The organism is Sinobaca sp. H24, from assembly GCF_023845525.1.
This window is the reverse complement of record NZ_JALBWT010000001.1, coordinates 1-57,671: the sequence shown is the minus strand read 5'-3', so window position 1 is coordinate 57,671 and position 57,671 is coordinate 1. Positions and strand designations below refer to the sequence as shown.

50 protein-coding genes, 13 tRNA genes, 4 rRNA genes and 6 pseudogenes (1 of these 73 running past the window's edge) are annotated in these 57,671 nt (G+C 46.7%); 56 read left to right on the top strand and 17 right to left on the bottom strand.

Annotated features, from left to right (window positions below; translation table 11 throughout):
- Together trhA and MMY81_RS00360 are read right to left on the bottom strand one after the other, a co-directional pair.
- Nucleotides 1-583, bottom strand: partial view of a PAQR family membrane homeostasis protein TrhA gene (gene trhA / locus MMY81_RS00365; protein ID WP_252311169.1) — the 5' portion only. It extends 59 nt beyond the left edge of the window; 583 of the gene's 642 nt are visible here — the first part of the coding sequence; the start codon lies at nt 581-583; the stop codon falls past the left edge of the window.
- A 110-nt stretch (nt 584-693) separates the two neighbouring features.
- Nucleotides 694-1,542: a GerMN domain-containing protein gene (locus MMY81_RS00360; protein ID WP_252311168.1), complete on the bottom strand. Its 849-nt coding sequence runs from the start codon at nt 1,540-1,542 to the stop codon at nt 694-696.
- 179 nt (nt 1,543-1,721) lie between these two features.
- Here MMY81_RS00360 and MMY81_RS00355 point away from each other — a divergent pair, with 179 nt between their 5' ends.
- The 3 genes from MMY81_RS00355 to MMY81_RS00345 all read left to right on the top strand — a co-directional run bounded on the left by MMY81_RS00355 (nt 1,722) and on the right by MMY81_RS00345 (nt 4,294).
- On the top strand, nt 1,722-1,865 hold the full coding sequence (locus tag MMY81_RS00355) for a BH0509 family protein (RefSeq protein WP_252311167.1): 144 nt from the start codon (nt 1,722-1,724) through the stop codon (nt 1,863-1,865).
- A 489-nt stretch (nt 1,866-2,354) separates the two neighbouring features.
- Nucleotides 2,355-2,894, top strand: a complete 540-nt coding sequence (locus MMY81_RS00350; RefSeq protein ID WP_252311166.1) for an RNA polymerase sigma factor SigX — start codon at nt 2,355-2,357, stop codon at nt 2,892-2,894.
- Nucleotides 2,891-4,294, top strand: a complete 1,404-nt coding sequence (locus MMY81_RS00345) for a hypothetical protein (protein WP_252311165.1) — start codon at nt 2,891-2,893, stop codon at nt 4,292-4,294. Before MMY81_RS00350 ends, MMY81_RS00345 begins: the two co-directional genes overlap by 4 nt.
- A 44-nt stretch (nt 4,295-4,338) precedes the next feature.
- Here the strand turns inward: MMY81_RS00345 and MMY81_RS00340 are convergent, their stop codons facing one another.
- Nucleotides 4,339-5,130, bottom strand: coding sequence for a rhomboid family intramembrane serine protease (locus tag MMY81_RS00340; protein WP_252311164.1), 792 nt, complete (start codon nt 5,128-5,130; stop codon nt 4,339-4,341).
- 124 nt (nt 5,131-5,254) lie between these two features.
- Between MMY81_RS00340 and acpS the strand changes: the two genes are divergently transcribed.
- The 33 genes and pseudogenes from acpS to MMY81_RS00175 all read left to right on the top strand — a co-directional run bounded on the left by acpS (nt 5,255) and on the right by MMY81_RS00175 (nt 26,565).
- Entirely contained in the window at nt 5,255-5,617 is a 363-nt protein-coding gene (acpS, locus tag MMY81_RS00335) for a holo-ACP synthase (protein WP_252311163.1), read from the top strand.
- A gap of 12 nt (nt 5,618-5,629) precedes the next feature.
- Nucleotides 5,630-6,790 (top strand): NAD(P)H-hydrate epimerase, encoded by a 1,161-nt coding sequence (locus MMY81_RS00330; protein ID WP_252311162.1) that lies wholly within the window; start codon nt 5,630-5,632, stop codon nt 6,788-6,790.
- A gap of 11 nt (nt 6,791-6,801) precedes the next feature.
- Nucleotides 6,802-7,170: an ADP-dependent NAD(P)H-hydrate dehydratase gene (locus MMY81_RS00325; RefSeq protein WP_252311161.1), complete on the top strand. Its 369-nt coding sequence runs from the start codon at nt 6,802-6,804 to the stop codon at nt 7,168-7,170.
- Between the two features lie 2 nt (nt 7,171-7,172).
- Nucleotides 7,173-8,317, top strand: a pseudogene (gene alr / locus MMY81_RS00320) (alanine racemase).
- 186 nt (nt 8,318-8,503) lie between these two features.
- A complete protein-coding gene (locus MMY81_RS00315) occupies nt 8,504-8,785 on the top strand; it encodes an antitoxin (protein WP_252311160.1) in 282 nt (93 codons plus the stop codon).
- Nucleotides 8,786-9,247: 462 nt separating this feature from the next.
- On the top strand, nt 9,248-10,069 hold the full coding sequence (locus tag MMY81_RS00310) for an STAS domain-containing protein (RefSeq protein WP_252311159.1): 822 nt from the start codon (nt 9,248-9,250) through the stop codon (nt 10,067-10,069).
- Between the two features lie 55 nt (nt 10,070-10,124).
- On the top strand, nt 10,125-10,481 hold the full coding sequence (locus MMY81_RS00305; protein ID WP_120192689.1) for an STAS domain-containing protein: 357 nt from the start codon (nt 10,125-10,127) through the stop codon (nt 10,479-10,481).
- A 2-nt stretch (nt 10,482-10,483) separates the two neighbouring features.
- Nucleotides 10,484-10,897, top strand: a complete 414-nt coding sequence (locus MMY81_RS00300; protein ID WP_252311158.1) for an anti-sigma regulatory factor — start codon at nt 10,484-10,486, stop codon at nt 10,895-10,897.
- 36 nt (nt 10,898-10,933) lie between these two features.
- Nucleotides 10,934-11,927: pseudogene (locus tag MMY81_RS00295) on the top strand (PP2C family protein-serine/threonine phosphatase).
- 109 nt (nt 11,928-12,036) lie between these two features.
- Nucleotides 12,037-12,369, top strand: coding sequence for an STAS domain-containing protein (locus MMY81_RS00290; RefSeq protein WP_252311157.1), 333 nt, complete (start codon nt 12,037-12,039; stop codon nt 12,367-12,369).
- On the top strand, nt 12,369-12,869 hold the full coding sequence (gene rsbW / locus MMY81_RS00285; protein ID WP_252311156.1) for an anti-sigma B factor RsbW: 501 nt from the start codon (nt 12,369-12,371) through the stop codon (nt 12,867-12,869). The genes MMY81_RS00290 and rsbW overlap by 1 nt, the downstream gene beginning before the upstream one ends.
- Nucleotides 12,814-13,625, top strand: a pseudogene (sigB, locus tag MMY81_RS00280) (RNA polymerase sigma factor SigB). Before rsbW ends, sigB begins: the two are co-directional and overlap by 56 nt.
- Nucleotides 13,625-14,209 (top strand): PP2C family serine/threonine-protein phosphatase, encoded by a 585-nt coding sequence (locus tag MMY81_RS00275; protein ID WP_252311155.1) that lies wholly within the window; start codon nt 13,625-13,627, stop codon nt 14,207-14,209. Before sigB ends, MMY81_RS00275 begins: the two are co-directional and overlap by 1 nt.
- 155 nt (nt 14,210-14,364) lie before the next feature.
- Nucleotides 14,365-16,529: pseudogene (locus tag MMY81_RS00270) on the top strand (Tex family protein).
- A gap of 54 nt (nt 16,530-16,583) precedes the next feature.
- The gene (locus tag MMY81_RS00265) at nt 16,584-17,015 is read left to right on the top strand and encodes a SprT family protein (RefSeq protein ID WP_252311154.1); all 432 of its coding nucleotides are present in this window, start codon (nt 16,584-16,586) and stop codon (nt 17,013-17,015) included.
- A 182-nt stretch (nt 17,016-17,197) separates the two neighbouring features.
- Nucleotides 17,198-17,272: transfer RNA gene (locus MMY81_RS00260), tRNA-Asn, on the top strand.
- Between the two features lie 2 nt (nt 17,273-17,274).
- A tRNA-Ser gene (locus MMY81_RS00255) sits at nt 17,275-17,366 on the top strand.
- A 6-nt stretch (nt 17,367-17,372) separates the two neighbouring features.
- Nucleotides 17,373-17,447, top strand: a tRNA-Glu gene (locus MMY81_RS00250).
- A 5-nt stretch (nt 17,448-17,452) separates the two neighbouring features.
- Nucleotides 17,453-17,528: transfer RNA gene (locus tag MMY81_RS00245), tRNA-Val, on the top strand.
- Between the two features lie 20 nt (nt 17,529-17,548).
- A tRNA-Asp gene (locus MMY81_RS00240) sits at nt 17,549-17,625 on the top strand.
- A 75-nt stretch (nt 17,626-17,700) separates the two neighbouring features.
- Nucleotides 17,701-17,775: transfer RNA gene (locus MMY81_RS00235), tRNA-Gln, on the top strand.
- A gap of 7 nt (nt 17,776-17,782) precedes the next feature.
- A tRNA-Leu gene (locus MMY81_RS00230) sits at nt 17,783-17,868 on the top strand.
- Nucleotides 17,869-17,899: 31 nt separating this feature from the next.
- Nucleotides 17,900-17,987, top strand: a tRNA-Leu gene (locus tag MMY81_RS00225).
- Nucleotides 17,988-18,002: 15 nt separating this feature from the next.
- A tRNA-Arg gene (locus MMY81_RS00220) sits at nt 18,003-18,079 on the top strand.
- A gap of 106 nt (nt 18,080-18,185) precedes the next feature.
- Nucleotides 18,186-18,262 (top strand) — tRNA-Pro (locus MMY81_RS00215).
- 5 nt (nt 18,263-18,267) lie between these two features.
- Nucleotides 18,268-18,341: transfer RNA gene (locus MMY81_RS00210), tRNA-Gly, on the top strand.
- A gap of 85 nt (nt 18,342-18,426) precedes the next feature.
- A tRNA-Ile gene (locus MMY81_RS00205) sits at nt 18,427-18,503 on the top strand.
- A gap of 168 nt (nt 18,504-18,671) precedes the next feature.
- Nucleotides 18,672-20,240: ribosomal RNA gene (locus MMY81_RS00200) — 16S ribosomal RNA — on the top strand.
- 200 nt (nt 20,241-20,440) lie between these two features.
- Nucleotides 20,441-23,379, top strand: a 23S ribosomal RNA gene (locus MMY81_RS00195).
- Nucleotides 23,380-23,430: 51 nt separating this feature from the next.
- A 5S ribosomal RNA gene (gene rrf / locus MMY81_RS00190) occupies nt 23,431-23,547 on the top strand.
- The 16S, 23S and 5S rRNA genes sit together here with 12 tRNA genes alongside, the layout of an rRNA operon.
- Nucleotides 23,548-23,678: 131 nt before the next feature.
- Nucleotides 23,679-24,410: a 5-oxoprolinase subunit PxpB gene (gene pxpB / locus MMY81_RS00185; protein WP_252311153.1), complete on the top strand. Its 732-nt coding sequence runs from the start codon at nt 23,679-23,681 to the stop codon at nt 24,408-24,410.
- A 28-nt stretch (nt 24,411-24,438) separates the two neighbouring features.
- Nucleotides 24,439-25,395: a 5-oxoprolinase subunit C family protein gene (locus MMY81_RS00180; RefSeq protein WP_252311152.1), complete on the top strand. Its 957-nt coding sequence runs from the start codon at nt 24,439-24,441 to the stop codon at nt 25,393-25,395.
- 24 nt (nt 25,396-25,419) lie between these two features.
- On the top strand, nt 25,420-26,565 hold the full coding sequence (locus MMY81_RS00175; protein ID WP_252311151.1) for a trans-sulfuration enzyme family protein: 1,146 nt from the start codon (nt 25,420-25,422) through the stop codon (nt 26,563-26,565).
- A gap of 56 nt (nt 26,566-26,621) precedes the next feature.
- Here the strand turns inward: MMY81_RS00175 and MMY81_RS00170 are convergent, their stop codons facing one another.
- Both MMY81_RS00170 and MMY81_RS00165 read right to left on the bottom strand, forming a co-directional pair.
- Nucleotides 26,622-27,725, bottom strand: coding sequence for a pyridoxal-phosphate dependent enzyme (locus tag MMY81_RS00170; RefSeq protein WP_252311150.1), 1,104 nt, complete (start codon nt 27,723-27,725; stop codon nt 26,622-26,624).
- Nucleotides 27,726-27,804: 79 nt separating this feature from the next.
- Complete coding sequence (locus MMY81_RS00165; RefSeq protein WP_252311149.1) at nt 27,805-27,942, bottom strand: hypothetical protein; 138 nt, start codon at nt 27,940-27,942, stop codon at nt 27,805-27,807.
- A gap of 184 nt (nt 27,943-28,126) precedes the next feature.
- On the opposite strand from MMY81_RS00165, the gene rrf (MMY81_RS00160) reads away from it, so the two are divergent.
- The 7 genes from rrf (MMY81_RS00160) to tsaD all read left to right on the top strand — a co-directional run bounded on the left by rrf (MMY81_RS00160) (nt 28,127) and on the right by tsaD (nt 32,125).
- A 5S ribosomal RNA gene (rrf, locus tag MMY81_RS00160) occupies nt 28,127-28,243 on the top strand.
- A gap of 21 nt (nt 28,244-28,264) precedes the next feature.
- A tRNA-Met gene (locus tag MMY81_RS00155) sits at nt 28,265-28,341 on the top strand.
- A 137-nt stretch (nt 28,342-28,478) separates the two neighbouring features.
- Nucleotides 28,479-29,483: a thiamine-phosphate kinase gene (gene thiL / locus MMY81_RS00150; protein ID WP_252311148.1), complete on the top strand. Its 1,005-nt coding sequence runs from the start codon at nt 28,479-28,481 to the stop codon at nt 29,481-29,483.
- Between the two features lie 2 nt (nt 29,484-29,485).
- Nucleotides 29,486-29,947: a tRNA (adenosine(37)-N6)-threonylcarbamoyltransferase complex ATPase subunit type 1 TsaE gene (tsaE, locus tag MMY81_RS00145; protein ID WP_252311147.1), complete on the top strand. Its 462-nt coding sequence runs from the start codon at nt 29,486-29,488 to the stop codon at nt 29,945-29,947.
- Entirely contained in the window at nt 29,944-30,648 is a 705-nt protein-coding gene (tsaB, locus tag MMY81_RS00140) for a tRNA (adenosine(37)-N6)-threonylcarbamoyltransferase complex dimerization subunit type 1 TsaB (protein ID WP_252311146.1), read from the top strand. Before tsaE ends, tsaB begins: the two co-directional genes overlap by 4 nt.
- A complete protein-coding gene (gene rimI, locus MMY81_RS00135) occupies nt 30,645-31,115 on the top strand; it encodes a ribosomal protein S18-alanine N-acetyltransferase (protein WP_252311145.1) in 471 nt (156 codons plus the stop codon). The genes tsaB and rimI overlap by 4 nt, the downstream gene beginning before the upstream one ends.
- Nucleotides 31,115-32,125: a tRNA (adenosine(37)-N6)-threonylcarbamoyltransferase complex transferase subunit TsaD gene (gene tsaD / locus MMY81_RS00130; RefSeq protein WP_252311596.1), complete on the top strand. Its 1,011-nt coding sequence runs from the start codon at nt 31,115-31,117 to the stop codon at nt 32,123-32,125. The genes rimI and tsaD overlap by 1 nt, the downstream gene beginning before the upstream one ends.
- 16 nt (nt 32,126-32,141) lie before the next feature.
- Here the strand turns inward: tsaD and MMY81_RS00125 are convergent, their stop codons facing one another.
- From MMY81_RS00125 to MMY81_RS00100, 6 genes are all read right to left on the bottom strand, one after another.
- Nucleotides 32,142-33,638, bottom strand: a complete 1,497-nt coding sequence (locus MMY81_RS00125; RefSeq protein ID WP_252311144.1) for a tripartite tricarboxylate transporter permease — start codon at nt 33,636-33,638, stop codon at nt 32,142-32,144.
- Between the two features lie 15 nt (nt 33,639-33,653).
- On the bottom strand, nt 33,654-34,112 hold the full coding sequence (locus MMY81_RS00120) for a tripartite tricarboxylate transporter TctB family protein (protein ID WP_252311143.1): 459 nt from the start codon (nt 34,110-34,112) through the stop codon (nt 33,654-33,656).
- A gap of 73 nt (nt 34,113-34,185) precedes the next feature.
- Nucleotides 34,186-35,199: a tripartite tricarboxylate transporter substrate binding protein gene (locus tag MMY81_RS00115; RefSeq protein WP_374560889.1), complete on the bottom strand. Its 1,014-nt coding sequence runs from the start codon at nt 35,197-35,199 to the stop codon at nt 34,186-34,188.
- Between the two features lie 127 nt (nt 35,200-35,326).
- Nucleotides 35,327-36,022 (bottom strand): response regulator transcription factor, encoded by a 696-nt coding sequence (locus tag MMY81_RS00110; protein ID WP_252311142.1) that lies wholly within the window; start codon nt 36,020-36,022, stop codon nt 35,327-35,329.
- Nucleotides 36,019-37,623 carry an ATP-binding protein gene (locus MMY81_RS00105; protein WP_252311141.1) on the bottom strand — a complete coding sequence of 535 codons (1,605 nt, stop codon included), beginning with the start codon at nt 37,621-37,623 and terminating at the stop codon, nt 36,019-36,021. The genes MMY81_RS00110 and MMY81_RS00105 overlap by 4 nt, the downstream gene beginning before the upstream one ends.
- Nucleotides 37,624-37,968: 345 nt before the next feature.
- Complete coding sequence (locus MMY81_RS00100) at nt 37,969-39,909, bottom strand: ABC-F family ATP-binding cassette domain-containing protein (protein ID WP_252311140.1); 1,941 nt, start codon at nt 39,907-39,909, stop codon at nt 37,969-37,971.
- A gap of 273 nt (nt 39,910-40,182) precedes the next feature.
- Between MMY81_RS00100 and MMY81_RS00095 the strand changes: the two genes are divergently transcribed.
- The 9 genes and pseudogenes from MMY81_RS00095 to MMY81_RS00055 all read left to right on the top strand — a co-directional run bounded on the left by MMY81_RS00095 (nt 40,183) and on the right by MMY81_RS00055 (nt 47,284).
- Complete coding sequence (locus tag MMY81_RS00095; RefSeq protein WP_252311139.1) at nt 40,183-40,830, top strand: redox-sensing transcriptional repressor Rex; 648 nt, start codon at nt 40,183-40,185, stop codon at nt 40,828-40,830.
- Between the two features lie 38 nt (nt 40,831-40,868).
- Complete coding sequence (locus tag MMY81_RS00090; protein ID WP_252311138.1) at nt 40,869-41,066, top strand: twin-arginine translocase TatA/TatE family subunit; 198 nt, start codon at nt 40,869-40,871, stop codon at nt 41,064-41,066.
- A gap of 31 nt (nt 41,067-41,097) precedes the next feature.
- Entirely contained in the window at nt 41,098-41,883 is a 786-nt protein-coding gene (tatC, locus tag MMY81_RS00085; protein WP_252311594.1) for a twin-arginine translocase subunit TatC, read from the top strand.
- A 181-nt stretch (nt 41,884-42,064) separates the two neighbouring features.
- Nucleotides 42,065-42,271, top strand: coding sequence for a PspC domain-containing protein (locus MMY81_RS00080; protein ID WP_252311137.1), 207 nt, complete (start codon nt 42,065-42,067; stop codon nt 42,269-42,271).
- Nucleotides 42,272-42,329: 58 nt separating this feature from the next.
- Nucleotides 42,330-42,875 carry a hypothetical protein gene (locus MMY81_RS00075; protein WP_308215155.1) on the top strand — a complete coding sequence of 182 codons (546 nt, stop codon included), beginning with the start codon at nt 42,330-42,332 and terminating at the stop codon, nt 42,873-42,875.
- A gap of 261 nt (nt 42,876-43,136) precedes the next feature.
- Nucleotides 43,137-44,254, top strand: a pseudogene (gene wecB / locus MMY81_RS00070) (non-hydrolyzing UDP-N-acetylglucosamine 2-epimerase).
- A gap of 1 nt (nt 44,255) precedes the next feature.
- On the top strand, nt 44,256-45,032 hold the full coding sequence (locus tag MMY81_RS00065) for a hypothetical protein (RefSeq protein WP_252311136.1): 777 nt from the start codon (nt 44,256-44,258) through the stop codon (nt 45,030-45,032).
- Nucleotides 45,033-45,035: 3 nt separating this feature from the next.
- Nucleotides 45,036-46,265 carry a glycosyltransferase family 2 protein gene (locus MMY81_RS00060; RefSeq protein WP_252311135.1) on the top strand — a complete coding sequence of 410 codons (1,230 nt, stop codon included), beginning with the start codon at nt 45,036-45,038 and terminating at the stop codon, nt 46,263-46,265.
- Nucleotides 46,262-47,284 carry a hypothetical protein gene (locus tag MMY81_RS00055; protein WP_252311134.1) on the top strand — a complete coding sequence of 341 codons (1,023 nt, stop codon included), beginning with the start codon at nt 46,262-46,264 and terminating at the stop codon, nt 47,282-47,284. Before MMY81_RS00060 ends, MMY81_RS00055 begins: the two co-directional genes overlap by 4 nt.
- Before the next feature lie 26 nt (nt 47,285-47,310).
- Here the strand turns inward: MMY81_RS00055 and MMY81_RS00050 are convergent, their stop codons facing one another.
- Complete coding sequence (locus tag MMY81_RS00050; protein ID WP_252311133.1) at nt 47,311-47,544, bottom strand: DUF4305 domain-containing protein; 234 nt, start codon at nt 47,542-47,544, stop codon at nt 47,311-47,313.
- On the bottom strand, nt 47,541-48,260 hold the full coding sequence (locus MMY81_RS00045) for a CPBP family intramembrane glutamic endopeptidase (RefSeq protein WP_252311132.1): 720 nt from the start codon (nt 48,258-48,260) through the stop codon (nt 47,541-47,543). Before MMY81_RS00045 ends, MMY81_RS00050 begins: the two co-directional genes overlap by 4 nt.
- 350 nt (nt 48,261-48,610) lie before the next feature.
- Between MMY81_RS00045 and groES the strand changes: the two genes are divergently transcribed.
- Both groES and groL read left to right on the top strand, forming a co-directional pair.
- On the top strand, nt 48,611-48,895 hold the full coding sequence (gene groES, locus MMY81_RS00040) for a co-chaperone GroES (RefSeq protein WP_252311131.1): 285 nt from the start codon (nt 48,611-48,613) through the stop codon (nt 48,893-48,895).
- Between the two features lie 69 nt (nt 48,896-48,964).
- Nucleotides 48,965-50,601, top strand: a pseudogene (groL, locus tag MMY81_RS00035) (chaperonin GroEL).
- A 493-nt stretch (nt 50,602-51,094) separates the two neighbouring features.
- Here groL and MMY81_RS00030 read toward each other — a convergent pair.
- The 4 genes from MMY81_RS00030 to MMY81_RS00015 all read right to left on the bottom strand — a co-directional run bounded on the left by MMY81_RS00030 (nt 51,095) and on the right by MMY81_RS00015 (nt 55,121).
- Entirely contained in the window at nt 51,095-51,538 is a 444-nt protein-coding gene (locus MMY81_RS00030; RefSeq protein WP_252311130.1) for a tripartite tricarboxylate transporter TctB family protein, read from the bottom strand.
- 1 nt (nt 51,539) lies between these two features.
- Nucleotides 51,540-53,021, bottom strand: coding sequence for a tripartite tricarboxylate transporter permease (locus tag MMY81_RS00025; protein WP_252311129.1), 1,482 nt, complete (start codon nt 53,019-53,021; stop codon nt 51,540-51,542).
- A gap of 11 nt (nt 53,022-53,032) precedes the next feature.
- A complete protein-coding gene (locus tag MMY81_RS00020) occupies nt 53,033-54,154 on the bottom strand; it encodes a type 2 periplasmic-binding domain-containing protein (RefSeq protein WP_252311128.1) in 1,122 nt (373 codons plus the stop codon).
- Between the two features lie 97 nt (nt 54,155-54,251).
- Nucleotides 54,252-55,121 carry a LysR family transcriptional regulator gene (locus MMY81_RS00015; RefSeq protein WP_252311127.1) on the bottom strand — a complete coding sequence of 290 codons (870 nt, stop codon included), beginning with the start codon at nt 55,119-55,121 and terminating at the stop codon, nt 54,252-54,254.
- A gap of 137 nt (nt 55,122-55,258) precedes the next feature.
- Here MMY81_RS00015 and MMY81_RS00010 point away from each other — a divergent pair, with 137 nt between their 5' ends.
- Nucleotides 55,259-56,374, top strand: coding sequence for a 2-methylaconitate cis-trans isomerase PrpF family protein (locus MMY81_RS00010; protein ID WP_252311126.1), 1,116 nt, complete (start codon nt 55,259-55,261; stop codon nt 56,372-56,374).
- A 1,007-nt stretch (nt 56,375-57,381) separates the two neighbouring features.
- Nucleotides 57,382-57,671: MerR family transcriptional regulator (locus MMY81_RS00005; RefSeq protein WP_252311125.1), on the top strand; the 290-nt coding region annotated here is incomplete at its 3' end.

Below are 57,671 nucleotides of genomic sequence, written 5' to 3'. Positions count from 1 at the left end.
CGAGGACAAAAACATGCCAGATGCCGTGGTGATAAGGAATACGGCGCCATACATAAAAAACAGATCCGGCCGTGTAAAGAATACCACCTGCAATCAACAGGTTAAGGCCCCCGCCTGGAAGATTTTCAGAGAGCGGGACCCAGGCAAAAACTATAATCCAGCCCATGCCGATATAGAAGATGGTAGACAAAAATAAGAAACGCTTCACAAAAAATATTTTAAAGATGACCCCCAGCACGGCAATACCCCAGACGATGCCAAATAAAGTCCAGCTTAAGGCGCCGTCCAAGGCATGAAAAAGAAGCGGCGTATATGTACCTGCGATAAACAAATAAATGGCCGCGTGATCAAATATTTCGAATATGTCTTTAGCCTTTCCTTCTTTTACAAAATGAACGAGGGTGGAAGACATATACAAAAACAGCATCGTGGAGCCGTAGATGCTGACGCTTATTACAGGAGCCGGGGTTCCGGCATGAATAAGCAGAATAACAAGCGCAGCGATGCTGAACAATACACCGATGGCATGAATAGAAGCATTAACCATTTCCTCTTTTCGGGTAAACGTATGAACATTGGCCATAGCGGGTAAAAACCCTTTCCTGCATGAATTTTCTTAAGTTTATCACATCAATGACTACGCTTAAAAAAAGAACCTCCCCGGATTTTTTTGACCCGGGGAGGTTTTGCGTATTAATTAGCTTCAATAGGGCTGCCTGTTTCAACATGACCGAAAATACTTTCATTTACTTCTCCGTCAATAAGAATCTGTGTACTGCTGTAGCCGAACTGGCTCATGATAGAAGCAATCTGATTCATAATGGCCGCATCACCGCTTGAACCGACGTTGGATTCAACAAAAGCAGAAGAAAAAGATACAGTAGCCTGGGAGCCTGAGCCTTCTACTGATTGAACCGTTGTGTCAGGGTTTACTGGAGAAAACATGCCATCAGAATCCGGGCCTGCAATCCATGCCTGCAGCGCAGCTGCTGGTAAATTCTCTTCGGAATCTGCGGTCACGCTGCGTTCTTCTGTCAATGTCTCCATAAGCTGGTCATCAGAGAAATATAATGTAACTGTTTCCGTTACTTCATCTGTTTCTTCCATTGTATTTTCCTCCTCGGCAGAAGTGCTGGTTTCCTCTTCTGACCTATTATCAGATGCCTCACGGGACTCTTCGTTATTGGAAGTGGAGGTTTCTGTTTCTGTAGTCTCCTCTTCTTCTTGAGCTTCCGCTTCTTCCAATGCTTCGTTAGCAGAAGACTCGTCTCCGCCGCTTTCAGCTGATTCTTCTTCTGCCGGTTCAGCAGAATCACCGGCATCCGGTTCATTTCCTTCTGACGCAGCAGATTCTTCTTCTGTTGTTTCCGTCTCTTCAGCAGACTCGGTTTCCTCAGCTGCAGTTTCTTCCTGCGTTTCTTCCGTAGAGTTCGCTTCATCTGCCGGCGCCTGTTCAGACTCGGAGCCGCTGCTCGTTCCGCAAGCCGAAAGTATCAGCAGGGACAGGGCAGATGGAACTAGTAAGTATGTCATTTTCTTCATTTTTTCATTCCTTCTTTCAATATAAGTATTTGGTATCAATACATAAGACGGTGTTATAGCAAAAGAGTTACGCTAAATAAAAAATAAAAAAATTTAAAAAAAGTATTGACGATTAAATTTATACTGTTATATAATACATTTAACAAAATAAACTGTATTAAAACAGAGGAGGAAATGAAATGAAAAGAAGAGAGCGTCAAAACATGATCCAATTTATTTCTAAAATCCGGGGCACAGAGGAAACACAGTTTTTTCAAATGACAGACGAAGACGTTGAACACATCTACGATCAGACTTATTTCCAGCATGAAACAACAGAATAATAAAGAAGCTTATCTCTTCTTATAAGAGGTAAGCTTTTTTGTTGGTGCGAAAGAGCAGGAAAAAGGGGATTCACTTTCAGGGAAATAAAAGTGGTATAATACAGTCACATAAGGAAGGTGTACAGGATGAAAAAATGGTCTAACCGAAAAATTTTATTTATTATACTGACGCTTATTTTTCTATATGCTGCTATTTATTGGAGCTATGTCTTCATCACTACCAGCTAATATAAAAGCTGTAAATAATAAATACAATTATAATAATAGAAGCTGATACAGCTTTATCATACTCGGGAAACAGGCATACGGCTCCAGAAGCAGCAGTTACATAAAAATACATAGAATTAAGCAGTGTCACTGTAGCCATATATACATTCCCGTGTCAGAATATAATAATGTAATCAAACTGTAATATGGATATGGCTCTTTTTATGAAAAATGATGTAACACAATGAAACAACTAACGACTTAAGTATGGGAGTGTAAATCATGCAAGATGAATTTGAGCGGTTGTATGAAAGCTATCACCACTCTCTTTATCAATATCTTTTTTATCTGGTTCGAGACCGGGATGCAGCCGAAGAACTGGTCCAGGAAGTGTACATTAAAGTATTTCATTCCTTTGACTCCTTTGAAGGCAAAAGCAGCGAAAAAACATGGCTTTATTCTATTGCACGTCATGTCGGAATCGACTGGATTCGAAAGCAGAACCGCAAAAAGAGAAAATGGCTAGGCATGCTCGGCCCGCTTTCAAAAGAAGATATAAGAGACCCCGCTCCGCTGCCGGATGAAATTCTTACGGCAAAAGACGAGGTCCGGGAAATATATCAGTACATGGAGAACTGCACGTCCGATCAACGGCAGGTGCTTATGCTCCGGTATGTAGATTCTCTATCTATAAAAGAAACGGCAGATGTTCTGGGATGGTCGGAAAGTAAAGTGAAAACCACCCAGCACCGGGCAATCAAAAAGCTGCAGGATCTCATGGGCGGAAACGAAGAAGAGAATCAAAGGAGGGTAGAACCTTGAAGCAGCGGCAACACGATCAAAAATCAATTGAAGACAAGCTTCGACAGCTGCCGGAAGTCCGGGACAGCCGAAGCAGGCAGGAAATTTATTACAATGTTATGGCAAAAACAAAAGCAAAGAGCCCTCGGAATAATCGAAGAAAATGGTTAGTGCCAGGGATCACCACAGTATTTGCCATTATGCTTTTAGCCCTTATTATTCCTAATATGATCCCGCAGTCCCAGCAGATGTCTTCAGATACCGAGCAGAGTGAAGAACGCACCGCTTCTGAGACAGAAGAAGCACAGGAGGAAGCTCCTGCAGAAAATGGAGAAGGGGAATCCTCGTCTCCGGACGAAGAGGCGGCTTCAGATTCCGCTGTTAATGAAGAAAGCGGACAGGACGCTGCGGATGAAGCAGCAGAAGAAGAGGCACCGCAGGAAGAAATGACGGAAGAAGAAACGCTGGAAGCTCTGGAATCTCCGGAAGCAGATGAGCCGGCTCGTCTGGAAACATCAGAGGCGGCGGAAAGCCGAGATGAAACTCCAGCGGTGGAAGAAGAATGGATCGCAAACGACTACCTGCGTGCGCTATCTTCCAGTGAGATAGAAGAAGGAAACGTCCCCGTTACGATTCCGCTCCAGGATGCCGAATATGGAATCACGGTTCCAATCACCTTTTTAATTGAAGGTTCCTTTGAATCAGCTCCTGCTTTTTTTGAAGCATTAAACCGCAATTATGCAGGTGAAGAGATCGGCCTTTCCGGTTCTGTCGTGCAGAATATTCGCTGGAGCAGCACAGATGATGCTTCTAACGCCTGGCAGGCCGATTTTGAAGAATCCCAGCAGAGTTTAAGCAGTGCACAGGGGGAAAGTTTTCTAAACAGTTTGGAAGAGAGTCTCCGCTATACGGATGTATCGGAAATTCTGTTTTCAGAAAACGGAGAGCCCGGCGTCGAGTTTGGAAACTACGGACTGCTCGATAGCTATTTAGTACAAGAAGAAAATCGTGGATACTTCGCCTATTCCTCCAACCAGGATGTAACACTGCTTGTCAGCGGGGCCGGGGCAGGACAACCGACAGCAAATGAGCAGGGAGAGTTATTCTCCTTTGAAGAAACACTGCAGCAGATGGAAACTGATCCTGAAAGCGAAGCTTTACAGTCACCAATGCCGGAAGGCCTCGATGTAGCTGGAGTTGAAGGAGAAGGAACTAATGCTACCGTAACATTCACGGAATCCTCGGAACTGCCGGAGAGCTGGAACAGCAACATTTTTACAGATGCTGTTTTGTTTGCCGCATCGGACTTCGGATATGAAACCGTCGCATTCGAAAAGGAAAATTCCGAAAGCAGTGCCGATTGGCTGCCTGAAGAATCTCTTGAAGTACCGGAAGCACCAAACCTTGTTACCTTTGAATAAAAAAAGTCTTTCTATCCCTTCAGAGGATAGAAAGACTTTTTCGTTTAAAAGAGAAATTCTGCCGCTCGTGCCAGCAGGCCGATAACAATTAATACGACAAAGGCATAACCAATTAAGCGGGGAAGCCGCTGACCGATAGGGGCACGGAATCTGCGCCGCCCCTTCCAGCGGTTTGGATTAAACACCGGCTCTTCAGGTGAGGCTTTGGAATGCTGCACGCTGAAAAACGGCGTGGCGTTCCGCAAAAAGAAAGGGGCCAGCAGAAAGCCGGAAAAAAGCCCAAAAATGTGTGCGTATACGTTAATATTAGGAGATAGAAATGTCATAACGACGCTGAACAGCGTAAGAATAAGAATGAGCTGTGCGCTGGCGGCGTCAATCAGATCTTTGCGCTTCCAGATTAGATACATGTAAATGCCAAATACGCCGAATACAGCGCCGGACGCTCCAAGGTGGGAGTAATAAAGCCCGCCCAAATAGAAAGTCGCCACATTCGCCAGCAGTCCCATAAGAACATATACAAGGATAAATTTCGCTCTGCCAAGCATCTGCTCAAGCGGCGGGGCAAAAAGCACAAGGGCAAATGAGTTAAGAATCACGTGAGTCAGCCCCTGATGCAGGAAAACAGGAGTGAACAGTCTCCACCATTCGCCGGCAGCGATAGCTGCATTAAATCCAACGCCAAGCTGAAAGATCAAGTCCCCGAATGGAATGAGACCATTAGTAAGGCTGGTTAGGTTAATCCAGGCAAATAAGATCATATGTATAATGACGAGAGAAAACACGACAGGATAATTTTTCCTGAATGAATAAAATGATTCATTTCGAATAAACATAGAGCGCCCCTTTTGATAAAATAATTTGTTCTGCCGCATGCCTGCAGAGCGGTATTTCCTTTTGATTTTAGCACAAATTAACTTTTGAAGGCGACCAGTGATGCTCAAAGAGGAGAGAAACGTTATGATTCACGGAATCGGCATAGATATTATAGAATTAAAACGAATAGAGCAGCTGCTTGATAAAAACAATAAGCTGGCAGATCGTATTTTTACAGAAAATGAAAAAGAAATATTTGAGCATTTAACCGGACAGCGGCGGGTTGAATATGCAGCCGGCCGCTTTGCCGCAAAAGAGGCTTTTGTAAAAGCTGTCGGAACAGGTATTTCAGGCGCCTATGGATTTCAGGACATAGAAGTACTCAACGAGCCGAATGGCAGGCCTGTGCTGTATGCGCTGGTAACGGACGCACCAAAGGCGAAAATTCATGTAAGTATTTCCCACAGCAGAGAATGGGTGGCTGCCCAGGTTATTATAGAAGAGTAGGGACGTGAAAATATGAGAATTGTCACAGCGGATCAGATGCGTGAAGCGGACAGGCTGGCAATAGAAGAAGTTGGCATGAAAGAAGAACTCTTAATGGAAAATGCGGGAAGGGCAGCGGCAGCAAAAGTAATGGAGCTGTATCCAAATCTTCAGCGTGCTGCTGTACTGGCAGGCAAAGGCAATAATGGCGGTGACGGCTATACTATAGCGAGAACACTCGAGAATGCCGGCGTGCAGACCGATGTCTTTTCTATAAGTGCGGACAGTTTGAAGGGGGCGGCTCTTTACCATCAGAAGCTGTACGAGCAGTCAGGCTTCGCTTTGCAGCCTTTTGATGCTTCGGCTTTTCAGGCGGAAGGTTACGATATCATTATTGACGCTATGCTTGGAACAGGTATCAAAGGAGAAGTAAAACCTCCTTTTGATAAGGCAATACAAAGGCTGCAAGAGAGCAGTACTCCGGTTATCTCCATAGATGTGCCTTCCGGCGTTCCATCGGGGGAAGAAGACGTACCCTCCTCTGCTGTAAAAGCGGATGTGACCATTATTCTCGAAAGTCCTAAATTGAGTGCTTATTTATTTCCGGCAAAAGAACATTACGGCCGGCAGGAGACCGTTTCTATCGGTATGCCCGGAATGGTATGGAAGAAAGCCGGAAGTGAAGCCGAAGAGTGGGGAATGACAGAAACTGCGGCAGCTTTTCCCAAAAGAAAGGAAAATGCCCATAAAGGCAGGCATGGCCGCGCCTTGTTAATCGGCGGATCAAAAAATATGGCCGGAGCTCCTGCGATTGCAGCCCTGGCTGCCCTTGAGAGCGGTGCCGGCCTGCTGACGACGGCTGTTCCGGAGTCGCTTATGTATACAACGGCTGCTCTCGTACCGGAAACGACCTTTTTAAGGCTTCCTGAAAAAGAGGGGGAACTGGCCGAAGCAAGCGTGCAGGAAGATTTCGGATTTGAACAGTATGACGCTGTAGCGGTAGGACCGGGGCTCGGACGGCTGAAGGAAGCAAAAGAAATAGTAAAGCGGGCGCTCGTGGAAACTACAGGCATATTAATACTTGATGCCGATGCACTGCACTGGCTTCCGGAACTGGAGCAGGAGCAGAGAGAAAGAACCGCACCGCTTGTATTAACGCCCCACCCTGGAGAAATGGCCACCTGGGCAGCATAACTCCGGGAGAGGTGAATAAGCACCGTTTTTCTTTATCGAGGAAATATGTGAGGGAAATGAAGTGTCACCTTGTGCTGAAAGGACCGAATACGATCTGTACCGCACCAGATGAGAATCAGGCTGTGCTGACAACCGGAAATGCGGGTCTGGCCAAAGGCGGCTCGGGGGACACCCTGACTGGCATTCTGCTTGGGCAGGTGATGCAGGCAGAAAATACAGCAGACATGGTAAACAACGCTGTATTTCTGCACGGCTATGCAGCGGACCTGGCTGTTCAAGACAAAGAAACAGACTACTCGCTGCGTGCATCTAAATTAGCAGCATATATTCCTAAAGCAATTAAAAGTGTTCAATTATATCAAGACAGCAGGAGAAGATAAATATGGCTTTTCGAGAGCAATCCTATAGAGATACCTGGGTCGAAGTAAATCTGGGAAGCATTACGAGCAACGTGGAGCAGGTGCTGAAAAGCACGGGGAACCAGCTGGATGTGATGGCTGTTGTAAAAGCAGACGGATACGGCCACGGAGCCGTGGAGGCGGCAGAAGCAGCAATCAAGGGAGGGGCGGTATTTTTAGGTGCGGCCCTTTTGGAGGAAGCGCTAGAGCTGCGTGAGGCAGGAATCGATCTTCCTATTCTTGTTCTCGGACGTACGAGACCGGAAGACGCGGAGATCGCACAACGTCATCATATCAGCCTCACCGTTTTCCAAAAAGAATGGCTGGAGGCGGCTTCGTCTTTCCTGAAGCCGGAACGGGCGCTGTCGATTCATTTAAAAACAGATACCGGCATGGGGCGGATCGGCCTGCGCAGCAATGCAGAAATAACCGATTTTCTGGAATCGTTAACCTCCCAGCCGGCTTTTTACCTGGAAGGAATTTTTACACACTTTGCTACTGCCGATGAGCAGGAGACGGCCTATTTTTATAAACAGCACGAACGATTTAAGGAAATTGTGGAGCTTGCCGGTGAAGTCGTAAAGCTGCCACCATATATTCACTGCGGGAACAGTGCAGCGGGAATGAGATTTCCAAACCGCTGCTTTACGATGTTCAGGTTTGGTATATCCATGTATGGGTTAACGCCATCTCCGGACATTAACGACGAACTGCCTTTTCCCCTGCAGCCGGCTTTTTCATTATACAGCCGGCTGGTGCAGGTGAAAAAAATCAGCCCGGGGGAAAGCATCAGCTACGGGGCGACCTATACCGCGGAAAAAGAGGAATATATCGGGACGGTGCCGATCGGCTATGCGGACGGCTGAACCGGCATCACTCTACGAACGGAGGGGTAGTACTCGTTAATGGAGAAGAAGCGCCGATTGTCGGAAGAGTATGTATGGACCAGATGATGATACGTCTCCCCGGTCCCGCGGAAACGGGTGCAAAAGTAACGTTGATTGGAAAAGACCAGGGGCAGGAAATTACCGTGCTGGATGCAGCGCAGAGACTGGGAACCATTACCTATGAAATTCCCTGTATGATCAGCAAGCGTGTTCCAAGAAAATATATCAGCGGCGGAAACTAAACTTTTTTTATGCGAAGCCGATATAAAAAATAATAAAAATCAGGCTGAAACAGCAGTTTTTTTCCGGAATGGCAGGAGCTCGGGGAGCATTGGAAAAAAACGGTTTTGCAAACCGCTTCTACAAATGCTATTATATGGAGTAGGAAGTGAGCACAGTTGAGGTCTTACGCTGGAGGTGTGTGTGACATGTTTCAAAGGAACACCAAACAGATTAAGGTGAGTCTTCCGGAGTACCTGCTTAGTGAACTGGACGGCATTTTGGACCAGGGCAGAGAAAACCGGGACGATTTCATTCATCAAGCCACTGAGCTTTATTTGAGGGAATCTCAGCGGATTAAAGCTCGTGAATCGATGCAAAAAGGTTATGTGGAAATGGCGCAGATCAACCTGCACATTGCTTCAGAATCTTTCGTTGCAGAAGCGGAAGCCGAACATTCTATGGATACACGTTTAGTAAGCGGGGTATAAGCACTTATATTATTCTTTCACAATTTGTAAGACCTTAAACTTCATATTTTAATCATCTGGATTCGGGAGTGCCGCCTGTACATAAATTTATGTACAGGCGGCACTCCCGTTTTGTCCGAAGGTGAGCTTTAATTTGTTCTGCAAATCTACTGTAAGGACTGGTATAATAAAAATTATACAACAATAGGCGGCAATATATTTGCGGTTGATGTGAAGACATGAAATAATAGCAGTAATTGTGATAAAAAAAGAAGGTATATGTAAATGAAATAAAAGCTTTATGGAGCGTACCGTACCTATACCCGTACATGAAAAAATTAATCATCATAACAGAAAACGTACAATCTTCTCTTTTTATTGTTTAAAGAAGCCAGGTACTTTAAGAAATAAAAGCCTTTTTTCATATACCAGCAGAAGAACTTGTAAATAAGAGCAATTAAAGGTCAAGTGGAGGAATTACTTATGCATGCAGCCGTTTTGGAAATGATTTATAATCAGCGGAACGAAATTAATGAAAACTGGTCGGAGAAAATGAATCAGGTGCGAAATGATGTATTTAAAGAAAAGGTGCCCAAAACGCTTTTTCAGGATACAAACGAGGAATTTGTCACGCTGATTTTTAATTCATTCGATGTAGAGTTGGAAGACGGGCGTGCGTTTTTACGTAGTTTTGCTGAGAAGCTTATTCGCATGGGATGGCCGTTAAGTTACTTTACTAAAGGAATGCAGACTTTCCGTCGTGTCGTGCTCGAAAGTATCAGCTCCGGCAGTGAGATCCCTTCTAAAAAAATGTACGAAACATTTTACGAAATTGAAGAGTGGGTTGACGAAATGGTCAATCAGCTAGTTGATGAATATTCAGGCTCCTGGGAGTCAACGCTGCATCAGCAGCGCCTCGCCTTAAAGGAACTGTCTGCACCGCTTATCCCGGTGTTTGATAATATCAGCGTCATGCCGCTTATTGGAACGATTGATACGGAACGGGCCAAGCTGATTATGGAGAATTTACTTGATGGCATTATCGAACACCGTTCCCAGGTTGTTCTTATTGATATTACCGGAGTGCCGGTCGTGGATACGATGGTAGCCCATCATATTATCCAGGCGTCGGAAGCTGTCCGGCTCGTCGGGGCAGAATGTATTCTTGTAGGAATCAGGCCCGAAATTGCCCAGACAATAGTAAACCTGGGAATTGACCTGGGGAAATTTCCAACAAAGAGCAGTCTTCGAAAAGGCATCGAAACGGGTATGGAGCTGACGAAGCGCCAGATCATTAATGTTTAGTCTTAATAGAAAATATGCGAGTGCAGCAGAGTAGTTATAGAATGGAGGGTCCGACGTGCGAATTCCAATATTGAAGCTTCAGCAGTATCTGCTTATATCCGTTCAAGTAGATTTAGATGACCAGACTGCCCTTCAGTTTCAGGAGGATCTGTTAAATAAGATTCACCAGGAAGGGTCTGCAGGGGTAGTTATTGACTTAACCTCAGTAGAAATGATTGACTCTTTTATAGCAAAAGTTCTAGGCGACGTCGTAGAAATGTCTAATCTTATGGGTGCCAGAGTAGTGATGACTGGAATTCAGCCGGCGGTTGCCATCACTTTAATAGATATGGGTATTATTTTGGACGACGTCCCTACCGCTCTGGACCTGGAACAAGGTCTGGAGAAACTTCAACAGGAACTGGAGGAATGAATATGAGTGTTCAATCCAGCGTTGAAGTGCATACAGAATGGGGCATTGTCTCGGCCAGGCAGGCCGGACGGAACCTTGCAAAAGAAATAGGATTTGGAAGCGTGGACCAGGCCCGTGTAACAACGGCAATATCTGAACTGGCCAGAAATATTTACCTCTACGCGGAAAAAGGCGAAATCATCATAGAAACGATCGAACAGTATCATAGCAGTGGAGCTAAAAAAGGTATTAAAATTACCGCCAAAGACCGTGGCCCCGGGATTAAAAATATCCGTGAGGTAATGGAAGACGGCTTTACAACGTCCGGTGGACTTGGAGCAGGACTTCCAGGGGTAAAAAGGTTAATGGATGATTTTGATATCGATTCTGTCGTTGGAGAAGGAACGGTTATAACGACGGTTAAATGGCTCAGGTAAAGGAGGATTTAACACTTGGCTGATTCATATAGTCTTATGCAGGAACAATACCGGAAAATTCTTGTCACCTATTTGAAGGAAAAAAACGAGCAGGGATTATATTATGCCCAGCAGTTCAGCAAAAAGGTACTGGAGAATCAAATTTCACCTGAAGAAGTAGTGAGTCTTCATATAGAAGCAATTGAAGAACTGTTTCCTTACATGCCGGAAGGAGCAGTGGATTCATTTGAATTTCTGCTCGAGGTTATGATGGGGTATGGTCTCGCGTACCGGGAGCACCAGAGCCTCAGGGACAAGCAGCGGGAGCTCGAAAACGAAATTAATGTGGCTGCAAGTATGCAGCAGACTTTTCTGCCAAAGGAGATACCGTTCGTACAGGATCTTGATGTTGGCGTACTTAGTGTCCCTGCTTCGAAAATGAGCGGGGACTATTATCATTTTGTAAAAGATGAAAATGGATGCGTAGGCATGGCCATTGCCGATATTATCGGAAAGGGCGTTCCTGCGGCTCTTTGTATGTCCATGATTAAATACGCAATGGACAGTTATCCGGAACAGCGCCTCCAGCCGGGGGCTCTGCTGGAAAACTTAAACCGGGTAGTAGAGCAGAATGTAGCGGCCAATATGTTTATTACAATGATGTACGGATCCTATGACCCTCGTGTCCATCACTTTTATTATTCAGGGGCCGGGCATGAACCCGGTTTTTATTATAATTATGCCGAGGACAGCTTTGATGAACTTTCTGCAAAAGGCGTTGTTCTGGGAATTCGCAGAGACAGCAGCTTTTTGGAATATCATAAAAAAGTAGAGCCCGGGGACTTTATCGTTCTTTTTATCGGATGGAGTAACGGAATGCCGGACCGATGACGGGTTTATCGAACGTGAGGAAATTACTAACCTGATCCGTGAATATAAACACCTTCCGGCCCAGGAGCTTGTGGAAAATGTGTTTTATCAGCTCGAGAAACTGCAGGGGTTTCAGCTGCGCGATGACTTTACGTTAATCATTATCCGCAGAGAGGTTTAATAGAAAATAAAAGCGGGAAGTAATGAATGGATACGACTAATTAATAATGCATTCATTTTACTATAACTATAGATATAATCGGCAAAAAGGAAACAGGAGGAAATATATTATGAATTTAGATATCAAAACGGAGCAGTCTAAAGGAGAAACTATTCTATTTATAGAGGGAGAAGTAGATGCTTATACGGCTCCCCAGCTGAAAGAAGCAATTGAACCGTTAACAGAAAAAGACGGTGAGTCCGTTACGGTCGACCTGACTAACGTAAGCTATATCGACAGCACAGGGCTTGGGATTTTCGTTGGTGCTTTAAAGTCATCAGAAGCTAACAACAGCAAGCTTCGTCTTGTTGGACTTAATCAAAGGGTAATGAGACTTTTCTCCATTACAGGCCTGGATGAAGTAATTGACATCGAAGAGGGGAAAAAGGAGGGGACGCAATAATGACTGATCATGCAGATAATTTTGAGATGAAAGTTCCTGCCAAAGCGGAATACGTTGGAGTTGTCCGTCTCACCGTTTCGGGCATTGCAAGCAGGGCAGGATACTCCTATGATGATATTGAAGATATGAAAATTGCAGTAGCGGAAGCCTGCACGAACGTTGTGAATCATGCATATGAGAAATCAGGATACATGCTTCTTTCCTGTGTTATTCGTGAAGACCGTATTCAAATCATTGTGGCAGACCGGGGTGAAAGCACAGAGGTAAGCAACCTGCTTGAAAACATCGGCCCGATCGATAGTTCAAAGCCTGTTTCAGAATTAAAAGAAGGCGGCCTGGGACTCTTCCTTATTGATACCTTGATGGATAAAGTAGAGATCAGCAATGAATCAGGTGTTGCTATCGTTATGACCAAGTTCCTTCATAGAGATGGGGTGGAGCAGCATGTCGACGGAATCCAGACCTCAGCAGACAAACAAGAGCAGGGGCAGAAACAATAAAGACAACACCCACGTTTATGAGTGGATTGAGGAATTTCAGAACAATCGTAATGAAGAAGTGCAGACAAAGCTTGTTCTTCATTATGAATCGCTTGTTCAGTCGCTTGCAGAAAATTTTCCCGCGGCCAGGATCATGATGATGACCTGTATCAGGTAGGTATGATTGGTCTGCTTGCAGCACTGCGGAGATTTGACCATTCGTTTGACCGAAGCTTTGAATCTTTTGCCGTGCCGACGATTGTCGGTGAGATTAAGCGCTTTATACGTGACAAAACGTGGAGCGTTCATGTACCGCGTCGTATAAAAGAGCTGGGTCCCAGAATCAAAAAAGCGGTAGAAGAGCTGACGAGTGATCTGCAGCGTTCGCCTCAGGTGGATGAAATTGCTGCTTACCTTGAAGTGACGGTAGAAGAAGTGCTGGAAACGATGGAGATGGGAAAGAGCTATCAGGCCCTTTCAGTGGACCGTTCTATTGAAGCGGATCAGGAAGGCAGTGCTGTTACGCTTCTCGATCTTGTAGGTGCAACCGATGAAGGTTATGAAAAGACAGATCAGCAGCTCCTGCTTCAAAAGGCATTCACTGTTCTGACAGAGCGTGAAAAAGAAATTTTGAAATGTACGTATTTCGAAAATTTAAGTCAGAAAGAAACAGGAGAAAAGCTTGGAATTTCCCAAATGCATGTATCGCGACTTCAGAGAAGAGCGCTTCAGAAGCTGAGAGATTCCATTCGAACAGAACCTTCGGAGTGTCTGTGATGATTGAGAGCAGAACGCATAACAAAGTGAAAACCGTTGTGTATCAGAAAGAAAAAGAAGGCAATCACCTGTGCGGAGATTCCTTCATGATGATAGAGACAGACGATTATTTTCTTTGTGCAGTAGCTGACGGATTGGGAAGCGGGGAATATGCTTTCAAGTCTTCCGATATTGCAATGGAAATTCTTCGTACCCACCATGAGTGGACCGTTCCGGATCTGATGGACGAGTGCAATCGGCATTTATGCGGGGAGCGCGGAACGGTTATCACCATTCTTAAAATATTATTCGACGAGAAAAAAGTAATATACGGTAACATTGGGAATATCGGTTCGTTTATAGCAGCAGATGACCAGAAAGCGCATCGGCCGCTTCCTGCTCCTGGTTTTCTATCCGGTCGGAAATTCCATTACCGTCTGGAGCATTATTATTATAAAAAGAATCTGCACTTTATTCTACATTCCGATGGGATTTCCATAAGCCAGGAAGAGTATAATTGGATGATAGATCTTCAGTCTACCGATGTATCCATGAGGTATTTAGCAGAGAAGAGCCAGAAAACTAAGATGACCGTACGGTATTAATAGGGTCATTATATGAATCTTGAGTCCTTCCTGCCAAACAGTAAGGCTCTTTTTTTTATCCGGAAATAAGGCCGTTTTGGGATAGCTGCCCCTTCATGTTATAGTAATGAGGCTGAAGAGATCTTACATATTGAACAAAAAGGAGCTTCTTATACATGACGAAACAGGATGAACTTGTCACAAAACTTTCTACCTCTCTATCGATGCAGGAAAAATGGGTGCGTAATATTATTGAACTTCTCGAAGAAGGAAATACAGTGCCATTCATTTCAAGATATCGGAAAGAGCAGACGGGCAGCGCAGATGAAGTGCAGATAAAAAATGTCCAGGACGGCTGGGAATATACAAGACAGATGCAGCAGAGGAAAGAAGAAGTATCCCGTTTGATTGAAGAACAGGATAAACTGACGCCGGAGCTGAGAGAATCGATTGCAGCTGCGGAGAAACTGCAGGAGCTCGAGGATATTTACCGTCCGTACCGGCAGAAAAGAAAAACAAGAGCAACGGCTGCTGTGGCCAGAGGGCTTGAGCCTTTAGCATCTTACTTATTTGCCCTGCCTAAAGAAGGCAGTCCGGAAGAAGAAGCAAAAGCATACGTATCCGAGGAGCAGGATGTAGAAAACGTTGAAGCTGCCCTTCAGGGAGCACGCGATATTATAGCGGAGTGGGTGTCAGATAACCCGTCTATCCGAAAAGAGCTGCGCGAGCAGACGTTCCGCCATGGACTGCTTTCCTCGAAACAGAAAAAGGGAGCGGTCGACGAAGCCGGCACGTATGAGATGTACTATGAGTATCAGGAAGCCGTTCGTAAAGTACCGTCTCATCGTATTTTGGCGATGAACCGCGGCGAAAAAGATAAAGTCGTAAAGGTTTCTGTTTCAATAGAAGAAGAACGCGCACTTCAGATGATTGAAAAGAAAATCGTCAAACGCTACGGTTCGCCGGCGCTTGAACAGGTGAAAGCCGCATATGAAGACGCGTATAAGCGGCTGATTGCTCCGTCTATCGAGCGGGAAATCCGCAATGAGCTGACAGCAAAAGCAGAAGAACAGGCTATACACATTTTTTCGGAGAATCTTAAACAGCTTCTGCTGCAGCCGCCGATGAAAGGGAAAGTAGTGCTTGGTCTGGACCGGCCTACCGTACAGGCTGCAAAATCGCTGTCGTGGATGAAAACGGGAAGCTTCTCCACGTAGGTGTTATTTATCCTGTTCCGCCGGTAAATAAGGTGGAAGAATCAAGAAAGGTTCTAAAAGGCCTGCTTAACAAATACAGCGTGGAAGTTATTGCCATCGGTAATGGAACAGCTTCAAGAGAAACAGAGGAGTTTGTAGCGGAGGCGATAACCGAATGGGACCACGATGCGGCCTACCTGATTGTCAACGAAGCAGGGGCGAGTATTTATTCAGCTTCAGAAGTAGGAAGGGAAGAATTCGGTGACCTGTCCGTGGAACAGCGGAGTGGTGTATCTATTGCGAGAAGACTTCAGGATCCACTCGCAGAGCTTGTCAAAATTGATCCAAAATCAGTTGGAGTCGGCCAGTATCAGCATGATGTTACGCAGTCAAAGCTGAACGATTCCCTTACATTTGTTGTAGAAACAACGGTAAACAAGGTCGGGGTCAACGTAAACACGGCATCTCCAAGTCTTTTGAAATATGTTTCCGGACTCTCGAAAGCAGTAGCCGGTAATATAATTAAATACAGAGAAGAAAATGGCAGCTTTACAAGCCGTGCAGAGCTCAAGAAGGTACCAAGACTCGGCAGCAAGGCATATGAGCAGGCAGCCGGATTTATGCGTATTATAGATGGGAAAGAACCACTCGATAAAACCGCGATCCATCCGGAGAGCTACAAAACCGCAAAAGCGCTTCTTGCATCCATTGATGCATCGGCGGCCGAAGCGGGAAGCGCTGAGCTTATTGAGAAGCTCTCCGGACTTTCTATTAAAGAATCAGCAGAAGCGCTTGATGCAGGTGAGCCGACAATCCGGGATATTATCGAAGACCTTAAGCGTCCGCTCCGGGATCCCCGCGAAGACCTGCCTAAGCCTATTCTGAAAAAGGGTATTATGAGAATGGAGGACCTGGAAGAGGGCATGGAACTGCAGGGGACCGTGCGCAATGTTGTTGACTTCGGGGCTTTTGTCGATATTGGTGTAAAGCAGGATGGACTTGTACACATATCCAAAATGGCAAAACGGTTCATTAAGCACCCGATGGAAGCAGTATCTATCGGAGATATTATTCCAGTATGGATAGACAGCGTCGATTCAAAAAAAGGAAGAATTGCCTTGACGATGATTGAACCAAACAAATAAACTGGAAAGAGCGCCTGGAGCCAGGCGCTCTTTTTGATAGAAAGGCGGAGGCGGATGAACAACGAGAACCTGCAAAAGCTCGCAGAGGACATTTCTATTACTTTTTTTGACCGGCCGTTTCTTCACCGTTGTATATTTAACAGCAGGCTTCGTACAACCGGAGGCCGCTATATGCTGAAGAGCCATAATATCGAAATGAACCCAAAGCATTATCAAGTACACGGCCGTGAGGAATTAATTTCAATCATAAAACATGAACTCTGCCACTATCATCTTCATATAGAAGGAAAAGGATACCGGCATCGTGATGCAGATTTTAAAAAGCTTCTTGCAGAAACAGGAGGAGCCCGGCACTGCAGAGCGGTTGATGAAACAGAGGAGAGATACAAGCATACATACCGGTGCAGCAGGTGTGGAAGCCTCTTTCACAGGAAGCGGCGTATCGACACAGCAAAGTACGTATGCGGAGGCTGCAAAGGAAATTAAAAAAAGTTTCTGAATAGCTTGACCTTATTTTATGCTGTGGTACATTATAAAAGTCGCTTGAGAGCAACCAGCAAAAACGCTGGTAACTGCCTCTGTAAAGCCATTTAATTTAAAAAATAATCTATTGACATCATATGCGCTATCGTGTAAACTACTGAATGTCGCATCAAAATAATGCACATTCCACAGTAGCTCAGTGGTAGAGCTATCGGCTGTTAACCGATCGGTCGCAGGTTCGAATCCTGCCTGTGGAGCCAATGGAGAAGTACCCAAGTGGCTATAAGGGGCTCCCCTGCTAAGGGAGTAGGTTGTGTAAACGGCGCGAGGGTTCGAATCCCTCCTTCTCCGCCATGATTCGGCCCGTTGGTCAAGTGGTTAAGACACCGCCCTTTCACGGCGGTATCACGGGTTCGAATCCCGTACGGGTCACCAATAATGGAGGATTAGCTCAGCTGGGAGAGCACCTGCCTTACAAGCAGGGGGTCGGCAGTTCGATCCTGTCATCCTCCACCATTCACACTTTTACATTAAATGGTCCGGTAGTTCAGTTGGTTAGAATGCCTGCCTGTCACGCAGGAGGTCGCGGGTTCGAGTCCCGTCCGGACCGCCATTTAAATTATGTTCCTTTGAAAAATATCAACTAATGTATTATAATGGCTAACTAGGAAGTAACTTTCCTTAATATTGGGCTATGGCCAAGCGGTAAGGCATCGGACTTTGACTCCGTGATGCGCTGGTTCGAATCCAGCTAGCCCAGCCACTTATTTGCGGGTGTGGCGGAATTGGCAGACGCGCTAGACTTAGGATCTAGTGTCTTTATGACGTGGGGGTTCAAGTCCCTTCACCCGCACCATTTTATTTCTTATACTTAAAACAATGTTTGCGCGGTCGTGGCGGAATGGCAGACGCGCTAGGTTGAGGGCCTAGTGGGAGTTAAATCCCGTGGAGGTTCAAGTCCTCTCGACCGCACCATATAAATATTATCGGGCGCCCGTAGCTCAACTGGATAGAGTATCTGACTACGAATCAGAAGGTTAGAGGTTCGAGTCCTCTCGGGCGCACCATTTCTTTTAATTAATTTCATAAGAATAATTATATACGCTTAAATGATAAGTCTTGATTAAGTTAAAGCATAGAGTAACAACGATATGCTTTTATTTTTTTCGAAAACGGGAAGTAGCTCAGCTTGGTAGAGCACTTGGTTTGGGACCAAGGGGTCGCAGGTTCGAATCCTGTCTTCCCGACCATTTATGCGGGCGTAGTTTAGTGGTAAAACCTCAGCCTTCCAAGCTGATGATGTGGGTTCGATTCCCATCGCCCGCTCCATTATTTAATCTGATAATTTCATATTACAGGAATTGCTCTTTTTTTATGCCTGCAGTTAATGTAAAAGATTTTCAGAATAAAGAATGGGCCTGTAGCTCAGCTGGTTAGAGCGCACGCCTGATAAGCGTGAGGTCGGTGGTTCGAGTCCACTCAGGCCCACCATATAATACTTGACAAACTGTACTCATATTTGGTACATTAGAGATCTTCCCCACACAAATGGTGGAAGAGTGTCCTTTGAAAATGGAATGAAAACAACGCGCGAACAAGAAGTCGCGGCAGGCAAGGCCTGCTGCGCAATGTAAGACCAGCAAGAACTAAGCATCAACTTTCATGGAGAGTTTGATCTTGGCTCAGGACGAACGCTGGCGGCGTGCCTAATACATGCAAGTCGAGCGCATGAACCCGGCGGACCTCTTCGGAGGGAAACCGGGGATTGAGCGGCGGACGGGTGAGTAACACGTGGGCAACCTGCCCTTCAGACGGGGATAACTCCGGGAAACCGGAGCTAATACCCGATAATCAAGCCGATCTCCTGATCGGCTTGTAAAAGCATGGTCTTCGGACCATGCACTGGAGGATGGGCCCGCGGCGTATTAGCTAGTTGGAGAGGTAATGGCTCCCCAAGGCGACGATACGTAGCCGACCTGAGAGGGTGATCGGCCACACTGGGACTGAGACACGGCCCAGACTCCTACGGGAGGCAGCAGTAGGGAATCATCCGCAATGGACGAAAGTCTGACGGTGCAACGCCGCGTGAGTGATGAAGGTTTTCGGATCGTAAAGCTCTGTTGTGAGGGAAGAACAAGGGCGGTTCTAACAGGGCCGCCCCCTGACGGTACCTCACCAGAAAGCCCCGGCTAACTACGTGCCAGCAGCCGCGGTAATACGTAGGGGGCAAGCGTTGTCCGGAATTATTGGGCGTAAAGCGCGCGCAGGCGGTTCTTTAAGTCTGATGTGAAAGCCCACGGCTCAACCGTGGAGGGTCATTGGAAACTGGAGAACTGGAATGCAGAAGAGGAGAGTGGAATTCCACGTGTAGCGGTGAAATGCGTAGATATGTGGAGGAACACCAGTGGCGAAGGCGGCTCTCTGGTCTGTTATTGACGCTGAGGCGCGAAAGCGTGGGGAGCAAACAGGATTAGATACCCTGGTAGTCCACGCCGTAAACGATGAGTGCTAGGTGTTAGGGGTTTCGATGCCCTTAGTGCCGAAGCTAACGCATTAAGCACTCCGCCTGGGGAGTACGGCCGCAAGGCTGAAACTCAAAAGAATTGACGGGGGCCCGCACAAGCGGTGGAGCATGTGGTTTAATTCGACGCAACGCGAAGAACCTTACCAGGTCTTGACATCTTTTGCTACTTCTGGAGACAGAAGGTTCCCCTTCGGGGGACAAAATGACAGGTGGTGCATGGTTGTCGTCAGCTCGTGTCGTGAGATGTTGGGTTAAGTCCCGCAACGAGCGCAACCCTTAATCTTAGTTGCCAGCATTCAGTTGGGCACTCTAAGGTGACTGCCGGTGACAAACCGGAGGAAGGTGGGGACGACGTCAAATCATCATGCCCCTTATGACCTGGGCTACACACGTGCTACAATGGATGGTACAGAGGGATGCGAAACCGCGAGGTGGAGCCAATCTCGCAAAGCCATTCTCAGTTCGGATTGCAGGCTGCAACTCGCCTGCATGAAGCCGGAATCGCTAGTAATCGTGGATCAGCATGCCACGGTGAATACGTTCCCGGGCCTTGTACACACCGCCCGTCACACCACGAGAGTTTGCAACACCCGAAGTCGGTGAGGTAACCCTTTGGGAGCCAGCCGCCGAAGGTGGGGCAGATGATTGGGGTGAAGTCGTAACAAGGTATCCCTACCGGAAGGTGGGGATGGATCACCTCCTTTCTACGGAGCTTTGATTCGTGGATCGACCTCCGGACCACCGGTCCGGAGTGCGCGCAGTTGTTTTCATTCCATTTTGAGAGGATACCCTCTCGCAAGATGAACCCTGGTTCTTTGAAAACTGGATAGCGACAACGAAACAAACAAGACCAAGCAAGCCCTGCATTATGCAGGCGCCAGCTGTTTTTTTGAAACGGAAAAACGGTTAAGTAAGAAAGGGCGCACGGTGGATGCCTTGGCACTAGGAGCCGATGAAGGACGCGACGAACGGCGATACGCCCCGCGGAGCTGTAAGTGAGCTGTGAGGCGGGGATGTCCGAATGGGGGAACCCACTATCGTTAATCCGATAGTATTTCTACCTGAACACATAGGGTAGATAAAGGCAGACCTGGGGAACTGAAACATCTTAGTACCCAGAGGAAGAGAAAGCAAATGCGATTTCCTGAGTAGCGGCGAGCGAAACGGAATCAGCCCAAACCAGGATGCTTGCATCCTGGGGTTGTAGGACACTCCATCGGAGTTATCAAGATCAGCGATAGGCGAAGCGGCCTGGAAAGGCCCGCAGGATACGGTAACAGCCCGGTAGCCGAAATCGCTGATCCTCCGGAGTGGATCCTGAGTACGGCGGGACACGAGAAATCCCGTCGGAATCCGGGAGGACCATCTCCCAAGGCTAAATACTCCCTAGTGACCGATAGTGAACCAGTACCGTGAGGGAAAGGTGAAAAGCACCCCGGAAGGGGAGTGAAACAGATCCTGAAACCGTGTGCCTACAAGTAGTCGAAGCCCGTTTATGGGTGACGGCGTGCCTTTTGTAGAATGAACCGGCGAGTTACGATCGTATGCCAGGTTAAGCCGAAGAGGCGGAGCCGCAGCGAAAGCGAGTCTTCAACGGCGTATTAGTATGCGGTCGTAGACCCGAAACCGGGTGATCTACCCATGTCCAGGGTGAAGGTAGGGTAACACCTACTGGAGGCCCGAACCCACGCAAGTTGAAAATTGCGGGGATGAGGTGTGGGTAGCGGTGAAATGCCAATCGAACTCGGAGATAGCTGGTTCTCCCCGAAATAGCTTTAGGGCTAGCCTCGGATAAGAGTCCTGGAGGTAGAGCACTGATTGGACGAGGGGCCCTTACCGGGTTACCGAATTCAGTCAAACTCCGAATGCCAGAGACTTGTTGTCCGGGAGTCAGACTGCGAGTGCTAAGATCCGTAGTCGAGAGGGAAACAGCCCAGACCACCAGCTAAGGTCCCTAAATCCGCATTAAGTGGAAAAGGATGTGGAGTTGCTTAGACAACTAGGATGTTGGCTTAGAAGCAGCCACCATTGAAAGAGTGCGTAATAGCTCACTAGTCGAGTGACTCTGCGCCGAAAATGTACCGGGGCTAAATGCGGTACCGAAGCTGTGGAGGATCCCCCATCGGGGGATCGTGGTAGGGGAGCGTTCCAGGGGCTGTAAAGCCAGACCGTGAGGACTGGTGGAGCGCCTGGAAGTGAGAATGCCGGTATGAGTAACGAAAAGAAGGGTGAGAATCCCTTCCGTCGAAAACCCAAGGTTTCCTGAGGAAGGTTCGTCCGCTCAGGGTTAGTCGGGTCCTAAGCCGAGGCCGAAAGGCGTAGGCGATGGAAAACAGGTTTAAATTCCTGTACCACCTCCTTTCCATTTGAGCAATGGGGGGACGCAGGAAGGTAGGGCAAGCGTGCTGCTGGATATGCACGTCCAAGCCGTTAGGCCGAAGAGCAGGCAAATCCGCTCTTCATCAAGGCTGAGCGGCGATGGCGAGGGAAATTAAGTACCGAAGTTCCCGATCCTACACTGCCAAGAAAAGCCTCTAGCGAGGAAAAAGGTGCCCGTACCGCAAACCGACACAGGTGGGTGGGATGAGAATTCTAAGACGCGCGGGAGAACTCTCGTTAAGGAACTCGGCAAAATGACCCCGTAACTTCGGGAGAAGGGGTGCTCTTTCGGGTGAATAGCCCAGGAGAGCCGCAGTGAAAAGGCCCAAGCGACTGTTTATCAAAAACACAGGTCTCTGCGAAGCCGCAAGGCGAAGTATAGGGGCTGACACCTGCCCGGTGCTGGAAGGTTAAGAGGAGAGGTTATCCCCTTTGGGGAGAAGCTTTGAATTGAAGCCCCAGTAAACGGCGGCCGTAACTATAACGGTCCTAAGGTAGCGAAATTCCTTGTCGGGTAAGTTCCGACCCGCACGAAAGGTGCAACGACTTGGGCACTGTCTCAACGAGAGACCCGGTGAAATTATATTACCTGTGAAGATGCAGGTTACCCGCGACAGGACGGAAAGACCCCATGGAGCTTTACTGTAGCTTGATATTGGATGGTTGTACTGCTTGTACAGGATAGGTAGGAGCCTTGGAAGCCGGACCGCTAGGTTCGGTGGAGGCATTGGTGGGATACTACCCTGGCTGTACGACTATTCTAACCTCGGTCCGTGATCCGGATCAGGAACAGTGTCAGGTGGGCAGTTTGACTGGGGCGGTCGCCTCCTAAACAGTAACGGAGGCGCCCAAAGGTTCCCTCAGAATGGTTGGAAATCATTCGCAGAGTGCAAAGGCAAAAGGGAGCTTGACTGCGAGACCTACAAGTCGAGCAGAGACGAAAGTCGGGCTTAGTGATCCGGCGGTCCCGTATGGAAGGGCCGTCGCTCAACGGATAAAAGCTACCCTGGGGATAACAGGCTTATCTCCCCCAAGAGTCCACATCGACGGGGAGGTTTGGCACCTCGATGTCGGCTCATCGCATCCTGGGGCTGAAGTAGGTCCCAAGGGTTGGGCTGTTCGCCCATTAAAGCGGTACGCGAGCTGGGTTCAGAACGTCGTGAGACAGTTCGGTCCCTATCCGTCGCGGGCGTTGGAAATTTGAGAGGAGCTGTCCTTAGTACGAGAGGACCGGGATGGACACACCGCTGGTGTACCAGTTGTTCCGCCAGGAGCATCGCTGGGTAGCTACGTGTGGACGGGATAAGTGCTGAAAGCATCTAAGCATGAAGCCCCCCTCGAGATGAGATTTCCCATCACGCAAGTGAGTAAGATCCCTTGGAGATGACAAGGTAGATAGGTTTGAGGTGGACGTGCGGCGACGCATGGAGCTGACAAATACTAATCGATCGAGGACTTATCCAACAACTTTTTCCATTCGGATGTCGCTATCCAGTTTTGAAGGAACCAGCCTTGTCCGGTGACGATAGCCAAGAGGTCCCACCCGTTCCCATGCCGAACACGGAAGTTAAGCTCTTGTGCGCTGATGATAATTGGGGGGCGACCCCCTGTGAAAGTAGGACGTTGCCGGGCACCCATAAGCATCTTTCCCCATTTAGATAATGTGGGAAGGTGCTTTTTTTGTTATACTTTAGAAACGTTTCTTTTCTTTTGACTCTATCTGCCGGCTCCGCGAGCCGGCGTACATAAAGGAGCCTGATTCTATGACATTGTCCCCTGTGTATTCTCCTATTGGCGATCAGGGCATTCGGATTCTGCTGGATCCCTCTATCTCTGAGAAAACGCACGTTCTGATACAGTCTTTTATGAAGCAGTTTAAAGAGAATCCCCCTGGCGGCACGATTGAAGCGGTGCCTTCTTATGGAGCGATTACGGTGTACTATGATTCTGCTCTTACTACATATGATCAGCTTCTTCCGGCTTTGGATGCTTATGTAAATAAAGCAGAAGCAGGTTCTTTTAAACAGGCACACCTTTATCATATTCCGGTCTGTTATGAAGAACCTTATGCTCCCGACATGGAAAAAGTGATCAAGCATACGGGTTTGAACCGAAAACGGCTTATTTCCATGCATACGAAACCTGACTATCGCATCTTTATGATGGGATTCACGCCGGGGTTCCCGTATCTTGGAGGAATGGATGAGCGATTGGCCGTCCCAAGATTGGATACCCCCCGCTCGCTCGTTAAGGCCGGTTCTGTTGGGATTGCAAATCAGCAGACAGGTATTTATTCGATCACCAGTCCGGGAGGATGGAATATTATTGGCCGATCGCCGATCTCCTTGTTTCATAAGGAAGCAGACACGCCTATTCTTCTGCAGGCCGGCGATTTTCTGAATTTTTACGAAATATCAGCCGCAGATTATAGAACTATTAAAGAACAGGTTAAGCAAAATACGTATACGATCCGTGTTAAAACAAAACGTGTCTGACGTAAGGAAGGGAGGGGGAGGAAAAGCGATGCCGGACATATTATGCAAAGTAGAAAAGCCAGGTCTGCTGACGACGATTCAGGATCTGGGCCGATACGGTTATCAGGACCGGGGTGTTGCTCCTGCTGGAGCGATGGATGTATATTCTTTAATGATCGGCAACCTGCTTGTCGGTAATGAAGAAAATACGCCGGGTCTGGAAATTACAATTATGGGCCCAAAGCTTGTGTTTGAAGCGGAAGCGGTGATTGCCCTAACAGGTGCGGATCTGCATGCGGCCTGTAATGGAAAGCCTGTTCCTCAGTGGAAAAGCTTCCTCGTGCATAAAGGAGATGTGCTTTCGTTTAAAGGCCATAAAAACGGCTCCAGGGCTTACTTAACGGTAGAAGGCGGATTTGATGGGGAACGGTTTCTGGAAAGCTCTTCGACCTATTTAAAAGCAAAAATCGGCGGTATTGAAGGCCGGGCTCTTTTTAAGAATGATATGCTGTACTACCATGCTGACCGTGCCAACGGCCGTACGGGGAAAGGTATTTCCCGCAAGCGGCAGCCGGTGTATCTTGATGAACAGGTGCTCCGAGTGATTGAAGGACCTGATACAGAAGCATTTACTCCAGAATCCGTTGAACTATTTTACCGGCAGGGCTATACCGTCACAAAAGACGCGGATCGGATGGGATGCCGACTGGAAGGCGAGACCTTGTCCCATGTCGACTCCGCTGATATATTGTCAGAGGCTTCCTCTTTTGGAACGATACAAGTTCCAGCCGGCGGGCAGCCGATTATTCTAATGGCGGACCGTCAGACTACCGGCGGCTACACGAGAATTGCGACGGTTATTTCGGCGGATCTTCCGAAAGCAGCCCAGCTGTATCCGGGCCAGAGGGTTCGTTTTAAAAAGGTTTCTTTGGAAAATGCCAATCAGGTAAAGAAAAAGAAAACCTCATTTATTAAAAGTATTAAGTTTGCATCCAACTATCAATGATGAATGAAAGGCTGAGATATAATTATGGCAACGTATTTCAATACAAAAGCGGTTCATTTCCAGAAAAACGACGGTGAAAAAAATGTAAGTAAGGCAAAACCGATCTATCAGACATCCGCATTTACATTCCAGGATCTGGACGATATGGAGCAGTACTTTTCCGGAGAAAAAGAACATCTATACACACGGTACAGCAATCCCAATTCCGATGATCTCGGACATGGCACCGCAGAGCTGGAGGAAGCTCCGGCCGGCCTGGCTACGTCCTCGGGGATGTCTGCCATTCTGGCAGGAGTGCTTGCGACTGTGAAACCCGGGGAGCACATGATTGTGCCTCTTGATCTGTACGGCGGCACGTACCAGCTCTTTCAAACCGAACTTCTGGAATGGGGAATTGAAGTCAGCGTTATCGACTTTAGAGACCTTGCCAATGTAGAAAAAGCGATTCAGTCCAACACCGTGCTTCTTTATGCAGAATCGGTGACCAATCCATTACTGCGTGTGGAAGATATTGCCGGACTCGTCGCTATGGCCTCGGGTAAAGAGCATATGCGGGTCATGATTGATAACACATTTCCTACGCCATACCTTCTGAAGCCCTATACTCTTGGTGCGGACCTTGTTGTTCACAGCGCCACGAAATATATTGGCGGGCACAGTGATGTGAGCGCCGGAGTGTTGACAGGCGGTACCGAACTGATTGCAAAAGCAAAAAAACGTATGATCTCTATGGGTTCTAATTTAAGTCCGTTTGAAAGCTGGCTGGCCTGCCGCGGCCTGAAAACGCTGGGGCTTCGAATGCAGAGTCAGTCTGACAATGCGGGTCGGCTGGCAGAATGGTTCGAGAAAAGCGGAAGTGCCGACCAGGTTTTTTATCCGAAAGGATTATCGGATCACGGCAACGGCGCGATGATCAGCGTTAACCTGTCCGAAGCATATGATATTAAAACCTTTTTTGCTTCGCTGCAGTGGATTAAAATCATGCCGTCGCTTGCCGGGGTGGAAACAACGGTTTCTTATCCGGTTAATACGTCGCACCGTACCGTTCCGGAAGAAATTCGTTCAGCTCTCGGTATTAGCGTGCAGACGGTACGGATTTCAGTGGGTATTGAAGACAGCCGGGACATTATTGCTGTCTTTACCCAGGCGCTTGAAGCCGCAAAAAAATAACACAAAAAGAAGCTGTCCCAGAGAGGACAGCTTCTTTTTTCGTCTCTTGGCAAAAGTCAGCCTGATTTGATACCGGCTCCGCAGAGGGGAATAACCACTATTTCTTCGGTGGCTTTGCTGTATTGAAGGTATCCGGCATAATTGACAGCGGACGTTATTTCCACATAAAACCCTTTACGGCTGAGAATGTCTCTTGCCCGCTCGATCTCCTCTTCTTCTATTGTGATAAATGTTCCGTTTGTATCAGATACGGCCTCTAAAATCTGTCCGGCCCGTGCCGGTGCAGCAATAGCAATCCCTTCAGCTGCTGTTCCCTGATTCGTTAAAGGAGCCGTGGTTTGTTCCTGACGCTCAAAAGCAGAAGCAAGGGATGCGCAGTTTGCTGCCTGAATGGCTGCGATCTTTGGCATTTTGTCAATGAACCCATTAGCCAGCAATTCTTTAAACCCATAGTAGGCACCGAGCAGAAGCGTGCCATTTCCAACAGGAATAATCAACGTGTCGGGGGCGCGGCCTAGCTCCTCATAAATTTCGTAGGCATATGTTTTTGTTCCTTCAAAAAAGTAGGGATTGTATACATGGCTGGCGTAAAAAATGCCTTCTGCTTCTACAGCCTGCTGGGCAGCGGCGGCGACATCTTCTCTCGTGCCCTGAACCTGCTTTATTGTGGCGTGATGAGCCTCGATTTGTGCGATCTTTTTGGGAGACGTATGGGCGCTCACATAAATATCGCAGGCTATCGCACAGCGGGCAGCGTAAGCAGCGATAGCGGTACCCGCATTGCCGCTGCTGTCTGCGATGATTTTCGAAACGCCTAATTCTTTGGCTTTGGTGATTAGAACGGCCGCTCCGCGATCTTTGAAAGAAAGGGTGGGCATCATGTAATCTACTTTTACATAGGTGTGGGGCTCAAGAGTATCCAGCACGACTAAAGGTGTCTGGCCTTCTCCAAGCGTAACGGTTTCCCAGGTTCTGGAGTCCTTTGCGAAAGGCATCGCTTGGACATAGCGCCATAGGGTTCGAACCTTCGGGTCCCAGGACGATTGATCAATACGGGGCGTATCCTTATGTATGTCGAGCATGCTGCCGCATGTGCAGCGCCATACCATAGAGACAGCTGTGTATGTCTTATTGCAGGTGGAGCAAATATATTCTTCCATTATCTTATCCTTTCCTTCATCTAGAACCGTAAAGAAACTGCCCTTTTTAAGGACAGCTTCTTAGTCTGTGCACTTCTAACTATTTGTTAATATGGTTCAGCATGTTTTGGTAGACGCTGATATTGTCTGTTAGTATAAGCACAGGTAAAAAGATAAACGTTAGAAGCAGCATAACATTTGCAAGTAGAAAAGCAGACAACGATCGGCCGACATTCATCAGAATCCCTCCTTTATCGTATCCTTTACGGGCATCTTTCCTTCTTTAATAGTATTTATAATATTGTAACATTTCTGACAATAAATTAAAACAAAAAGTTGAAAATAAGGGTTGCGGTATGAATAATCACGTGGTATATTATTATACGTGGCGTTGAGAGACACACCACATAAAAAACAATAAGTACGGTGGCGAGAGCGAAAAGGCCACACCCGTTCCCATGCCGAACACGGAAGTTAAGCTTTTCAGCGCTGATGATAATTGGGGGGCGACCCCCTGTGAAAGTAGGACGTTGCCGTGCTTGTTGATTTTTTACCCATATCGCGGGATAGAGCAGTCTGGTAGCTCGTCGGGCTCATAACCCGGAGGTCGGAGGTTCAAATCCTCCTCCCGCAACCAATTATTTTACACACTCAAGCCGATAGGGCTTTTTTTTATGCGCAAAATGAAGAATCCCTTCGTTTTCTTGCGCTTTTTATAGAATAAGGTAAACTAAAAGAATAACGAATAGACCGAGAAAATAGATGGGTGATAGCATGCCAAAAGACGAATTTGAATGGATTCAACAGCATACGCCTGCTCATTCCCACCAAAAACGACTTGAAGAAGGAATAGGAGACGACGCTGCAGTTTACCGGGCGTCTTCTTTTTTTGATGAAGTTGTCTGTGTGGATACAATGATTGAGGGCATTCATTTCAAAAAAGAAACAATGGCTCCTTATGACATCGGCTATAAAGCGCTGGCTGCGAATATCAGTGATCTGGCCGCAATGGGAGCGGAGCCTTCCTTTTATATTGTATCCATTGCAATTCCCCCTCACTGGGAGGACAAAGAGCTGTCCGGACTGTATAAAGGAATGGCAGCGCTTGGGGGCCGGTACAGCATGGATTTGATCGGCGGGGATACTGTGTCCTCAGCGCATGAGCTGATGGTATCGATCACCGTTATCGGACGTGTGGAAGCCGGACGCAGGCTGCTTCGCCGTAATGCCGCAGCCGGAGATGTGATTTTTCTAACGGGCCCTGTCGGCCGTTCGGCATCCGGCTTAAAGCTGCTGCTGGAAAAAGGCAGGCACGCTTCTTTTTCTTCAGTAGAAGAGAGGCTTCTTTCCTATCATCAGCGGCCGGAGCCGCAGGTGGAAGTGGGGCGGCTTGCTGCCTCGATGACAGCAAGAATGGCACTCAATGATATCAGTGACGGTCTAGCCAGTGAAAGCTTTGAAATAGCGGAAGCAAGCGGTATCCAGATGCATCTGGAACAGGGGCTTGTGCCGATACCCAATGAATTTACCGATTACACACCAGAAGACTACTGGGAATGGATGCTCTACGGCGGTGAAGATTTCGAACTGCTTGGTACGATAGAAGCCGAAAGCTGGGATGATTTCCGGAAACAGGCCGAAGCTGCAGGACAGAAGGTAACGAAGATCGGCCGTGTGGAAACAGGAACACCCGGCGTGTGGCTTCATGACGGGGAAAAAATAGTCTCTCTTGAAAAAAAAGGATACAATCATTTTAGTGGAAAAGAAGGGCAGGGATAGCAATGGCAGCCTTTCATATAACGACGGTCTCGCCCGATGATACGATGAAGCAGGCCGAAGAGATTGGCAGACTGGCCCGGGCCGGTGACGTGATCACGTTGTCCGGGGATTTAGGTACGGGGAAAACCCACTTTGCCAAAGGGCTGGCGGTTGGTCTCGGTGTGAAGGGAAACGTAAACAGTCCAACGTATACAATTATGAAGGAATATATGGGACGTGTGCCTTTTTATCACCTGGATGTTTACCGGCTGGAAGAAGAAAGCGAAGAGCTGGGACTTGAAGAGTATATTGAAGGAGAGGGCGTTTCGCTGATTGAATGGCCGGAACGGATTGAAGGCTGGCTTCATGCACCGGACAGGCTGCAGATTACGATCGAGCACGCCGGAGATGATAAACGAATTATACATTTTTCAGCGGACAGCGGAAGCTGGCTGAATTGGATAGAGGAGCGTAAGGCAGAATGAATATATTGTCTTTTACGACAACCACATCAACGATGAGTGTCTCCGTGTCGGTTAATGGAAGAACGGTTGGAGAGTACACGACTTTTTTAAAGCAGACCCATTCCCAGCGGCTTATGCCGGCCATTGATTCCCTGCTGAAGGAAACCGGGATAAAAGCAGGAGATTTGGATGCAATTGCTGCAGCGAAAGGACCCGGTTCCTACACCGGGGTAAGAATTGCAATAACGACAGCCAAAACGCTGGCCTGGTCGCTGGAGATTCCGGTGTATGGTATTTCAAGCCTGAATCTGCTTGCTGAACAGGCGAAGCTTTTCAACGGATGGATTGTGCCGTTTATTGATGCAAGAAGGGATCACGTTTACAGCGGTGTCTATTATGCTAAAAATGGCGTATGCCGCATGGTGGCACCGGATGGTGTGCTTGATGTGCCGGCCTGGCTGGAGAAGCTGGAAGCGCTCGATGGACCGGTGCTGTTAATCGGGGAAGAAGCGGACAAGCATAAAGAACGGGTGCTTGCTGCCCGTACGGATGTTCAGTTTGCTTCAGCCGAACAGTCGGTGCCGCGTGCTTCCTCTTTAGCTGCAGTGGCTGAACAGAACGAAATTCTTTCCGTGCACGCCCATGAGCTAGTACCGGAATATGCCCAGCTGGCAGAAGCAGAGAAAAAATGGCTGGAGGCAGGAGGCGGCAGCCGGCCATGATAGAAAAACAGACAATCGTCCGTCTGATGACGGCAGACGATGTCGACGGTGTGTATAAAGTGGAAGTAGATGCTTTCTCTGTGCCGTGGACGAAAGAAGCGTTTGAAAATGAAGTGCTGTTAAATCAGTTTGCCTATTATCTGGTAGCTGAACATGAGGGCGAGATTGTTGGATACTGCGGCGTCTGGATCATTATGGATGAAGCCCATATTACGAATATAGCGGTGCATCAATCGAAAAGGGGACTCGGCATAGGCGATGCGCTGATGCGGCATGTACTGGAGCTCTCCCTTACCTACGGAGCTCTTACGATGACACTTGAAGTACGCAAAAGCAACCATCTGGCCCAGAATTTATACCGGAAATATGGATTTGAAGCGGGCGGGATCCGCAAAAATTATTACACCGACAATCAGGAGGACGCGCTGGTTATGTGGGTGAACCTGAAGGAGCGGTACTGGCAATGATAAAAGAAGATGTAATCATCCTTGCTATTGAAACGAGCTGTGATGAAACGGCAGCTTCCGTTGTGAAGAATGGAAATGAAATCATTTCCAGCGTCGTCGCCTCGCAGATGGACAGCCATAAGCGGTTTGGCGGGGTGGTTCCGGAAATAGCCTCACGCCATCATACGGAAATTATTACACAGGTGATGGAGCAGGCGATGCTGGAAGCTGAGCTGCCTTTTTCCAAATTGACAGCCATAGCCGTTACCGAAGGACCGGGTCTTGTCGGCGCGCTTCTCGTCGGAATCAGTGCGGCTAAGGCTGCAGCGTTTGCCCACGGTCTGCCCCTGATTCCGGTGCATCATATCGCAGGGCACATCCAGGCAGCTGAACTGGTTAAACCAATTCTTTATCCGGCGATGGCGCTCGTCGTATCAGGAGGCCATACAGAGCTCGTTTACATGAAAGAGCCCGGCCACATGGAAGTCATCGGGGAAACAAGAGATGACGCTGCAGGGGAAGCCTATGATAAAGTAGCACGTACATTAGGGCTCCCTTACCCGGGTGGCCCGCATCTGGAGCGTCTCGCTGCAACAGGGGAGCCGAAAGTGAAGCTTCCGATTGCCTGGCTCGAGCCGGACTCCTATGATTTCAGCTTCAGCGGGCTGAAGTCATCGGTCATAAACACAAAGCATAACGCAGAACAGCGCGGGGAGCCATTTCATGCCGCAGATGTAGCAGCAAGTTTTCAAAGCAGTGTCGTCGAGGTGCTGGTGGAAAAAACGAGACGTGCTGCTGCGGCATATGAGGTCCAGCAGGTTATTGTAGCAGGCGGGGTTGCCGCAAACCGGGGACTGCGTGCAGCAATGAAGGAAACCTTCGCAGGGACAGACGTTGAATGGACGATCCCCCCTATTGAACTATGTACCGATAATGCTGCAATGATCGGAGCGGCGGCGTATATTGAATGGAACAAACAGAACCTTGCCGCCTGGGATCTGAACGGAAAACCCGGCCTTGCTTTAACATAAGCAGGCCGGGCTTTTTTTATGATGTTTTTGCTTTTCTGCGGCTGCGGACAGCCTGCCAGATGGGTACGGCAAACGCGAGCATCGCAACTGCGAGGAGACTGACCGCAATCGGACGTGTAAAGAAAATCGATAAGTCGTTGTTGGCAATGGTCATCGACTGGCGGAAGGAATTTTCCATCATACCGCCGAGTATAAAGGCTAAAATCAGTGGAGCAGCCGGGAAAGAGAACAGTCTCATGAAGTACCCGAGTACACCAAATGCCAGCAGCATATAAAGGTCGAATGTATTAAAGCTGATGGAATAAACGCCGATCATACTGAACATAATAACTAAAGAAATCAGAAGCGGTCTTGGAATCGCAAGCACCTTCGCGATGTAAGGAATCAGCGGCAGGTTCAATACGAGCAGAAAGATGTTTCCGACGTACATACTGATAATAACGCCCCAGAATAATTCCGGCCGGTCGGTAATTAGAAGCGGACCGGGCTGGACGTCCAGAACGAGCAGGGCGCCTAAAAGCACAGCTGTAGTACCGGAGCCGGGTATCCCCAGACTCAGAAGTGGAACAAACGCACCGCTTGTGGCGGCATTATTTGCAGTTTCCGGAGCGGCGATCCCTTTAACAGCTCCTTTGCCCCATTCTTCCGGGTTTTTGGCGATTTTCTTTTCCGTAATATAGCCGATAAAAGAAGCGATAGTGGCGCCGGCGCCGGGAAGCACGCCTAAGATAAATCCAAGAAAAGACTGCCGTGTCATGGGTCCGGCCATTTCTTTATAATCGCTTTTGGATAATTTAAGGCTGCCGATGTTTTCATTGCCTTTTAATTTGTCTTTACGGTTAATAATCAAGTTGCAGATCTCGGCTAAAGCGAACAAACCGAGCGCAACGACGAGAAAATCAATGCCTTCGAGAAGGTTTGGGTTATTAAACGTAAAGCGGGCCGTGCCGGTCTGGCTGTCGATACCGATTGTTACGGCCATGATGCCAATGACAGCGGCGATCAGCGCTTTCACGGTAGAGCCGTCCGAGAGGCTGGAAATGGCGGTCAGCCCTAAAATCATCAGCGCAAAATACTCAGGCGGGCCGAACACAATGGCGACGCTGGAAAGAATTGGTGCGAAAAGCATTAATAGAACAACACTGACGGTACCGCCGGTGAAGGAGGCAATGGCCGCAATGGCCAGGGCTTTCCCGGCTTGTCCTTTCTGGGCCATGGGGTAGCCGTCAAAGGATGTAGCTACCGTACCTGCAATACCGGGGGCGTTCAGAAGAATAGAGGACGTCGAGCCCCCGAATACTGCTCCGTAATACACGCCTGCCATCAGGACAAGTGCAATGGTAGGATCCATGCTGTATGTTAATGGAATCATAATGGCGATCGCGCTGATGGGGCCAAGACCCGGCATCATGCCGATAAAGGTTCCGGCCATGACGCCGAGAAGAACAAACAAAATACCTTCTACGCTGAGAGCGAGCTGTAAACCGCTTAATATACCGTCGAAATTACCCATGCTGCATGCTCCTTTCTAGATAGGCAGAATCCCGGAAGGAAGGGAAATGCCCAGTAGTTGTGTGAAAATGAGATACAGCGTTACAGGAAACAGCACGGCCACAATAGCGTTTGTAGCGTGTTTTTTGTATCCGAGAAACAGGCTGCATAAGAAAATAAATATAATAGAAACAAGAATAAAGCCGAGGATTTCAAGAAAAAAGATATAGACAAGAATCATCAGAAACGTACCAATCAGCATAAATACATCGTTTTTTGGTATATTCCGCTTTTCTTTCTGTTCCGGCGTTTCCGTGTCCGGCATGAAAAATAAAATCACGCTGAGCACGATTAACAAAACTCCCAGTACTTTGGGAAGTGTATCGGAATCAATAATCGAATTCATGAAGCTTGGAAGCTGAAATGCTAAGTATAAGTAGTAGACGGCAATTGCCATCAAGACAAGACTGACTTTCCGGTGCGGTGCTTTCAGCATAAGATGCTCTCCTTTCGTATAGAAAAGAAAAGGTGCCGGCTTTCAGCAGGACACCTTTTCTGCCTGTGCAATATTACTCCTGGTTGTAAAGACCGACGTCATCAAGCAGTTCCTGCATGGAAGCACTCTCTTCTTCAAGAAAAGCGCTGTACTCTTCACTGTTCATGAACTCTTCTTCCCAGCCGTATTTTTCGCGGGTTTCTGCCCAGAACTCAGAGTCGTTCAGCTCCTGGAATTTTTCTTCGTAGTAAGCGACCTGCTCATCTGTCATGTTTGGAGGACCAAAAAATCCTCTCCAGTTTACAAAGGTTTCATCGATTCCCTGCTCAACAGCGGTTGGGAAGTCTTCAATAACATCCCCGCTCATCCGCTCTTCGGCTGTAATGCCGAGAACGCGGATTTCGCCGGCTCGTACCTGTTCAATTGTTTCGGTAACGCCTGTAGAATAGACGTCCGCATTTCCGTTTAGAAGATTTGTCATCGTGCTGCCATCCTGCGCCGATACATACTTCACGGATTTGGGATCAACCCCTGCGGCAGCCGCAATTTTAACGAACTGCATGTGATCCATGCTGCCCGGCGAGGATTCACCGATCACGGTTATGCCTTCCGGATCGTCTTTCATGTCTTCAAATAGTTCGTTTAAGTCTTCCCATTCAGCATCATCACGCACCGCGAATGCGCCATAGTCGGAAATCATATTGGCAAGCGGCGTGAAGTCCTCATAGCCGACATCGGACTGTCCGTTAAGCGGAATCAGCAGAAGGGGAGGAGAGGCAACGAAAAGGTGATGCGGGTTTTCGCTTTTTCCTTGTATGTAGGACCAGCCGACCGAACCGCCGCCGCCTTCTTTGTTCACGACACCCATGCCTTCATCAAGAATACCTTCTGTTTCAAATCCTTCTGCTGCCATTCGCGCCGTTGTATCCCAGCCGCCGCCGGCACCGGATGGAGCAACCATTTCGATCGATTGTTCCGGCTCCCATCCGCCGTCGCCTTCTGCACCGGATGATTCGCTGCCTGACCCGCAGGCGGATAATGTGACGACGGAGATAAGTCCAAAAGCTGCTAATTTCATATGTTTCAAAATAATGACCCCCTTTGATTGAATAGCTTAAGCATAAAGAAGATAATTATAAATGTAACCGTTTACAAAATAAGTTCTATTAAAAACAAAAGCAGGGGTTTTGTTCATTTTGTGCACAAAAAAAGAGCTACCGGTGAAAATACCGGCGCTCGGGACGGCCGACAATGCCGTAAATCGGCTTTGCCTCGCCTTTATTAATGGAAATTAAAAATTCAAGGTATCGTCTTGCTGTTGTCCTGGAGGCACCGAGCTGCTTTCCCATCTCATCTGCGGTAATACCTTCAGCCATTTCCTTGAGGCATTCCTGAACGGTGCGAAGTGTCAGTGCGTCGATACCCTTTGGCAGCGGTTCTTCTTCGTAAATGGGAGCAGGAGATTCTGGCAGTGTCCGCTCCGTACCGCTGTACCATTCATCAATTTCCTGCTGCGACATCTCGGAAGCGAGGGAGAGATTGTAATGAAACGCTTTGTATTTTTGCAGCGTTTCCTGCAGACGGTCGAGAGATCCTGGTTTAATAATGTAATCATAAACGCCGTAGCGGAATGCTTTTTTGATATGTTCGGTGTTCGTGGAAGCTGAAATAATAATGACATCTACTTCCGGATAGTCTCTGCGGATCACATCAAGCAGGTCGACACCCATGCTGTCCGGCATATACACATCCAGCAGAAGAAGCTTAATATCGCAGGTGCGGAGCAGATCAAATAATTCAGCGGCACTGGCAGCTTTCGCCTGACATTCAAAGCCCTCGAGGCCGTTAACAATTTCTTCATGAATCTGTGCAATACGAAAATCATCTTCTGCTATGACGGTTTTAATCATGAGATGTCCTCCTTTTTTTCACTATGCTTATGTTTGGGGATGTAGACGGAGAAAATAGTACCGTTCTCTTCACTGGATGTATACTCGAGCATACCATGAAGCTCCTGAACCGTATGCTGAATCACGGACAGACCATACCCGCGCTTTTTGGTGCCTGGCTTCGTGGAAATCCCTTTTTGCAGGAGTTTTTCAAACGAATCTGCAAGCCCGGGGCCGTTATCGCTGATTTCAAATACAATATCGTTTCCGATATCGGTGACGAAAAAGCGGACCACCGGCTTTGTACTGTACTGGGCGGCCGCCTCCAGAGCGTTGTCTATTAGGTTTCCCAGCACCGACACCATTTGTACTTTGCCTATAGAGGGCGGCAGTACGTTAAGCTGGCTGTCTTCTTCGACGTGAAAGGCAATTTTCATTTCAGAAGCACGTCCGCTTTTTCCGGATAAAATAGCCTGAATGGTTGGATCGAGAATCTGTCCGAACACAATAGAAGCCTGCTGCTTCTGCAGGTTCGTCTCCTCGTCGATCATCTGCAGAGCTTCCCGGTTTTTGCCGAGATGCAGATAGCCGGAGAGGGCATACAGTTTGTTCATAAATTCATGATTTTGGGAACGCAGGTCGTCGGAGTAGCGCTGGATATCGGAGAGCGTATTGGCCATCTGCATCATTTCTGTTTTGTCACGGAAGCTTGAAACGACGCCGGCGATTGTTCCTTTTTTATAAATAGGCTCCCGGTTGACAATCAAGGTCATGTCTTCTAGCTGAAGCTCTTGATTGTACTCCGGCTCCAGACTATCCAGCACCCGCTCCATATTGGAAGCGGGGAGGAGATCCTTAATATGGCGACCTTCAGCGTTGCCATATGCACCGATCATAGCCGCAGCTGACTGATTCATCAGCGTCACCCGGCCTTCTGTATCAATGGCAATAATACCTTCCCGGATAGCTTTTAAAATGCCATCCCGCTCTGAATACATGTTGGCAATCTGATAAGGCTCGAGACCGTACATATCCTTTTTAATGCTTCGGGAAAGCAGAATACTCCCAATTACTCCACAGGCGACAGCCAGAAGAGCGATACCTGCTAAAAGGGCGATCCGCCGGAAAACAGCGGCCTGAAGTTCTTCAATTAAGAAGCCGACAGAGACAATCCCGATAATGTTGCCATTTTGATCGCGGACCGGCGTTTTCCCTCGAAGCGAAGGGCCTCTGGTGCCGGTTGCTCTGGAAATATAGGCTTCGCCCTCCAGCAGCGCACGGTCGTTGTCGCCGCCGACCATGCTTTCGCCAATCTGCCACTCGTCCGGATGGGCATAGCGGATGCCTTCGTTGTTGCCAATAACGACAAATTCCGCACCGGACTGGTCACGGATCTCTTCGGCATAGGGCTGCAGCACCTCGGAGGGATCGTCCGCAGAAAAAGCATCCCGCACGACTGGGGATGCTGCTACATATGTTGCGGTGCTGAGTGCTTTGTCGCCGAGCGTGCTTTCAATATCATGCATTTCCATAAAAGCATAGCTGCCGGACAGAAGAATGGTCACAAAAGCAATAATACCGGATACCAGGAAAATGATTTTTGTCCGAATCGTTATCTTCACAGCATATTCCCCTTTTAAATCGCTTACATTTCCTTAAGAATACGGGGAAATGGGGATAACGTCAAGCGGCTTCGGGAAAAGGGCATGCGTCTGTTGATAAGTCTTCTTTAAATATTCAGAAAAACAGCGAAAGTAACTGATATGAAGGGATTTAACCTGTTGATTGCAAATCTGTTGATAACTAATAAAATATGTGGATAACCATGAGAACGCTGATAGAAAGCAGAGGGGTGTGTGCATAACTCTGTGGATAGTGTGTATAAGTGTGAATTTCGAAAAAAGAACCGCTTGACAGGAAATTAAATCCTGCAAACGGCATGCCTATTATTTCTTATTTTGGAAAAGTTATTCTTCTTCCTGCAGGGTTTCCCATTCATCCATCTGCTGGTCAAGGGTTGTTTTCAGCTTCTGGGAGGCGCTCTGAATGGCAGCTGCTTTTTCGTGGTCACTGTACACGTCAGGATCGAGAAGCAGCTGCTCGTGTTCTTCGATCTGGGATTCGAGATCTTCAATAGACGCTTCAATCGTTTCAATCTGGCGCAGACGGCGGCGTTCATGTTTCTTCGCCTCTTTGTCCTGCTGGAAGCTGTTTTTTACTTCCGGCGCTCCAGCTGCCGCGGGAGCCTTCTCTTCTGCCTGTTCACGGCGTATGGCTTCGCGTTCCTTTTCGTCTTCTACCCGGGCAATAAAGTAATCGTAATCGCCGATATAGTCGCGGAGGCCGCCGGGGGACAGCTCGACAATCCGGGTTGCCATCCGGTTCAGGAAATAGCGGTCGTGGGAAACGAAGACGAGCGTTCCCGGATAGTCAATCAACGCACTTTCGAGGACTTCCTTGCTGTCTAGATCCAAATGGTTGGTCGGCTCATCAAATAAGAGAACGTTCGGCTTCTGCATCATCAGCTTGGCAAGAGCAAGGCGTGCTTTTTCCCCGCCGCTCAGGTCGTACACCATTTTCATAACATCTTCCTGGGTAAACAGGAAATTGCCGAGCACGGTGCGGATGTCTTTTTCCACCGTCTGTGGATAATCGTCCCAAAGCTCATGAAGCACAGTCTTATTTGTATTCAGATCGGCCTGCTCCTGGTCGTAGTAGCCGATCTTTACTTTACTTCCGAGACGGATCGTGCCGCCCTGAAGGGGAAGATCTCCTTTCAGCGCTTTCAGAAGGGTGGATTTGCCGACACCATTTTGGCCGATGAGGGCTACGCTTTCGCCTTTTTTTACGTTCAGGCTCAGGTTTTTAATAATCGGATCCGCTTCCGGATAGCCAATTGTGACGTCATCGATCATCAGTACGTCATTGCCGCTTTCCTTATCAATGGAAAAAGAGAATGAGGCGGATTTACGATCTCCGTCGGGGCGCCCGGCGCGGTCCATTTTTTCGAGCTTCTTACGGCGGCTCTGCGCCCGTTTGGTGGTCGAGGCGCGGGCGATGTTGCGCTGTACAAAGTCTTCGAGGTCGGCGATTTCCTTTTGCTGCTTTTCGAATGTTTTGAGCTCCTGCTCATAGCGGAGTGCTTTTTCTTCTATATAGTAGCTGTAGTTGCCCTGATAGAGCGACGCTTTGTTCCAGGCAATCTCGTATACCTTCTGGACAATTTTATCGAGAAAGTAGCGGTCGTGGGAAACGATCAGCACCGCGCCGTCATAGCCGGAAAGGTACTGCTCCAGCCAGCGGAGCGTATCAATATCAAGATGGTTGGTCGGCTCATCGAGAATCAGGAGCTCCGGTTTAGATAGAAGCAGTTTAGCGAGAGCGAGGCGGGTTTTCTGTCCGCCGCTCAGAACATTAATTGGCGTCTCATAGTCAAAAGCTCCGAAGCGGAGCCCGGAAAGAATGCCGCGGATGTCGGCTTCGAACTGGTAGCCGCCGCGTTCTTTAAAGGTATACTGCATGGAATCATATTCGCTCAGCACCTTTTCGTAGGCGGCCGGCTGTTCCAGAAGAGAAGGGTCCGACATTTTTTCTTCCAGTCCGCGGAGGTCTTTTTCCATTTTGCGGAGCTCGGTGAAGACCGTCAGCATTTCCTCCCAGATCGAGCGGTCGGTGTCGAGTCCGCTGTGCTGGTCGAGATAGCCGATGGACACATCTTTAGGAACGACCACTTGTCCGGAGTCGCTTGGCAGCTCTCCGGTAATTATTTTTAAAAGCGTAGATTTTCCGGCACCGTTCCGGCCGATCAAAGCCACGCGTTCTTTCGCTTTTATGTCCATTTTTATATTTTGCAGAATCGTGTCTGCACCAAATGACTTCGTTATATCTATACATTGCAGTACGATCATCAAGAACCATCCTTTTATACAAGTCTCACCTTTCAGTTTAGCTTATTTCATGGGAAAAGGCGATCGTTCAGGAAACAGAAAAGCGGAGCTGTTCCTTCAGATTCATATGACAATACGTGCCTGAATGGTGTACAATAAATAAAGAAAGCGCAAACAGAAATCCTTCTGTTCGTCTTTCTTCCTGATAACAGGTATGCTGTGTATACCGGGAGATCCCGATACAAACAATGCCTGCCATGATGGAAACAGGCAGCGACCTATGGAGGCTTTCTAATGAATACAGACCAGCAAAAAATACCACAGGCTACAGCGAAGCGCCTGCCGCTGTATTACCGATTTCTTGAAAACCTGCATGCCTCCGGAAAAACCAGGGTGTCTTCCACAGAATTAAGTGAAGCAGTGAAAGTGGATTCCGCAACAATCCGCCGGGATTTTTCCTATTTCGGAGCGCTCGGCAAAAAGGGGTACGGCTATAACGTATCCTACCTGTTGTCCTTTTTCCGGAAAACCCTGGATCAGGACGAACGGACAAATGTCTGTCTTGTCGGCGTCGGTAACCTCGGCACGGCGCTTCTGCGTTATAATTTTTCCAGAAGCGACAACACGCGCATCGTTTCCGCTTTTGATGTAAAAGATGAAATTGTTGGAAACGAAGTAGGAGGAGTGGAGATTTTCCACCTGGACCAGCTCACAGAAAAGGCACCGGAAGATGAACAGCCAAGCGTGGCTATTCTGACCGTTCCTGCTGAATTTGCCCAGTCCACTGCCGAGAAGATTGTGGATGCCGGTATTAAAGGCATTCTGAACTTTACACCTGCCCGGCTGTCCCTGCCGCCTTACATAAGGGTGCACCATATTGATTTATCGATCGAACTGCAGACACTCGTCTACTTTTTACGGAATTACCCGCTCGATTCGTAAGCACGTATCCGATATATCTTAAAAAGGGAGGCTGTAACATGCCAATAGGACCAGGAAGTCTTGCACTTATTGCCATAGTAGCACTGCTCATATTCGGCCCAAAGAAGCTGCCGGAGCTTGGAAAAGCAGCAGGGAACACCTTGAGAGAATTTAAGTACGCAACCAAGGGGCTGGCAGATGATGACGATGAAGAGAAGCCAAAGAAATCCGAACCAAAAACCGGTGAAACCAAGTAATCCGAAACGCCCGCCGGTCATAGAAGAAGAGATGACGCTGTATGACCACCTCGGGGAGCTGAGAAGGAGAATAATCCTGGTCGGCAGCGTCTTTCTCGTGGCGATGATTATCGGGCTGATCATTGCACCGCGTGTGATTGAACACCTTCAGAATATCCCGGCGGCAGAAGATTTTCCGATGAACGTCTTCAGTCTGACCGACCCGGTGATGCTGTATATGAATTTCGCTTTTGTGATCGGGCTGATTCTTGTGTTTCCGCTCCTGCTCCACCAGCTCTGGGCTTTTGTATCTCCGGGCCTTATGGAAAATGAGCGCAAAGCCACCTTGTCCTATATACCGATTGCGACGTTCCTGTTTTTCGGAGGACTCGCCTTTGCTTATTTCATTCTGTTTCCAAATGTACTCCGCTTTTTAAGCTCGCTGACTGAGCGGCTCGGGCTCACGGAACAATATGGCGTCAATGACTACTTTTCGTTTCTGTTTCAGCTCACACTCCCGTTCGGGCTGTTGTTTCAGCTTCCGGTAGTCGTGATGTTCCTGACACGGCTCGGGCTGATCACGCCCGCCTGGTTGCGCACGGTGCGGAAGTATGCATACTTCGTACTGCTCGTAGTGGCCGGCTTTATTACGCCGCCTGAGATCGTCTCACATCTCATGGTCACCGTACCGCTGCTGCTGCTTTATGAAGTGAGCATTATTATTTCCAAATCGACGTACAAGAAAGTACAGAAAGCCGAAAAGCAGCGCATGGAGGAATGGGCGCTCGAAGAACAAAAGCGCCGGCAGGAAGAGATAGATAAAGAGAATAATGGGTAAAAAACATCCGAAAGGGTTTTTTTTATTTAGTAATGAATGTTCACTGCGTAGAAGCTGGCTAGGCAGATGCTTTCAACCTTTTCTCCTATATAGAATAAAGATAACCATCGAATTTTTATTGAAAGGAAATATATGGAATGGTACGTTGGTAAAAGAAGGATAGGATTCCAGGGAGGCTTTTATGAAGAAAAGAAGACTTGTACGTTCATCTACTAATTTTTACAGTTTTGGCGTCATCGGCGGTATAGCAGAGCGCTTTAACATCGATGCAACGTTACTGCGTATTGCTTATATTGTGCTAGTAGCTGCTACGATGAATGTGCCGCTGGTCCTGCTTTATATCGCAGCAATTTTTATCATTCCAAAAGATACTGCACCGCTGCAGTAGAGTAGAAAATCCATATACAAAAACAGATACAATCTAAACGGGAAGGCAGGGGAGATATATGGAAGAGCTGCTGCTTGGCTATTACTGGGAACTTTTTATTGCCGCAGAAATACTATCTATTATCTGCCTTCTGCTGTTCGGCGTGCTTCGTTACATATGGAATGCTCCCGGGCGAAGCCTGCTGTTTCTCTGGATTTTTCTTTTTCTTCTGATTCTGGAAGCGGTACTGGCTTTATATGTGTACCGGCAGACCGGCGAAGTATCCAGCTTTCTTATAGTTGTCGTCGTGTTTGTTATCTATGCCTGCACCTTTGGCGTATTTGATTTTATCAAGCTGGACCGGTGGATGCGCGGCAAAATAGGCAGGCTGCGCGGCGTGGAGTTATTGTCAAACAAGGATTATGAGGTTTTAAACAGACATAATGATCCTAAATATATTGCGAAAAAATATAGGCAAAACGTCTATGATTCATCTTGTCTGCTTTGTTATCGGTCAGGCTGTGCTGTGGTCCATGGGGACCGGTACGATGCAGGAAATGATCGAATACGCGGCGGATTTTTCCTGGGTGGAAGCAGGAGAGGCAGAGAATTCACCGTATCCTAATGAAGCATTGTATTCGATTGGAATGATATGGGGCATCGTTTTTGCTGTCGATTTCCTTTATTCCTGGTCCTATACGTTATTTCCTAAGTCTATAAATAAATAGTTCCAGACGTGAAAAGCCGTTCCCTGCGAATGGCTTTTTTATTTATTTAGAAAATAAATATATAACATTCTGCCGATAATATAAATATAGCAGTCATAATGTTATATAATTCACTATATAGAACATTTTCACTACACCATGGAGATGGGGATGGACGGATGGAAAAAATCAATGTAGTTACTGTGATCGGAACAAGACCGGAAGCGATAAAAATGGCTCCTTTATTAAAAGAATTGAACGGCATTCCTCTATACATTCATCGCTTATTGTGACGGGCCAGCACAAGGAAATGCTTGATCAGGTGCTGGAGACATTTCAACTGGCTGTAGATCACAATCTGCATATTATGCAGCCGGATCAGACATTGACGACGATTACGGTCAAGGTGCTGGAAGGGCTGGAGCCGCTGTTTCGGGAGATGAAGCCGGATCTCGTATTAGTGCATGGAGACACAACAACCACGTTTGCCGCGGGCATGGCTGCATTTTACCAGCAGATACCAGTCGGCCACGTCGAAGCGGGACTCCGCACGGGTAATAAATTCTCTCCTTATCCGGAGGAAATGAACCGGAAGCTGGCTGCTGCATTGGCAGATTGGAACTTTGCTCCGACAAACACTGCCAGAGAAAATCTGCTGCAAGAAAATATCGATCCGGAGACTATTTTTGTGACCGGTAACACCGCGATCGATGCGCTGGCGCTGTCGGTGCGTCCAGACTATACGAACCCGCTTCTGGAAACGATGAATGGGAATCGGTTTATCATATTAACGACACACCGCCGCGAAAATCTCGGGGAAGGGATGAAGGATATATTTGCAGCGGTAAAGCGGCTGCTTGACGCTTTTTCGGACCTTCATGTCGTATATCCTGTTCACAAAAACCCGCGGATTCATGCGCTCGTAGAAGAGATGTTTACCGAGCATCCGAGGCTTCATCTAACAGAACCATTGGAAACATTTGATTTTCATAATATGGCCTCACGATCCACGCTGATCTTAACCGACTCCGGCGGGATTCAGGAGGAAGCTCCATCCTTTGGTGTTCCGGTACTGGTGCTAAGAGAGAACACGGAAAGGCCGGAAGGGGTGGAAGCGGGCGTACTGAAGCTCGTCGGCACATCGCCTGAGCTTATCTTTAAGGAAGCATCCCGGCTTCTGGAGAGTGAAGCCGCCTATATGGATATGGCGGAGCGTGTGAATCCATACGGGGACGGCAGGGCTTCCGTACGCATTGCCGGTTTGATTGAACATCTTTTTGCATGGGAGGAGGCATGATATGAAACCGACGGTCTCGATGACGATTCTGTTTACGATTATGGCGCTGTGCCTGCTTGTCATCTTTCAGGTGGGAGGAGCGCTTCTCCAGACTATTTCGATGCTGCTTGTTCTGGCAGCAGTTGCGGGAATGGCTCTTCTGCCGGGTCGGTATATTTTTCCGGCTGCGCTTGCGCTGATTTTACTGTACGGCTTCTATTTAACGGGATGGAGCGTATTTTTCCCGGATGCGCCGCCCCAGACTACCCTGATCAGTCATCACATTCTGTTTAGTTTCTTTACTGTAAGCGTCTGGCTGTTCTTTGCTTCTTTTAAAACGCTGATCAAAGAGAACGCTGATTTGAAAAGTCAGGTCGATCATTTGAAGAAATATGAACCTTCCTCCATGCTTTTGTCCGTATCGGAATTTGAAAGCCAGGTGGAGCTGATGCTGACGGGAATGAAACGACGCAGGGAATCAGGCTGGCTGATTCACATTGTGCTGAAGCCCCAGGCTTATGCCGCGGCGGCGCTCCAGAAAAGCATGAGCGGTGTGATTCTGCAGTCCATCCGGGCCCAGTATGACCTGGCGACCATTAACCCGGACGGGAGCTTTTCGATTTTTCTTCAGAATACGGATGAAACAGGAGTCGCGATTGTTAAAAATCGAATGGATGAAAACCGGAAAGCTGTTATGCCGTCAGAGGAACGTCCTTATGACATGTATTCCTACTATATGGAGGAATATGATTTTCATACGTCCACGGAACAGCTCTATGATATGAGAAAGGAAGCCTGAGCGATGGATATCTTTTTTATAACGGCGATGACCTTTTTCTGGGTTCTTTTAATTTATTACTCGTGGCTGGCAGTAGGCGGCGTTATTCACCGCAGAAGAATTTACCCATTTGAACCCCTTAATCATTACCCGTCGGTTTCGATTCTCATCCCGGCTCATAACGAAGGCGTCGTGATGCAGTATACGCTGCAGGCGATGCAGGCGCTTGAGTATCCGGGGGAACTGCAGGTGATGCTTCTTGATGATAATTCCAGCGATGACACAGAAGCGATCGGTCTGGAATACAGCCGGTTATTTTCCAGAATCCACTACGTGAAGGTGCCGCCGGGAGAGCCAAAAGGCAAATCCCGGGTGCTCAATTACGGTCTGTCGTTAATCGACACCGAATACTTTCTTGTTTATGATGCCGATAATCAGCCGGAGCCGGATGCAGTCCGGAAGCTGGTCGAAGCCGCAGAACATACGGAAAAAGCGGTCGGAGCCGTCGGGTATGTCAAGACAGTCAACGCCCGGAAGAATCTGCTGACGCGGATGATTGCGCTGGAGTTTGAAGTGTTCCAGCTTCTTATGCAGAGTGGAAGGTGGCACTGGTGGAAAATGGGATCGCTCGCAGGAACAAACATGCTCCTGAAGGTGAGTGCCCTTGAGGAACTGGGCGGGTATGACGAATACGCGCTCGCGGAAGACGCGGAGCTGACGATCCGGGTTGCATCGAAGGGATGGCGGCTTCCAGTCGTGCCGGAAGCGAGAACGTGGGAACAGGAGCCGGAACACATCCGGATTTTTATCAGGCAGCGTACACGCTGGCTGATCGGCAATATTTATTTATTGGAAAAATCCTTAAAGGACGCTTCGTTCTGGAATCGTTCGACGCTGATTCACTCCGTGCAGCATATTGCCACCTACTTCTTTTTCGTTGTGGTGCTGTTTATTTCCAACGTCCTGCTTATCCTCAGCCTGTTTAACGTCGTGTCGGTTACGATGGCCGTTCCGCTGTTAATGGTCTGGTTTATGAGCTATATTGTATACACGAGCCAGATTCTGAGTGCGCAGGTGCTGGAAAAGGATGCCGGCAGTTTTCAGGTCGCGGTGGGAGGCATTATGTATTTCACGTATGCCCAGCTGTTTCTTGTGCTGCTGGCAAAGAGCTTTTTCTCTTACTTTGCAAGCCGGGTGAGAAAGCGCACAATTCTCTGGGACAAAACAGAACGATTTAAAGGGGAGAATCCGTGAAAAAAGGAATAATCGCAGTACTTCTGATTATCGGTATTGGCCTGGCAGTTTTTTGGCTGCTTCCATCGGAAAGGGAGGAGGACGAAACGGTGACAGTTATAGAGGAACGGTACCGGGGAGATAACGGACTGATTGCCAACTACCCGGACGGGGAAGGCAACACGGAGTACCTTTCTGAATCGTTCGGCCTGTATTTGGACTACCTGCTTGTGATGGAAGAGGAGGAAGCGTTCGCTGAAGAAATAGACAGATTGTCCGAGTTTACGGAAGAGCTGGACGAAGGAACGCTGATCAAATGGAAAGTGGAGGATGACATTTCCGTTAATGCGCTGATTGACGATGTGCGGATTGCCTATGCGCTGAAGCGGGGTGCGGAGCTGTTCGGCGAGGAATCATATCATGAGCTTTCGCTGGCGATTCAAGAAGCGGTCTATCACTATCAATACGAGGCGGGCGAATGGCACGACTTTTACGACTGGCCGTCTGAATCCCTCTCCCAGGAAGTACATTTCAGCTATTTCTCTGCTGCCGCCTGGGAAAGCTTTGGCTGGGACGGGGCTTCGCTTGAAGGCGTCACACGTGCCGCCATGGATAACAGCCTCTACTACTACGAACGGTATAATGTAGAAGACGAGGCGAAAGAGTTTTATACGGCAGGCGAAGTGAACCTGATCGACCAGGTGCTGATTATGCAGCAGATGGAGGCCGTTACCGGGGACATCCAGCCGCTGGAAAACTGGCTGTATGAGACCTATGACACCAATGGCAGGCTGACGGGCCGGTACGATCGGGAGACGATGGAAGAATCGGTCGAATACGAAGCGCCCGCTGTTTATGCGCTGATTATGCTGCATTTTCTGGATAAAGGAGACACGGCCAAAGCCGCCGACTGGAAAGAGCCGTTGGAAAGCGTCCATGAAACGGAACAGATTTCCACGGAAACCCACTTTTTTGACTATATGCTGGCAGAAACCGCATTAAAACGGCTGGAAAAAGAAACAACGAACGCAGAAGAGTAAAAAAAGACGCCTCAGTGGCGTCTTTTTTATTTATCTTTTTTGTTGTCGTTATCTTTATTATCCTTATTCTCCGAGGACTTCATACGCTGATGAAGCACCCAGAACCGGTGGCCGAGCATAATATCGAACGCAGCGATGGCGGCAAGCGCTATGCTCATGATGCTCCACATGCCGTATTCGCCGGCAAACTGAAGACCAAGGAATATACATAAGCCGGCGATTCCGAAGTAAATCATCGACATTGTTAATGGTGACATCATAAGAACAATCCTCCAATAATCAGTGCGGCCTGTTCCGCTTCACGGATAATTTCTTCAAGCTGATCGGCGAATATTACCTGTGTCATGACCACAAACGCATTCATGGCAACATGGGCGATAATCGGCACAATAATCCGTCCGGTTTTTACATAAAGGAAGGAAAACGTAAAGCCGACCGCAGTATAAATTAAGAGATGCGTGAAATCCAGATGCACGGCAGCGAAAATCACCGAGCTGATCAACGCGGCGAAAAAGAAGTTCATGCGGCGGTAAAGCGCGCCGAATAATACCTTCCGAAAGACAAGCTCTTCTAATATCGGGCCGACCACGGCCACAACGAGAGCAAACACTGGCACCATCTGGACCATTTCCACGATTTCCTGCGTGTTTTCCGAGCCGGGCTCGACGTTGAAAATCGCTGTTTCAATAATGACTGCCACATACTGGGCGACGAAGGCGAGCAGAATACCAAGAAAGCTCCACAGCACCGCGTCCCCGACGCTCGTTCTTTTTAATTTAGGGTGAGACTTTGCTTTACGCTCTGGTATTAAAAGCAGAAGCATAACTACCAGGGCGGCGACGAAGCTGAAGATACTCCATACAGCAATACTCTGTGTGATATCCATTCCGGTGGAAAGCAGCAGCGGAATGCCGAGAATACCGGAGAGCTGCATAAGAATATACGTCAGCAGAATCGCCCAATATCGCTTATTCAATAACGTCCACTCCTTAACATAAGTAAAATCGTTCAGCGGCCCGTAAGCCGTACCAACCGTCATTGTACCACAGGAGACGGCAGATCCCTTACGATAAGCATGTGAAACAATTGTGAAGGGAAAATGAAAATAAGAATTAGAAATCAGAGAGTACGGAACAAAAGAAAGGGCCGTGCGAAAAAGCAGAAATTTTTTTGCAGGAAGGGCTTGCAAAACAAAAGCAGAATGATTAATATAATAAGTGGATTAGCACTCAACACATCCGAGTGCTAAAAATGAAAAAAGTAAAGAACCGCGCCCGTTATTTCAAGGACGCCGTCTTTACGATAACTCTGAAGGAGGGTTCTACCTTGTTAAAGCCACTAGGTGACCGTATTATCATTGAGCAAGTTGAGTCAGAAGAAACAACTAAAGGCGGTATCGTCCTGCCGGGATCTGCCCAGGAAAAGCCGCAGGAAGGCCGAGTAGTAGCGGTTGGATCCGGTGCAGTAAAAGACAACGGAGAAAGACGCCCGCTTGAAGTAAACGAAGGCGATAAAGTGATTTATTCCAAATATTCCGGAACAGAAGTAAAGTTTGACGGTACGGAGTACTTAATTATCCGTGAAAGCGACATTCTTGCAGTCGTAAACTAATCATTCTTTTAATGAACGTATAAAAGCAGCACCCAATGAAACAAATACGCACTCAGGAGGGTACAATTAATGGCTAAAGATATTAAGTTCCGCGAAGACGCCCGCCGCTCCATGCTGCGCGTGTCGATGAACTAGCTAACGCAGTAAAAGTAACGCTTGGACCGAAAGGACGCAACGTCGTTCTCGAGAAAAAATTTGGTTCCCCGCTTATTACCAATGATGGTGTAACAATTGCAAAAGAAATCGAATTAGAAGATAACTTCGAGAACATGGGCGCCCAGCTCGTATCCGAAGTAGCAAGCAAAACAAACGACATCGCCGGTGACGGTACGACAACCGCAACCGTTCTGGCTCAGGCTATGATCCAGGAAGGTCTGAAGAACGTAACATCCGGTGCGAACCCAATGGGTATCCGCAAAGGTATCGAGAAAGCAACAAAGCTTGCTGTAGATGAACTGCAGAAGATTTCCAAGCCAATCGAAGGCCGTGAGTCTATTGCACAGGTAGCAGCTATTTCTTCTGCATCTGACGAAGTCGGCGAAATTATCGCTGAAGCAATGGAGCGCGTTGGAAACGACGGCGTAATCACAGTCGAAGAGTCCCGCGGACTTGATACCGAGCTTGAAGTCGTAGAAGGTATGCAGTTTGACCGCGGTTATGCGTCTCCATACATGGTGACGGATTCTGATAAGATGACGGCTGAGCTTGATAACCCGTACATTCTTATTACCGACAAGAAGATCTCCAACATCAGGAAGTTCTTCCGGTACTCGAGCAGGTGGTTCAGCAGAGCCGTCCAATCCTTATTATTGCAGAAGACGTAGAAGGCGAAGCGCTTGCTACACTTGTAGTAAACAAGCTCCGCGGTACGTTTAACGCAGTAGCTGTTAAAGCACCTGGCTTCGGCGATCGTCGTAAAGCAATGCTTGAAGACATCGCTACGCTTACAGGCGGTACGGTTATTACAGAAGATACAGGCCTTGACCTGAAGACAGCTACAGTCGATATGCTTGGTAATGCCAACAAGATTACCATTGATAAAGACAATACAACGATCGTAGAAGGAAATGGCCAGCCGGATCAGATTTCCAACCGTGTCAGCCAGATTAAATCCCAGATTGAAGAAACAACATCTGAATTCGATAAAGAAAAACTTCAGGAGCGCCTTGCGAAGCTTTCCGGCGGTGTCGCTGTCGTGAAAGTCGGAGCCGCATCCGAAACAGAAATGAAAGAGCGCAAGCTCCGCATCGAAGACGCCTTGAACTCTACACGTGCAGCAGTAGAAGAAGGTATCGTATCCGGTGGTGGTACCGCGCTTGAACGTATACAAGAAAGTCGCAGCTATTGAAGCAGAAGGTGACGAAGCAACAGGTATTTCCATCGTGGTTCGTGCACTCGAAGAGCCGCTTCGCCAGATCGCGTTGAACGCAGGCCTTGAAGGCTCCGTTATCGTTGAGAAGATGAAGCACGAAGAAGTAGGCATCGGCTTTAACGCCGCAACCAACGAATGGGTAAACATGGTAGAGGCCGGTATCGTCGACCCTACAAAAGTAACCCGTTCTGCACTTCAGCACGCATCTTCCGTATCTGCGATGTTCCTCACAACTGAGGCAGTTATCGCAGAAAAGCCGGAGTCCAGCAGTGACTACGGCGGCGGCATGCCCGACATGAGCGGTGGCATGGGCGGAATGGGCGGCATGATGTAATAGCGCCCAAAATCTTTCACCATAAGGTTTAAGTACCTTTCGGCTGGATGATGACTGGTTTTTAAATCATTTACTAAATCTAAAAGCCTTTCAAGAGTTTATAAACTCTTGAAAGGCTTTTTTAATCTTAAATATGTTTTGGGTTCCGCTCCTTCTCCAAGACTTTTCTGCTTGCCAGGCAACTTGGTCAAACGATGATAATCACCCTGCTTAAACTATTTCAATCATGTTTTAATTTGGGGTTTTTTTCTAATTCGAAAGCGTTTCATAGGTCCTTGATAAGAGAGCTGCTCCTCTGTTCTCAAGTAGATCGCTTCTCATGTTATTTTTTCGGAAAACTCGATTGGTGCTCCTAAAAAACACCTCCAAATCAGGTAGTGCACCCCAACGCTAGAGTCACTCTACTCTAACTAAACGATTGTGAGATTTTTTTATGTTTTATAGAAGGTTTTTACCAGGTATAAGACTATATTTATCAATTTGACTCTTTTATTCAGATCCCTAATAATACACTCTGCGGCCATGCTATATTTAATAAATTACTTAAAACCGTAATAAGAACTAATGCAATACCAGTCGAGTAAATAGTCTTAAAGAAAGTGAACTTAGATTCTATCAGTAAAAAGGAAATGAGGTAAATAGTGGAAGCAATAAACAGTCCCACTAAAGAAATTGTGATGACGTAGCCCATAATCCATCCAGTATATATAAGTGGTTTAATAATTAGAACTTTCGGATGCGAACCTTGTTTTTTTTGTTTCCTTATCTTTATAATTTCCTTTATTAGATAAATACCTGATAAGATACTACCTGCGATAGATACATATAAAGGGAAGAATTGGGCTAGACGGGAAAAGGTAAGTGCGGTAAAAGCGGCCCAGACAAAAACCATAAATATACCAAAAGTAAAAATTACATTTAGTGTTTGTTTAGTCATTTTATACACCTTCTCTTTGTAAGTTGTTACTGATTTTTTTCATTATGGTTCCTCCGGTAAGAAGGATAACGATTAATACCCCAATCGTAATAACAATGGGATTACTCAGCCATTCCCATCCGTACCTTTCAATGGAGATCCAATAGTACCTTTCTGCTGATATGGCTAATACAAATCCGATAAGTAATGGAGGTCTCGGCCAATCAAGAATGGTCATGATATATCCTAATAAACCAATGGCAATAAAGGCAACAATATCTCCCCAGGCGAAATTACTTTGATACGCCCCAATTAATAGAAGGATAGTAAGGAAGGGGACAAGCTTCTCTCCTGGAATTAGGCTTAGTTTGGAAATCGGTTTGACTAATGTCATACATAGGATAGCTCCAATTATGTTTGCAATAACTAGTGTCCAAACGATAGATAAAGTGAGAGGCAGCTCGCTTGTCAACATTCTTGGGCCTGCTTCTAGACCCATTAAAATTAATCCGCCCAGCAATATTGCGGTTGTCCCACTGCCAGGAATACCAAATAGCAGGGTTGGAATGAGGGACCCGCCTTCTTTCGCGTTATTTGCACTTTCAGGAGCGATAACTCCGCGAATGTCTCCTTCGCCAAACTGGTTATTTCTTACCGTCTTTTTACCTGCTCCATAAGCAAGCCAGTCGACGACACTTCCTCCCAATCCTGGAATGAAGCCGATCAGGCTCCCTAAAACAGCACTTCTCATGACTAAGAACTTGTTCTTAAGAGCGTCACCCACTCCTTTTAGGACCCCGCCTTTCAAGCGATTCGCCTCAGCTACGCTCCCCTTATGGGTCAGCATAGTAATTAAAATTGGAAAGGCAAAGATAGCCAAAGCGACAACTGGCAGGGAAAGACCATTAGAAAGGTAAAGGAAATCAAAGGTATACCGGTACTCCGTAATAGCAGGAGCACTTCCCACAGAACCGATCATTAATCCCATTAAACCTGATAGGGCTCCTTTAGCCGGTGAATCTCCAGCTAAAAGGCCGGCCATGCTAAGTCCAAGCATCGTTAACATAAATAAAACCGGTGAATTGAAACTAGTGATCAGCGGAGCAGCGATCGGAATAGCCAGATAGAGAGCAACTCCTCCTATAACCCCGCCTATCATTGAACAAAATAATGCAGCACCCATAGCCCTAGATGCTTCCCCTTTTTTAGCTAAAGGATATCCGTCCATAATAGTTGCCTGAGATCCGGAAGAGCCTGGGATCCCAAGCAATACAGAAGGAAAGGTATCTCCCGTATGAACAACGGCTACCATACCAATTAACAGGGCTGTCCCGACAAAAGGGTCCATTCCGAATACAAACGGCAGTAAAAGTGACATGCCTACTGTTCCGCCTAAACCTGGCAGCAGTCCAACTACAATGCCTAGTCCAATGCCAAGGCACATGAATAAAACCCTGGATGGATCTAATACAATACGTAAGGCTTCCATTGCACTTTCAATCATAGTATCCCCCTCTATAATTTTCTGCCATCAACTCCGTGATCATTTAAAAGAAATTCATAAACCCAATTGATTGTATCCTCATTCATATTTTTCTCTAAGTTATCGATTCTAATTTCTAACTCTTCCTGAGAGTAAATTTCATAATCCTCTAGAATAACGGAAGACTCTTGTTTGAATTGTTCATCTTCAACTAATCTATTGGCTGCTTTTTTCAATTCTTCTTTTGCACTTTCAGGCGCACTCTCATGAACCCATATCACTTTTTGTAGAGTATAGGTAGCGTTTAGAAAATGCTTATAAGTCTCCCATGCTTGTCCTTTAGGTTCGACACCGTGAAGTTCTTTATAAACTTCTTTTACAGTTGGAAGGTCAGGAAATTGCGGATCCCTCACGACTTCACCATTTTCATCAATTTGGCCTAAACTGTAGAGTGGAACAGCTTCTCCATCTTCTACCTTCGGCTCTATATTCTGCTTATAAGCTGTCGTGGTTTGAAAATCAATATTACTTTCGCCTTGCTCAAAAGCAACTCGTGCTGGACCTCTTCCTTCGTAACCCAATACTGCTTTAGCATCTATCTCTAGTACTTCAAAAGAAATTAATGTCGTTAAATCTAAACCGGTGGGAGACATGCCTGCATAAAAAAGCTTTTCTTTTATTTGGCCGAGATCAAAACCATCTTTAATGTTTAAATCTGCAGAACCATAAACTACACCTCCTGTAGGAGCTCCAACCAGGGGAGTAAGTTCGTCAAAACTATACTGTACAGATGATTGATCCAGTAAATAAGGAATATGAGTGGAAGCACTTGTGGTTACTAGATTTGTACCATCCTTATCATAGGAATTCACATATGCATTTGTTCCTGTAATGCTTCCACCGCCAGGTATGTTCTCAGCTTGAATACTTGGCTGGTTCTCAATATGGGTGGAAAGCGGCTTTGTCATAAATCTGGCAAATACATCGGTTCCTCCCCCCGCATCATAGGGAATAACCATTGTTAGAAGATCTTCGTTATAACCTTGTTCTTCTTCCCCGCTCGTTGCATCAGAACTAACAAATGATAAGGGCTGACAACCTACTATGAAAAGGGTAAGTATCATTAATGAAGTAAGCGCATACAATTTTCTCAATGCCTTATCCTCCTTCTTTTTTTGTGTTGTCATAAGGTTATAAAAATCAGTATCATAAGTAAAATAGATAAATATTATCGTTGTCTATAAAATTTTTTTATATTTTTACAGTCTGCTGTTTGATTAGAAAATCAATAAAAGCTTTTACAATATTAAGCTGGATAAAGTCTGTTCGGTACATTAACCACGTATCACGCAAAACAGGCTCTCCATTTTTATAGGTTAATCCCTCTGTATACAGATCATCGGAAGGCGTTAAGCAGATTTCGGGGACAACAGAAAAACCTAAATCATTCTTTACCATCTCTTTACTCGTTTCCTGTCTGTCTACTTCCATTGCAGTTAAAGGAGATTGAGAAAAATGATCATTCCACCATCTGCTGATCAGCCGTTTAAGTGAATTATCGGTCTTATAATAAATAAAGGGGAGCTGGGGGAGTTCTTCTAGGGAAATTTCATTTTTAGATATAATATACAATTGCTCTTTTGTTAAAAGTAATTTTTCTCCTTCCCAATCATAATCCCCTCTTAGGATTCCTAAATGGATTTGAGATTGATTCAATAAATTCATAATTTCAGTACTCCATCCAGTCTGAACCTTAAATTGAATATTGGGATAAGAGATTGAGAATTTCTTTAACAATGCGGGAAGTTTATATTGTGCAAAATTGCTTGAAACTCCGATCCGAAGAGTCCCTCTCACTTCATTACCAATGTTAAAAATTTCATCTTTTAGTGTGAGATATTCCTTTATTTGTTCCTTAGCATAATCTACGAGTAATTCACCTTCAGAAGTAAACTCAATTCCTTTTTTTGTACGAAAAAAAAGCTTGGTCTGAAAAGACTCTTCAAGTTGCTTTAATCGGTAACTGAGCGCAGGCTGAGTGATAAATAATTTTTCAGCTGCTTTTGTTAAGCTTTTTTCTTCTGCAATTGCATTTAAAATCTGCCAATCTTTTTGGTCCATAAGATAAAACTCCCTTATTTATAAAATATATTTATGCACTTCTATATAAAATTTTGATTTTTCTTATAATTAAATCCATTGTACGCTATGGATACCGTCTGAACAACATTCATTTTTCTATAAGGAGGGCATTTAGAGTGAATAAAGTACCTATTACTTTAATGCGTGGAGGAACCAGTAAAGGGGTATTTTTACAAAAGAAAGATTTACCAGCAACTGACCAGGAAAGAGAAGAATTTCTGCTGGATATCATGGGCAGTCCAGATCCTAACCAAATAGATGGATTAGGTGGAGCTAATTCTCTAACTAGCAAAGTGGCTATTATTGATAAGAGCAGCAATTCTTCATATGACATTGAATATACTTTTGCTCAAGTAAGCTTATATGATCAATTGGTAGATTTTAAAGGAAATTGTGGGAATATCTCTTCAGCAGTCGGCCCCTATGCAATAGCTAAGGGACTCGTCTCAGCAGAAGAACCTATTACAAAAGTAAGGATATTTAATACAAACACTAAAAAAATTATTACAGCTGAAGTAGAGGTGGAAAATGGCAGGGTAAAAACAGAGGGAGACTATTCGATACCTGGTGTGCCAGGCAATGGTTCGCCTATATTTTTATCGTTCGAAAATCCTGAAGGGGCTGTAACAGGTAAAGTTCTTCCCACAGGCAGACCGATAGATTTTCTCTCGTGTTCTTTAGGTGAAATTCGAGCATCTATAGTGGATATAGCTAATCCCTTGGTGTTTGTCCAAGCTCAGGATATAGGGCTTCGTGGAGATGAATTACCCGAGGAATATTCAAAGGAGCAAATTGCCCTTTTAGAAGAATTACGCGCAGCAGCAGCTGAGGAATGCGGATTTGCATCCAAATCTGAAGCTACGAGGCTTTCCCCGGCAACACCTAAATTAACAATTGTTTCAAAACCTTTTGATTATCAAGATACTGCTGGTAAGTTTCACAATGAAAAAGATTTTAACGTATTAGTGAGAATGATGTCCATGCAGCGGCCCCATAAAGCACTGGCTATAACAGGAGCGGTATGTATCACAGCTGCCAGTAAGATAAAAGGCACGATTCTTTCTGAAATTATCGATAGGAACAGCAGCACCATTTTAATAGGTCATCCAGCGGGGGTTATGGAAACTATATTTAATGAGTTTCCGTTGTCCATTAAAGTTGGTAGAACCGCACGTCTCTTAATGGAAGGGAAGGTTCACACAAAGAGTAATTATAGTCAGTCTGTAATTTAAACATTCACTATTACAGCGCAGTGTTTTGAGTGTTCCTCTTAAGGTATACAAGAAAAAATTTTTATATGAGGAACCTTCCATTAATTAATGGTATCGGTTTCTAATACCTTGAACGATTCAATGTGTACCAATTAAAATTTTTGAATATTTCTTTGATCTTTTATGACTGGATAATGTTCATAAATACTGAGGGTTTATTTAATAAGGAGGGGATGGATCAGAGTGGGAAAAGGGGATATATAAGTATTTTCAGTATTCATTGTTATCTAATTCCACTACTCAGTTAGTGTGGGTCATGATATGCAGCACATTCTAATCAAATAATATGATAGAAGCGTCCCGTCTGTTCAGTAAACAGGTGGGACGCTTTTTTCTTTGAGTTTTATAGCTCGATGATAAGTTTAAAAAAATGTGATAAGAAGCAGTGGTAATGGGAATAATACGCTTAGTGAAAAAATGTGTATATTTTAGAATTTTGATATAATAACTATATTACTAAATGACTTTTGTATCACGAAAGAAGGCGATTACTATTTTAGAAAAAATACATTCAGTGCTTCAATCGAATAAGAATGTAGTGGGTCTTTCCCTAGGCCTAATAGTTCTCGTATTTTTGATAATGCCGTGGTCAACCACCTATAATAATGGACAGGCAGCCCATCATTTAGGATTTAATATACCATTACTGGCTTACTATTCCGAAAGTGCTTCTTACCTTGATAGATTTTTGGTCTTTAATCCGATACAATTGCTGCAAAATTTCTATATCGGTCTAGGAGGAATTCTCCAGCTTGCGTCCTTTTTCTTATTCTTGTTATTAGCTAGATTTTTAACAGGAAGAATATTAGGATTTAAAAGAAAGAAAACAGTTAATTAATTAAATAGTATGATAAGAACGTCCCTTATGTTCATTTGAACATAAGGGACGTTTTTTGACTGGAGTCCGCTCTGCCAGCTGCTGTTATAATAAAACTACATTGTCAGTAAAGATTGGGGATAAATAAATCATGGAATTAATGGTAAGCAGGTTCGCGCAGATCGCTGATACGACGGTACGGACGTTAAGGCACTATCGGCAGCTGGGAATCTTAGTCCCGACCGAAAAAAATACGAAGGGGCAAAATGTCTACACTACGAAAGAGTTTAAGATCTTCCATAACATCAGGTTACTGCAAAGCCTGGGGCTGTCTTTAAAGGAAATTAAAGATCGGTTTGAGGAGCCGGGGTATTCTTTTGAAAAAATCATTGATGTACAGGAGAAGGTGTTAATAAGAAAAAGAGACAATATTGAATCGTC

Bases quoted from the DNA above. Each gene is read 5' to 3' on its own strand.
- MMY81_RS00360 (WP_252311168.1), bottom strand. From the start codon at position 1,542: ATGAAGAAAATGACATACTTACTAGTTCCATCTGCCCTGTCCCTGCTG.
- MMY81_RS00355 (WP_252311167.1), top strand. From the start codon at position 1,722: ATGAAAAGAAGAGAGCGTCAAAACATGATCCAATTTATTTCTAAAATC.
- MMY81_RS00350 (WP_252311166.1), top strand. From the start codon at position 2,355: ATGCAAGATGAATTTGAGCGGTTGTATGAAAGCTATCACCACTCTCTT.
- MMY81_RS00340 (WP_252311164.1), bottom strand. From the start codon at position 5,130: ATGTTTATTCGAAATGAATCATTTTATTCATTCAGGAAAAATTATCCT.
- acpS (WP_252311163.1), top strand. From the start codon at position 5,255: ATGATTCACGGAATCGGCATAGATATTATAGAATTAAAACGAATAGAG.
- MMY81_RS00330 (WP_252311162.1), top strand. From the start codon at position 5,630: ATGAGAATTGTCACAGCGGATCAGATGCGTGAAGCGGACAGGCTGGCA.
- MMY81_RS00315 (WP_252311160.1), top strand. From the start codon at position 8,504: ATGTTTCAAAGGAACACCAAACAGATTAAGGTGAGTCTTCCGGAGTAC.
- MMY81_RS00310 (WP_252311159.1), top strand. From the start codon at position 9,248: ATGCATGCAGCCGTTTTGGAAATGATTTATAATCAGCGGAACGAAATT.
- MMY81_RS00300 (WP_252311158.1), top strand. From the start codon at position 10,484: ATGAGTGTTCAATCCAGCGTTGAAGTGCATACAGAATGGGGCATTGTC.
- MMY81_RS00290 (WP_252311157.1), top strand. From the start codon at position 12,037: ATGAATTTAGATATCAAAACGGAGCAGTCTAAAGGAGAAACTATTCTA.
- rsbW (WP_252311156.1), top strand. From the start codon at position 12,369: ATGACTGATCATGCAGATAATTTTGAGATGAAAGTTCCTGCCAAAGCG.
- MMY81_RS00275 (WP_252311155.1), top strand. From the start codon at position 13,625: ATGATTGAGAGCAGAACGCATAACAAAGTGAAAACCGTTGTGTATCAG.
- MMY81_RS00265 (WP_252311154.1), top strand. From the start codon at position 16,584: ATGAACAACGAGAACCTGCAAAAGCTCGCAGAGGACATTTCTATTACT.
- pxpB (WP_252311153.1), top strand. From the start codon at position 23,679: ATGACATTGTCCCCTGTGTATTCTCCTATTGGCGATCAGGGCATTCGG.
- MMY81_RS00180 (WP_252311152.1), top strand. From the start codon at position 24,439: ATGCCGGACATATTATGCAAAGTAGAAAAGCCAGGTCTGCTGACGACG.
- MMY81_RS00175 (WP_252311151.1), top strand. From the start codon at position 25,420: ATGGCAACGTATTTCAATACAAAAGCGGTTCATTTCCAGAAAAACGAC.
- MMY81_RS00170 (WP_252311150.1), bottom strand. From the start codon at position 27,725: ATGGAAGAATATATTTGCTCCACCTGCAATAAGACATACACAGCTGTC.
- MMY81_RS00165 (WP_252311149.1), bottom strand. From the start codon at position 27,942: ATGAATGTCGGCCGATCGTTGTCTGCTTTTCTACTTGCAAATGTTATG.
- thiL (WP_252311148.1), top strand. From the start codon at position 28,479: ATGCCAAAAGACGAATTTGAATGGATTCAACAGCATACGCCTGCTCAT.
- tsaE (WP_252311147.1), top strand. From the start codon at position 29,486: ATGGCAGCCTTTCATATAACGACGGTCTCGCCCGATGATACGATGAAG.
- tsaB (WP_252311146.1), top strand. From the start codon at position 29,944: ATGAATATATTGTCTTTTACGACAACCACATCAACGATGAGTGTCTCC.
- rimI (WP_252311145.1), top strand. From the start codon at position 30,645: ATGATAGAAAAACAGACAATCGTCCGTCTGATGACGGCAGACGATGTC.
- MMY81_RS00125 (WP_252311144.1), bottom strand. From the start codon at position 33,638: ATGGGTAATTTCGACGGTATATTAAGCGGTTTACAGCTCGCTCTCAGC.
- MMY81_RS00120 (WP_252311143.1), bottom strand. From the start codon at position 34,112: ATGCTGAAAGCACCGCACCGGAAAGTCAGTCTTGTCTTGATGGCAATT.
- MMY81_RS00110 (WP_252311142.1), bottom strand. From the start codon at position 36,022: ATGATTAAAACCGTCATAGCAGAAGATGATTTTCGTATTGCACAGATT.
- MMY81_RS00100 (WP_252311140.1), bottom strand. From the start codon at position 39,909: ATGATCGTACTGCAATGTATAGATATAACGAAGTCATTTGGTGCAGAC.
- MMY81_RS00095 (WP_252311139.1), top strand. From the start codon at position 40,183: ATGAATACAGACCAGCAAAAAATACCACAGGCTACAGCGAAGCGCCTG.
- MMY81_RS00090 (WP_252311138.1), top strand. From the start codon at position 40,869: ATGCCAATAGGACCAGGAAGTCTTGCACTTATTGCCATAGTAGCACTG.
- tatC (WP_252311594.1), top strand. From the start codon at position 41,098: ATGACGCTGTATGACCACCTCGGGGAGCTGAGAAGGAGAATAATCCTG.
- MMY81_RS00080 (WP_252311137.1), top strand. From the start codon at position 42,065: ATGAAGAAAAGAAGACTTGTACGTTCATCTACTAATTTTTACAGTTTT.
- MMY81_RS00075 (WP_308215155.1), top strand. From the start codon at position 42,330: ATGGAAGAGCTGCTGCTTGGCTATTACTGGGAACTTTTTATTGCCGCA.
- MMY81_RS00065 (WP_252311136.1), top strand. From the start codon at position 44,256: ATGAAACCGACGGTCTCGATGACGATTCTGTTTACGATTATGGCGCTG.
- MMY81_RS00060 (WP_252311135.1), top strand. From the start codon at position 45,036: ATGGATATCTTTTTTATAACGGCGATGACCTTTTTCTGGGTTCTTTTA.
- MMY81_RS00050 (WP_252311133.1), bottom strand. From the start codon at position 47,544: ATGATGTCACCATTAACAATGTCGATGATTTACTTCGGAATCGCCGGC.
- MMY81_RS00030 (WP_252311130.1), bottom strand. From the start codon at position 51,538: ATGACTAAACAAACACTAAATGTAATTTTTACTTTTGGTATATTTATG.
- MMY81_RS00025 (WP_252311129.1), bottom strand. From the start codon at position 53,021: ATGATTGAAAGTGCAATGGAAGCCTTACGTATTGTATTAGATCCATCC.
- MMY81_RS00015 (WP_252311127.1), bottom strand. From the start codon at position 55,121: ATGGACCAAAAAGATTGGCAGATTTTAAATGCAATTGCAGAAGAAAAA.